Here is a 48,925-nt window from a genome sequence, read left to right as displayed (position 1 = left end):
GGTTGGGCGGGTGTTTTTCTTCTCCCTTTTTTTTTTTTTTCTTTCCCCCCCCGTTCTTTTTTTTTTTTTTTTTTTTTTTTTTTTTTTTTCCCCCCCCCCCCCCCCCCCCCCCCCCCCTCGGCACTGACCTGCTGGGAGCAGCGCCTGGCCGAGGCCCGGCGGGACGGCCGGACGCCCGCCCGGGCCTCCGTCGAGGCCACGCTGGCCCGCTGCGACGGCGAGGTGGAGGCGGTCCGGCTGCTCGTCCGACGCGCCGCCGGTGTGGCCGACGACCCCGAACGCACCCCCACCGAGTCCCTGCGCGGTGTGCGCGACCTCGCGCTCGCCGCCGACCTGTTGCACACCGCGCTGACCCGGCTCTACCGCGCCGCCGGCACCTCCGCCCAGTCCGACCCCCGCATACAACGCCCCTGGCGGGACGTCACCTGCGCGACGGGCCACGCCCTGCTCGACTTCGAACCCGCCGCCCTCGCCTGGGCCGACCACCGCCTCACCACTCGTGAAGGAACGCACCACCATGACCAGCACCGCCGCAACCACTAGGTACGCCCTGATCACCGGTGCCAACAAGGGCCTCGGCCGGGAGACCGCACGGCAGTTGGGTCAGCTCGGGATGACCGTGCTGATCGGCGCCCGGGACGACGAGCGGGGCGAGCGGGCCGCCCGGGAACTGCGGGAGGACGGCCTCGACGCCCGCTTCCTGCGGCTCGACGTCACCGACCAGGCCGTCGTCGACCAGGCGGCGGCCGACATCCGCCGGGAGTACGGGCGACTCGACGTCCTGATCAACAACGCCGGCGTCGTCGAGGCCGACCAGAGCCCGAGCGAGACCACCGTCGAGACCACCGAACGGATCTACCGCACCAACGTCTTCGGCGTCATCGCCGTCACCCACGCCGTGCTGCCGCTGTTGCGCACGGCCGGCGCCGGCCGGGTGGTGAACGTCTCCAGCCGGCTGGGTTCGCTGCACAAGGCCGCCGACCTGGCCGCCCCGCACCGCTCGCTGCTCGCCTACAACTCGTCGAAGGCGGCGCTCAACTCGCTCACCCTGCACTACGCCCGGGAGTTCGCGGACACACCGCTGAAGTTCAACTCGGTCACCCCCGGGGCGGTCCCCACCGACCTCAGCGGCCACCAGGGCAACCGCACCGTCGAGGAGGGCGCCCGCGTGGTGGTCCGCCTCGCCACCCTGGCGGCGGACGGTCCGACCGGCGGATTCTTCGACGACCACGGCCCCGTGGCCTGGTAGGGGGTTCGACATGACCATCACCGCTCCGGACATCTCGCTGGACGCGCCGCTGGCCGGCTGGACCGTCGCCGGCACGTCCCGCACCACGGCCGGCGCGCTGGCGCTGCGCCACCTCGCGGAGCTCGGCGCCGGATCGGCACCGGCCGACATCGACGCGTTCGGGCGGCCGGCCGTCGACACGCTGACCGTCACCGGGCCGGACGGCCCCACCGGTCGGGTCCGCTGCGACCTCGGCTGGCTGCCCGAGGACCTGGCCGCGCCCGGCTCGGAGACCCTGGTCCAGGCCATGACCGGGCTGATGGCGGTGCACGGCCGCAAGTGGGGCGGGGTCGGGCGGATCCCCGTCGACTACGCCTCGACCTGCGCGGGCGTGCTGGCCGTGCACGGCGTGCTGGCCGCCCTGGTCGCCCGCTCGCGCGGCCTGACCGGCCGCGGCGCTCCCACCGTGGGGGTCTCGGTGGCCGGCGCCGCACTGCTGACCGTCTCGCAGTACCTGGCGGCGGCCACCGCCCCCGAGGAGGAGGAACTGCCCGACCTCACCGGCACCCAGCCCCCGCCGTTCCGCAGCCGGGACGGGGTCTGGTTCGAGCTGGAGACCCTGGAGGCGCTCCCCTGGCGGGAGTTCTGGGCCGCCCTCGGACTCGGCGGGACGCTGGTCGGCCGCGGCTGGCGGGCGTTCGCCGCGCGCTACGCCACGGCGGTGTCGCCGGTCCCGCTCGCGCTCCACCGGGCCCTGGCCGAGCGCGAGTTCGCGCAGATCCTGGACGCCGGCGCCCGCTCCGGGGTGAGCGTCTGCCCGGTCCGCTCGCTCGCCGACCGGCGCCGTGACCTCGGCCTCGGCCCGGACGGCGGCCGGGTCCCACCGCCCTGGCTGCTCCGGTCGCTGCCGGTCGGCGGACCGGCACCCCGGGCGGCAACCCAACTCCCCAGCTGTGAGAAGCCGTTGCAGGGGATCACGGTGGTCGAGGCGACCCGCCGGATCCAGGGCCCGCTGGCCGGACGGATCCTCCAGCTGCTCGGCGCCCGCGTCATCAGGATCGAGCCGCCGGACGGCGACCCGCAGCGCGGCATCCCGCCGATCGCCGAGGACTGTTCGGCCCGCTTCCTCGCCCTCAACGGCGGCAAGGAGGTGGTCGAGGCCGACCTGAAGACCGTCGAGGGCCGCGCCACCATCCGCCGGCTCGCCTCCCGGGCCGACGTGTTCCTGCACAACTGGGCCCCCGGCAAGGCTGCGGCCTTCGGCCTCGACGTCACCGACCTCACCGCGCTCAACCCCCGCCTGGTGTACGCGCACGCGGCCGGCTGGCCACCGTCCGAGGGCCCCGACACCTACCTCGGCACCGACTTCATGGTGCAGACCCACTCCGGGCTCTCCTGGCAGCTGGCCCGCGGCGGCGAGGTGCCGCACCCGTCGTTGATGACGCTGATCGACGTGCTGGGCGGCCTGGTCTCGGCGGAGGCCGTACTGGCCGGGCTGCTCGCCAGGGAACGCACCGGCCGGGCCCAGCAGGTCCGCACCTCGCTCTCCTCGGCCGCCAGCCAGTTGCAGCTGGGCGAGCTGGAGGCACCGCTCGCCGCGCCCGTGCCCCCGCTCGCGCCGGAGGGTCCGTTCGCCTGTGCGACCGGCAGCCTGGCGCTCGCCCTGCCCACCGCGGCCGCGGTGCGAACGCTCTGCGCCGCCCTCGGGATCGACGCCGAGCCGGTGAACCTCCCGGCCCGGATCGCCGACCGGCTGCGGGAGTGCCCGGCCGAGGCCTGGCCCGCCCGACTGGCCCGGCACGGCGTCGAGTCCACCGTGGTCCGCGAGAACCTGGCCGACCTCCCGGCCGACCCCCGGCTGGCCAAGCAGCTCCACCAGGGGCTCTACGCGGGCGTGCTGCCACCATGGCGATTTGAGTCCAACTTCCTGTCAGACTTCGGAATATGACGAATAATCATGCCAATATGATGTCCGGGAAGACCGTACTGATCACCGGTGCCAGCAGTGGCATCGGGGCGGCCGCCGCGCGGGTCTTCACCCGGGAGGGCGCGGCGGTCGTCCTCGCCGCCCGCCGTGAGGACCGACTCGCCGTGCTGGTGGCGGAGCTGCGCGAGAAGGGCCACGACGCCTCGTACGTGGTGGCCGACCTCGCCCGTCCACGGGACGCCCAGCGGGCGGTGACCCTGGTCCTGGAGCGGCACGGCCGCCTGGACGCCGCCTTCAACAACGCCGGCATCGGCGGCGACCAGGTCCCGCTCCACCTCCTGGGCGACGAGGTCTACGACACGATCATGGACACCAACGTGCGCGGTCTCTGGAACTGCCTCAAACACGAGATCACCGCCATGCTGGCGGCCGGCGGCGGCTCCATCGTCAACAACAGCAGCGTCGGCGGCCTCCTGGCGATACCCGCGGCGGCGCCGTACGTGGCCTCCAAACACGCGGTCATCGGGCTGACCAGAGCGGCCGCGCTGGAGTACGCGCAGCACGGCATCCGGGTCAACGCGGTGGCCCCCGGCGCGACGCGCAGCGAGATCACCGTCGACTGGTTCGGCCGGCATCCCGGATTGGAGGAGGCGGTCCACCAGCAGACCCCGCAGGCCCGTACGGCCGGCCCCGAGGAGATCGCCGAGGCGGCGCTCTGGCTCGCCTGCGACCGCTCGTCCTACGTCACCGGGCTGGCCATGCCGGTCGACGGCGGCTACTCGGTGTGCTGAGCACGGCAGTGGAGGCCGCCGGCGCCGGCGGCCTCCACTGTCCCACCACCCTCGTCAGCTCGCGGCGGCCGGGCCGATCAGCACGGTGGAGAAGACCTGCTGGCCGCCCTGGTGGCCGGTCACCCGCACCGCGGTGCGCAGCCGGCTGTCGGTCGGCACCGGCGCGGCCTCGATCCAGCACGGCTCGTCGAACTCCACGTACTGGCTGAAGCCGGCGGACACCGAGATCGGCTCCAGCGGAACCGGCTGGGTCAGGGCGCGGGCGGCCTGGTGGGCGGCCTCGACCAGGACCAACCCGGGCACGTGGTCCACCGGGTGGTCGAAGTAGGCCTTGTTGCCGAAGTCGGTCCGCAGCAGCCAACGGTTCGCCTCACCCGTCGGGGCGAGCACCACGTCGGCCGGGTCGTAACGGCCGACCAACCGCGGGGCGACCGGCGCGGGAAGCGGCGGCTGCTCCCGCCGGACCGTCACATGACGTCCGCGCAGGCGGTGGTAGACCACCGGCGAGACCCAGGAGAACTCGGCCTCGGCCCAGGCGACCGCCTGACCCTCGTGGACGATGAAGACGTCGAGCCGCAGGCCGGTGAGCACCACTCCGCGCCGGCCCGCCGCCGAACAGAGCACCTCAACATCAAGAACGGTCGGTTTGTTATACGGAAGAGAGTGGTTCTGGTCGATCTGGAACCGCAGGTTCTGCAACAGGGTCTGGTGCGAGAGCGGCACCCCGAAGGCGCCGTGGGCGATCAGCAGGCCGCTCTGACGGACCGTCTGGGCGATCACCGTCGGGTCACCGAACCCGCGGTGGGCTGGGAAGACACCGCCGTCCCGGTGGGGCCACACGGCCTTGAGCGCAAAACGCATGTCCCCCCGGCGCCCCCACTCGGTGACGATCAGCCCTGCCTCGGACGTGAGATGTACGTGCTCCTTGCGGATCTTTCGCGAGTATCCGACTTCGTCGGGTATGCGCTGCAGCAGTGCCTCGGACATGGTTCCCCCTCCAGGTAGGCGTGGTACTCGCGCGACACTTGGACGATGGCCGTCCCGACCACGCTGGTAAGATACAGACCGACCGGTTTGATAGTCAACGAGGAAAAGACAAGCGGGAGTTACCCATGGCACAACAGGAACGCGCGCTACGGACCAGGAACGTGATCCTGAACGCCGCGGCGTCGGTCTTCAACGACTTCGGCTACGAGGCGGCCACCATCGCGCAGATCCTCACCCGGGCCGAGATGACCAAAGGTGCCCTCTACTTCCACTTCGCCTCCAAGGAGGACCTGGCCCGCGGGGTGCTCGACGAGGCCGTGACCACCGACGGCGTCCTACCCCAGCAGTCCAAGCTGCAGGAATGGGTCGACGTGGGCCTGGCCCTCGCCCACCGGCTGCCCCGCGAGCCGCTGCTCAGCGCCTCGCTCAAGCTCTCCCTCGACCAGCAGGCCCGCCGGCTCTTCGGCACCCGCTGGCCGGACTGGGTCAGCCTGATGGCCTCCCTCCTCAAGCAGGCCAAGGCCCAGGGCGAGGTGCTGCCGCACATCGACCCGGACACCACCGCCCAGCTCGTGGTCGGGGCCTGGACCGGCGTCCAGGTGGTCTCCGAGGGCCTGTCGGAGGCACCCCCGCTGGAGACCCAGATCGCCCTGCTCTACGACCACCTGCTGCCCGCCATCGCCGTCCCCGGCGTCCTGGCCCGGCTCGACACCTCCCCCGACCGGGGCGCCCACATCGTCGCCGAGTACCGCCGGGCCCAGCCCTGACCCGGCCCGCCCCCACCCTCGCCACCTCCCGACCGGACGACCCGTCAGCCCGTCCGAGCCGTCCCCGGCCGCGGTAGCGCCCGGGACGGCGGAGCGCTACCGGCTGGCGCTCCGCCAGGTGCGGGCCGCCCCAGGGCCCCCGGGGGCCGCCCCCGCCACTGGGCCGCGAAGAGGAACCGCCCGGGCAGGCCGCGGCCCGCCGCCGAGTGGTCGATCGCGGAAGACCCGAGGACCGTCCTCCACCCCACCGGTGCCTCTCGCGACCGGGGACGGCCCAACAGCCTTCCCCCGGACCGGCCGACGAGCGCTCCCGCTCCGCCCTGCCCGCACAACGCGGAAATCCCGCCCGGCCACCAGGGCCGAACGGGATTTCCCGAACCGGCCTCGACCGGTTCGTTGGGTGGAGCTGAGGGGATTCGAACCCCTGACCCCCTCGATGCGAACGAGGTGCGCTACCGGACTGCGCCACAGCCCCAACGAGAAGAAACTCTAGCACCTTCTGGAGGGGGGTCGTGACCACCCCCCTGGTGGGCGGGGTGGGCTACTCGTTGGCGGCGCGCGGCCGGGACTCGTAGACCTCGGCGCGCGGGAGTCGGGCGTCCGCGACCGCGGCGTCCTCGTACTGGTCGAAGAGGGGGGTGCGGTGGCCCTCGGCGGGGCGGCCGGAGTTCCAGGTGCCGGGGGCGCCGAGGTCGAGGCCGCGGGTGACCCGAGGGGCGACCGGGGCGGTGACGTAGGTCGGCAGCGGGACCGGGACGGGCTCCCAGGAGTCCGGCCCGGCGGGCGCGCGCTCGCGCAGACCGTCCACCCACTCCTCGTGGTCGGTCGCCTCCACCAGCGCCTGCTGGGAGGAGGCCGGGCCGGGCGCCGGCGGGGCCGGCGGCACGGGCGGGGCGGTGACGGCGGCCTCCGGGCGGCTCATCGGCTCGGTGGGCGGCTCGGGCCGGCGCAGCAGCCCGGGTGGCGGCTCGTGCGCGACGGTGGCCTGCGCGGCCACCCGGGCCCGCTCCCGCTCCCGCAGGCGCTGGGCGGCCTGGGCGGCGCGGGCGCGATCGAGCTTCACCTCGTACCGCTGGCGCTCCAGCCTGCGCAGGTGGCCGATGTAGAGGGTGAGCAGGATGGCGGGCAGCGCCGGCACCCAGAGGAAGGCGACCCCGGCCACCGCGGCCGTGATCGCGCCCAGCGCGAAGGCCAGGAAGAGCACGGTGACCATCCGCCGGCGCCGGGCCAGCAGCCGCGCCCGCCGCTGCGGCCCGGAGGGGACCGCGGCGGGTCCGGCCGGGACCGCCGGGGCGGCGACGGTGGACGGGTCGTCAGGGGTCGCCACCGGGCCGTCCGCCGGAGTGCCGTCGCCGACGGCACCGTCGGCCGGCGAGGTGCCGGTGGACGGCTCGGCGGCCGACAGGTCGCCGGGGGAGGGGTCGTTGTCGCCGAGGGCCCGGGACGCCCGCCGCTCCATCGCCGACCGCCCGGCGAGCAGGCGGATGGCGGTGCTGAAGCGTTCGGTCGGGCGCGATTCGTTGAGCTCGTCCTGCCTGCGGAGCCACATGGGCACCAGGTAGGCAGCCCAGGCCCCTACGATGACCGCGTAGATGAGGCCGCTACTGCTCACGTTTCACACCGTACGGGCGTAGGGGAAGGCCGGGCAGCAATTTGGCGCGGCGTGTCGCATGATCAAGCTGATTCTCTGACTATTTTGCCGGTATTTGTGGCCGCTTGCCGGGGCAGCGATGCCATATCGATATGAATTTCGAACATATATTCAATTAGCCTTCGCCGAGGCCCGCCCCCCGGGTCGAGCTCGCCTGCCAGCGGTTCAGCATCCCCTCCGGGACCTCGTCCACGGTGAGCGCGTAGACCAGGTGGTCCCGCCAGTCGCCGTCGATGTGGAGATAGCGCGGACGCAATCCCTCGGAACGGAAGCCGAGTTTCTCCACCACCCGCCGGCTCGGCCGGTTCTCCGGCCGGATGCAGACCTCGATCCGGTGCAGCCCGAGCTCCCCGAAGCAGTGGTCGACCGCGAGCGCCACGGCCGTCGGCATGATGCCGCGGCCGGCCACCCGCTCGTCGACCCAGTAGCCGATGTTCGCCGAGCACATGGAGCCCCAGGTGATCCCGCCGACCGTCAGCTGCCCGACCAGCTCGCCGCGGTACTCCAGGACGAACGGGAGCATCCGGCCGGCCGAGGCCTCGCCGCGCAGGTAGCGGACCATCTGACGGTAGGTCGGCCGCGGGCCGGACGGACGACCCGCCGGGGCCGGCGGGACGGTGGCCTCCCAACGGCGCAGCCAGTCACGGTTCCGCCGACTCGCCTCCTGCCAGGCCTTCTGGTCGCGGTACCGGATCGGCCGCAGCAGGATCTCGCCCTCCCGCAGCTCGACGGGCCAGGCCGCGCTCAGCGGGCACTCCGCGGGTGGTCCCCGCCGGCCAGCTGGTCGACCGCGTGTGCCAGCAGCGGCTCCAGCACCGCCAGCCCGTCCTTCACGCCCCCGGTGGAGCCCGGCAGGTTGACGACCACGGTCCGGCCGGCCAGCCCGGCCAGGCCCCGGGAGAGCGCCGAGGTGGGCACCTTCTCCCGGCCGTACGCCCGGATGGCCTCGGCGATGCCGGGGACCTGACGGTCGATCACCCGGGCGGTCATCTCGGGGGTCAGGTCCATCGGCGAGATGCCGGTACCACCGGTGGTCAGCACCACGTCGTACCCGGCGGCCACCGCCTCCCGCAGCACCGCCAGCACCGGCTCGCCGTCCGGCACCACCCGCGGCCCGTCCACCGCGAAGCCCATCCGCTCCAGCCCGGCGACCAGCAGCGGCCCGCCCTCGTCCTGGTAGACCCCGGCGGCGGCCCGGTTGGAGACGGTGACGGCCAGTGCCCGCATCACGCCTCGCCCCGGGACCAGTCGCCGCTCTTGCCGCCGGTCTTGCCGAGCACCCGGACGTCCTCGAGGGCCGCGGCCTTGTCGACCGCCTTGACCATGTCGATCACGGTCAGCCCGGCCACCGCCACCGCCGTCAGGGCCTCCATCTCGACGCCGGTGCGGTCCGCGGTCCGCACGGTGGCGGTGATCTCCACCGCCTCGTCGGTGACCGCGAGGTCGACCGAGACCCCGGAGATGGCGATCGGGTGGCAGAGCGGGACCAGCTCGGGCGTCTTCTTGGCGCCCATGATCCCGGCGATCCGCGCGACGGCCAGCGCGTCGCCCTTGGGCACGCCCTCGCCGCGCAGCAGCTCGACCACCCCGGGCGCGACCCGGACCCGTCCGGCGGCCACCGCGGTCCGCACCGTGGTGGCCTTCTCGGAGACGTCGACCATGCGGGCGGCGCCGGTTTCGTCGACGTGGGTGAGGCGGTCGCCGGGGGGTGTGGTCACGTCATAACTCCAGCAGGACGGGGTGAATACCGCGCTACCGTACCGCTCCCGCCCTGCCGGACCGTGCGCGGTCCGGCAGGGGAACATCCGGCGGCGGACGTCAGTCCGTCAGAAGGACCACGTCCACGCCCTCGCCGGCCGGCACCGCCAGCACCTCCTCGGGGACGGTGATCAGGCAGTTCGCCCGGGCCAGCGCCCCGACCAGGTGCGAGCTCTCGCCGCCGACCGGCTCGACGGTGCCGTCCGCGGCGGTGTACCAGCCGCGCAGGAACTGCCGCCGACCGGCCAGCGAGCGCAGGGCCGAGCCGCAGACCGCGCGCACCACCGGGCGGTGCACGTCCGGCGCGCCGAGCATGGTGCGGATCACCGGGCGGACGAAGAGCTCGAAGGAGATGTACGCGCTGACCGGGTTGCCCGGCAGCGCCAGCAGCGGGACACCGGCGCCCTCGCCGATCCGGCCGAAGCCCTGCGGCTTGCCGGGCTGCATCCTCAGCCGCCGGAAGTCGACCCCGCCGTAGCTCTCGAAGACCTCCTTGACCACGTCGTACGCCCCGACGCTGACCCCACCGCTGGTGACGATCAGGTCGGCCCGGCCGAGCTGGTCCTCCAGCACCGAACGCAGCACCGCCGCGTCGTCCGGCACCCCGCCCACCCGGTACGCGATGGCGCCGGCCTCCTGGGCGGCGGCGGTGAGGGTGAAGCTGTTGGAGTCGGAGATCTGCCCGGGGCCGACCGGCTCGCCGGGCTGCACCAGCTCGCTGCCGGTGGAGAGCACCACCACCCGCGGCCGCGGCCGGACCCGCACGGTGCCGCAGCCGATCGCCGCGAGCAGCCCGAGCTGGGTGGGGCCGAGCCGGGTGCCGGCGGTGAGCACCCGGTCGCCGGCCTTGACGTCGCTGCCCCGGCGGCGGACGTGGGCGCCGGCGGTGACCTCCCGCAGCACCCGCACCTCCTCCTCGGGCAGCGGCGCGGTCATGCTGTCGGCGGCCCGGCCGGTGCCGGTGCCACCGTCGGTCCACTCGACCGGCGCGACCGCCTCGGCCCCCGGCGGCATCGGCGCGCCGGTCATGATCCGGGCGGCCTGCCCGGGGCCGACCTTGGGCAGCTCGCCGGCACCGGCCGCGATCTCGCCGACCACGCCGAGCACCGATGGGTACCGCTCGGTCGCCCCGACGGTGTCGACGGTGCGGACCGCGTAGCCGTCCATCGAGCTGTTGTCGAAGGACGGCAGGTCACCGGGGGCGAGCACGTCCTCGGCGAGCCGGCAGCCGCGGGCGTCCAGCAGCTGGAGCTCGATCGGGGGCAGCGGGGCGACCTGGGCCAGGACGTCCGCGAGGTGCTCGTCCACCGTCCACATCCGTGCCGCGGGCGGCCCGTCGCAGCACGCGTCGGGGTTCCGGTTCGGGTCGCTGGGTGTGGTCATCGCCACCGCTGCCTTCCGCTCGATTGTCAGGCCTGCATCTCCGTGCCCACGAAGTCCCGCAGCCAGCTGCGGAACTCCGGGCCGAGGTCCTCGCGCTCGCACGCGAGCCGGACGATGGCGCGCAGGTAGTCGGCGCGGTCTCCGGTGTCGTAACGGCGGCCGGTGAAGAGCACGCCGTGCACCTTGCCGCCCTCCTCCTCGGGCAACGTGGCCAGCGTGCGCAGCGCGTCGGTGAGCTGGATCTCGCCGCCGCGGCCGGGCTCGGTCTTCTTCAGCACCTCGAAGACCGCCGGGTGCAGCACGTACCGGCCGATCACCGCGTAGTTCGACGGCGCCTCGGTGGTCTCCGGCTTCTCGACCAGGTCGGTGACGTGGAAGACGTCGTCGCCGAAGCCGTTCGCCTCGACCGCGGCGCAGCCGTAGAGGTGGATCTGCGCGGGGTCGACCTCCATCAGGGCCACCACCGAGCCGCCCAGCTCCTGCTGGACCTCGATCATCCGGGCCAGCAGCGGGTCGCGCGGGTCGATCAGGTCGTCACCGAGCAGGACGGCGAACGGCTGGCCCGCCACGTGCTGCTCGGCGACCAGCACGGCGTGGCCGAGGCCCTTGGGGTCGCCCTGCCGGACGTAGTGCATGTTGGCCAGCGAGACCGACTCACGGACCCGGCGGAGCTTGTCCTCGTCGCCCTTGCGGGCGAGCAGCTCCTCCAGCTCGTAGGCCCGGTCGAAGTGGTCCTCCAGGGCGCGCTTGTTGCGGCCGGTGACCATCAGTATGTCGGAGAGGCCGGCCGCCGAGGCCTCCTCCACCACGTACTGGATCGCGGGCTTGTCGACGACCGGCAGCATCTCCTTGGGCGTCGCCTTGGTCGCCGGCAGGAACCGTGTTCCCAGCCCGGCCGCGGGGACCACGGCCTTGGTGACGGGCAAGCGGGTGTTCGTCGTCGTCATGCGTTGACCTTACTCAGGCAGCTGACCGCTTGGGCCGGGGCGAGGACCGGTCCGCTAGGAGCGGACCTCGTCGGCGGCAGCCAGGGCAGGCACGGTGCGGATGGATCCGGCCAGGGCGGCGTGGCCCGACCCGGCACAGGCCGACAGACTACCGTGCGTTTCTGACCGGTCCCGCCCGTGCTTGGCCGCGGCCAGCGCGCGGTCGGCCGCGCGCAGCAGCGGCACCGCGTGGGTCCCGTCGGCCGGCAGCACGGCGACGCCGGCCACCGCGGTCAGGCCGCTGGCCACCGGGGCCGGCGTGCCGCCGGCCGACGGGACCCACGAAGCGGCCGGCCAGTCCAGCAGCCGGTGCCGCCGGACCGCCCAGCAGAGCCGCTCGGCGACCTTGGCCGCGCCCGCCGCGTCGGTGCCCGGGAGCACCGCCAGGAACTCCGCGTCACCGTACCGGCCCAGGGTGTCCGAGCGGCGGATCTCCACGCTGAGCCGGTGGGCCAGTTCGCGCAACAGCACCGTGCCGTGTCCGCGGCCGTGTTCGGCGGTGATCGCGTCGAACCCCTCGACCTCCAGCAGCACCACGGCCAGCGGCCGCGGCCCGGCTTCCTCCTCGGGCCGGCCGGCCGGCGGCCGGGTGCAGCGCTCGATCTCCTGCTCCAGGGTGGCCCGCAGGTGCCGGTAGTTCCAGACCCCGGTCTGCGGGTCGTGCGCCGCGGCCCCGGCCAGCTCCTCGCAGCGGCCGGCCAGCTCGGCGAGCTGCTCGCGCAGTCCGGACTCGCGGAGCCGGCCGGCCCCGGCCGCGCGCCGCAGCCGCACGGCGAGCACGCCGGACAGCCCGGCCAGCGGGACGCTGAGCAGCGCGAGCGCCTGAACCAGCAGCGGGGTGGGCATCGGACCGCCTTCCGTGGCCGGCCCCGGTCGGGCCGACACCAGGGTGGGACACCAGGTGGGGGAGGATCGTCGCGAAGACCGCCGCACCGGAGGAGCAGCACGTGAGCGACGATCCCTTTCATAACGACAAGTCCGGCCTGAGGTCACGGCTGCTCGCCGAACGCCGCGCACTGTCGCCCGAATGGCGGGATTCGGCGGCCACGGCGCTGGCCGGGCGGGCGCTGCCGCTGGTCCCGGTGGACGCGCCGGTGGCGGCCTACGTCTCGGTCGGGGCGGAGCCGGGCACCCGTCCGTTGCTGGAGCTGCTGCGCGGGCGCGGGGTGCGGGTGCTGCTGCCGGTGCTGCTGCCGGACAACGACCTCGACTGGGCTCTCTACCGGGGCCCGGAGCACCTGGTCGCGGCCGGTCGGGGGCTGCTGGAGCCGGACGGGCCGCGGCTGGGCCCGGCGGCGGTCTGCACGGCCGGCCTGGTGCTGCTGCCGGGGCTCGCGGTGGACCGCCGGGGCCTGCGGCTGGGGCGCGGCGGCGGCAGCTACGACCGGGTGCTGGCCCGGCTGGAGCGGGCCGGGGCGCACCCGCTGCTGGCCACCCTGCTGTACGACGGCGAGCTGCTGGAGCGGGTGCCGGCCGAGCCGCACGACCGCCCAGTGCGGGCCGTGGTCACCCCGTCCGGCGTGCTCCGCTTCCCCGAGCGGCACGACTCCCCCGCATAGCACGACACCGCCGGCGGTGGCCCGCCGGCGGTGTCTCCCCTGAGCCCCGGTCAGGGGCTGAGGGTCAGCCGGTTCTTGGTCGCGGCGTCCACCGCGGCCGGCGAGGAGACCCAGGTCAGCATCTTGCCCTGGCTCCAGAGGTCGGTCTGGTCGTCGTAGTTCGGGCTGAAGGCGTGCCCGGACTCACCGCCCACCAGGATCCAGCGCGAGGCGTCCAGGTCGCTCAGGTCGACCACCATCCGCATCGACGGGACCCAGTCGACCTGGTAGCCGGCCGCCGCGTTCCAGCTGGAGGCGTCGACCGCGGCCGAGCCGCCGCCGATCTGGTACGGACCGCGGTTGAGCAGCCGGTGGATGACGCCCGAGGCGAAGGAGTCGTTGTCCACGCCCAGGGTCTGCTCCTTGAGGTTCAGCGGGTGCAGCCGGCCCCAGCTCCAGGTGTTGGTGTCCTTGCCGAGCTGGGCGGTGAGGTCCTGGCGGGCGTCCTTCATGGCCTCGGCCAGCAGGTTGGTCAGCCCCGACTGCTGCTTGTGGTTGGAGTCCACGAAGGTCCACCACGGGCTGTTGGGGTTGTTGAGCTGCTGGCGGACCACCTCGGTCCAGCGGTCGCCACCGTCCGGCTGGGCCTGGCTGGGCGTGCGGGTGCCGCACTGGGTGACCACCTGGGTCTCGCCGCCCAGCGAGCCGGCCGGCTGGTTGTTGTCCACCTTCTGGCTGACCAGCAGGCAGTCGCCCTGGGCGCGCATGTCGGCCGGGAACTTCTGACCGAACGCCAGGATCAGCAGCTGGCGCCAGACGCCGTTGTAGTAGGCGGCGGCGGCCGAGTCGGCGTCCTGGTTGTAGTTCCACTCCTTGAGCAGGTTCTGGGCCTGGCGCACGTACGGGTCGCTGATCGGCACCTTGAGCAGCAGCGGGACCAGGGTCTTGGCCATCACGCTGGTGTTGTCCAGCTGCATCGACTGCATGTCGTCCGGCGAGATCTTGCCGCCGTTCTGCAGCTTGGCCTGGATGTCGTCGGTGATCTCCTTGGCCCGGGTGCCGTACTCCCAGTCCTTGGTGATCAGCGGCTTGTAGGACGGGTCGACGATCGCCTGGTTGGCGGTGACGATGTAGCCGGACGGCGGGTTGTAGACGTACGGCAGCGACTTGAACGGGATGTACCCCTGCCAGTTGTAGCTGGGGTCCCAGCCCGGGGCCGGGTAGGTGCCGTCACCGTTGCCGCGGATCGGGATCAGGCCGGGGGCCTGGTACCCGATGTTGCCCTGGGTGTCGGCGTAGATCAGGTTCTGCGCCGGGACCGCGAAGTCCTGGGCGGCGGCGCGGAAGTCGCTCCAGTCGGTGGCCTTGTCCAGCTCGAAGATCGAGTCCATGGTCTTGCCGGGGGTGAGCGCGGTCCACTGCAGCGCGACGCCGTAGCCGGTGGTCCCGCGGTCGGGTGCGGCGTTGCCGACCGGCGCGTAGGTGCCGACCTGCTGCATCTCGCTGCTCTGGTCGGAGATCAGCGGACCGTTGTTGGTGCTGCGGACGGTGATCACGCGGTCCGGGCCGCCGGCCACCTTGATGGTCTCCTGGCGGGTGGTGAACGGGACGTTCTGGCCGTTGTAGAGGTAGGTGTTCGGGCCGGTCACCTTCTCCAGGTAGAGGTCGGCGACGTCGGCGCCCATGTTGGTGAAGCCCCAGGAGATGTTCTGGTTGTGGCCGATCATCACGCCCGGCATGCCGGCGAAGGTGAAGCCGGTCACGTCGAACGGGCAGGCGCTGCTGACGGTGTTGCAGTGCAGGCCCATCTGGTACCAGACCGAGGGCAGGCCGGGGCCCAGGTGCGGGTCGTTGGCCATCAGCGGCTTGCCGGTGGTGGTGTGGTCGCCGGAGACCACCCAGGAGTTGGAGCCGATGCCCTGCCCCTGGGTGCCGAGCAGCTGGGGCAGGCCGCCGATCTGGTTGGACAGGCCCTGCAGCAGACCCTGGGTGGCGGCCGCGGCCTGGGTGGTGGAGCCGCTGCTCGCGCTGCTGCCGCTCTGCCCGCCCCCGCCGGTCGGCGGCTGGTAGGTGCCGTTGGCGGAGAGCGTGCCGGTCTGCAGGATGGTGCCGTTGCGGTCGTACGGGTAGTCCGGGTAGAGCTGGGCGATCTGGTCCGGGGTGAAGGTCTGCGACAGCATCGAGCGGTCGATCTGGTCCTGCACGTTGCCGGAGAGGCTCCAGGCCATCGCCTTGAGCCAGGCCACCGAGTCGACCGGGGTCCACGGCTCGGGCTTGTAACCGCTGGTCACCGTGCCGAGCAGGGCGTACTCCAGCGAGGCGCCGGCGCCGCCGGGGTGCTGGGAGAGCCACGCGTTGACGCCGTCCGAGTAGGCCTGCAGGTACTCCTTGGTCTGCGGGGACAGGACGCTGTCGTACTCCTGCTGGGCGACGTTCTCCCAGCCCATGGTGCGGACGAAGGCGTCGTTGCTGACCTGGCTGGCACCGAACATCTCGGAGAGGCGGCCGGCGGTGATGTGCCGTCGGACGTCCATCTCCCAGAACCGGTCCTGGGCCTGCACGTAGCCCTGGGCCTTGAAGAGGTCGTCGGCGGTGTTGGCGTACACCTGCGGGATGCCGTTGGCGTCCCGCTTGACGACCACCGAGGCGTTCAGGCCGGGGACCTTGATGTTGCCGCTGACCTGGGGGAACGAGGCGCGCACGGTGTCCACCGCGTACCACCCGCCGGCACCGGTACCGGCCACCAGCAGCACAGCGAGCAGGAGCACGATCAGACGAGCGCGCCGGAACTTCTTCGACCGGTTCGAGCGGGGCATCTGGGTCCTAGCAACAGGGAGCAAGGGCGACGTCACACAGCTGGGCGGCCGTGACCGCTCACCACATTAGGACGACTCAGGTGGCGCGGGTGCACCGGGGACGCCCACGGTGGGACACAGGGACCCTACCGGGCGGAGCTGAGAGGACGGAGCGGGTGGAACCCGGCAGGACGCGGCGGTTCGCGGTCGGCGGTGCCCGGGACGGGCTCGGACGGCCGTAGTTAAAAGATCCGGTAAAATGTTAGACTGAGTAACGATCCTTCGGATCACTCAGCTGATCACACCTCGGCCGTCCCGTCACACCGCAGTTGGCGGCGGCCGACCACCCCAACAGTTGTTCGCACTCCCTCCCGTGCCGCCCGCCCGTCCGTCGTCCGCGCCGCCCCCAGGGGCCGCTCCCGGCCGACACCCGCCCGCGACCCCGAGGTGCCCCTGCGTTGACCGTCGACCACCTGAACAAGCTCATGCTCGAATCGTCCCTGGTGCTGCTGGTCGCCGTGGTCGCGGTGCGGGTCTCGACCCGCTCGGGGCTGCCCAGCCTGCTGCTCTACCTGGGCATCGGGATACTGATCGGCCAGAACGGACTGGGCGTCACCTTCAACAACGCCGAGCTGACCCAGGTGCTCGGCTACGCCGCGCTGGTGGTCATCCTCGCCGAGGGCGGCCTGAAGACCAACTGGCGGGAGATCAAACCGGTGCTGCCGCCGGCCACCGTGCTGGCCACGGTCGGCGTGGGGATCAGCGTCTTCGTCACCGCCGCCGGGGCGCACTGGCTGGTCGGGCTGGACTGGCGGATGTCGCTGCTGCTCGGCGCGATCGTCTCGTCCACCGACGCGGCGGCGGTCTTCTCGGTGCTCCGGACGGTCCCGCTGCCGGCCCGGCTGAGCGGCCTGCTGGAGGCCGAGTCCGGCTTCAACGACGCCCCGGTGGTGATCCTGGTGGTCGCCTTCGCCACCACCGGCCCGTTCGACCCCTGGTACGTGCTGGTCGGCACGATCATCGCCGAGCTGGCGGTCGGCGCCGCGGTCGGCCTGGCGGTCGGCCGGCTGGGCGCGCTCGGGCTGCGGCACGTCGCGCTGCCGTCCTCCGGCCTGTACCCGATCGCGGTGCTGGCGCTCACCGTGCTCGCGTACGCCGGCGGGGCGCTGCTGCACGGGTCGGGCTTCCTCGCCGTCTACGTCTGCGCGGTGCTGCTGGGCAACGCCAAGCTGCCGCACGGCCCGGCGGTCCGCGGCTTCGCCGACGGGCTGGCCTGGATCGGGCAGATCGGCATGTTCGTGCTGCTCGGCCTGCTCTGCACGCCGGACACCATGGTCTCGGCGGTGCTGCCGGCCCTGGTGATCGGGCTGGTGCTGGTGCTGCTGGCCCGGCCGCTCTCGGTGGTGCTCACGCTCACCCCGTTCCGGCTGCCCTGGCGCGAGCAGGCACTGCTCAGCTGGGCCGGGCTGCGCGGCGCGGTGCCGATCGTGCTGGCCACCATCCCGCTGGTGGCGGACGTGCCCCTCGCGCAGCAGGAGTTCAACATCGTCTTCATCCTGGTGGTGGTCTTCACCCTGGTGCAGGGGCCGACGCTGCCCTGGCTGGCGAAGCGGCTGCGGATCTCCCGGGGTGCGCTGGGGCAGGACATCGGGATCGAGGCGGCACCGCTGGAGCACCTGCACGGGCACCTGCTCTCGGTCTCGCTCTCCCCGGCCTCCCGGATCCACGGGGTGGAGGTCAGTGAGTTGCGGCTGCCCGCGGGAGCGGCGGTCACCCTGGTGGTCCGGGAGGGCAGCAGCTTCGTACCGGACAAGACGACCGTGCTGCGAGCCAACGACGAGTTGCTGGTGGTGACCACCGACACGGCCAGCGAGGCCACCGAGCGGCGGCTGCGCGCGGTGGACGGCGGCGGCAAGCTCGCGGGGTGGCTGTACGGGCGGTGAGGCCGTCTCCGGGTCGTCGTCCGCCGTCCACCTTGCGTTGACAGGTGGATTGCCCAATAGGCCGTAACATGGAAGAGAGTACTATCAGTACAACAGATGTGTTATTGACAGACACCCGCAACATCTGCCTGATGCAGAGTTGGCGCGACCGCTCGGCGGCCGCGGTCCACGGCACCCTTGGCCCCCGCTTCCAACGACTCGGCCAGCCGGACCCCGGTATCAACCCCGGTCGACGCGCGAGAGGACGACTCTCGGCGCCGTCGGGGCACTTCCCACACCCGGCGCGCTACCAGGCAGCAGGAAGGACCGACCGTGGCGGCCCGCCCAACGGTCGACGACCCCGCTGTGCCCGCTCGCGTCGGGTACACCTCGCTTCTGCGCACTCCGCGTGCGTGGACGTTCCTCCTCCCCGCCTTCGCGGCGCGACTGCCCTACGCCATGCTCAGCCTGGGCATCGTGCTGCTGGTCGAGCAGACCTACGGCTCCTACGGCTCGGCCGGCGCGGTCGCGGCGATCTCCGCCGTGGCGCAGGCCCTGGTCGGCCCGCAGACCGGCCGGCTGGCCGACCGGTTCGGGCAGGCCGCCGTGCTGGTGCCGACCGTGCTGGTGCACGCCGTCTCGGTCGGCGCGCTGATCGCGCTGGCGCTGGGCCACGCGCCGCTCTGGACGCTCTTCGTGGCCGCCGCGCCGGCCGGTGCCACCATCCCGCAGATCGGCGCGATGGTCCGGGCGCGCTGGGTGGCCAAGCTGGCCGACCAGCCGCCGGGCTACCTGAACACGGCCTTCGCGTTCGAGTCGGTGACGGACGAGTTCACCTTCGTGGTAGGTCCGGTCATCGCCAGCGCCATCGCGACCGGAGTCTCTCCCTCCGCCGGACTGGTTGCCGAGGCGGCGCTCACCGTGGTCGGCGGACTGGCGTTCGCCGCGCAGCGCCGGACGGCCCCGGCCCGGCACCCCAAGGTGCCCGGCACCGGCCGCGCCTCGGCACTCGCCTCGCCGGGCGTCCGGCTGCTGGCCGGCACGTTCCTCGGGGTCGGCTCCGTCTTCGGGGGCATGCAGGTATCGGTGACCGCGTTCGCCGGGTCGGTCGGCCAGAGCGATCTCAGCGGCACGGTCTACGGGATCTTCGCCGGCGGCTCGATGCTGGCCGGGGCCTGCTACGGCATGGTCTCCTGGCGCCGGGCGGCCCGGCAGCGGATGCTGATCAGCTACGCGCTGCTGGTGCTCGGCTGCTCGACGCTCTGGGCGATGCCCAACCTGACCGCGCTGGCCGTGGCCGGCCTGGTCTGCGGGTTCGCCATCGCGCCGACCCTGATCACCGGGTACACGCTGGTCGAGTCGCTGGTCGCGGACGGCGCCAAGACCGAGGCCTTCACCTGGCTGACCGGGGCGATCGGGCTGGGGCTGGCGGCCGGCTCGACGGTGGCCGGGATGCTGATCGACGCTCACGGGGCGTGGACCGGGTTCCTGGTTCCGGTCACCGGTGCGGGCGCCGGGCTGGTGGCGCTGGTCACGTTGCGGCGGCTGCTCGTCGCGCCGGGGGCCGCGAGCCGTACCGTTGCCAAGGGCGGGGCCAGCCCGCAGCAGCAGCTCGCGAGGGTCGGGGAGGGCTGAGGGGCTCCGCACGCCTCCGCAGGGCCTTCACCTGGGCGCCCCGACCCGAAGCGCTGGACTGATCCAGCGGAATACCGCATCATGGACCGTCGTTAGCACTCATCAGGCGAGAGTGCCAGGAGGAAGACAAGTGCCCACGTACCAGTACCAGTGCACCGAGTGCGGCAGCGGCCTTGAGGCGGTGCAGAAGTTCACCGACGAGGCCCTGACCGAGTGCCCGCAATGCCAGGGACGCCTGCGCAAGGTCTTCTCCGCGGTCGGCGTGGTCTTCAAGGGCTCGGGCTTCTACCGGACGGACAGCCGGTCCTCCTCCAGCAGCTCGGTGGGCTCCGCGTCGTCCGCGTCGTCCGCGTCGAGCAACGGGTCCTCCGGGGCCTCGTCGAACGGCTCGGGCTCGTCCGCCGCGAGCTCCCCGTCGTCGGCCGGCTCGTCGGCCGCCGCGTCGTCGTCCTCCTCGGGCGGCTCCGCCTCGGCCTGACCGCGGCACCGCATTCGTCATACCGCAGGCCCCTGGTGGGTCGCCCCGGACGGGGTGGCCCACCAGGGGTTCTGTGCTGTTCGGGGGTGGCGTGGGCCAGGCGGGAGGCGCGGAGTTGTCCACACCCCCGGGGTTTTCCACAGGGAAGGGGGAAATCCGCCGGCCGTGGGGCGGGCAGGGCAACCTGATCCGGCAAGCGGTTCTTCGGGCGCGGCTGTTCGGGCGCGGTTCTCCGGGACTCGTTTGCTCTCCCCGTCGTGCTCTCCACCCAGTGAGGCGGTGCCGGATCCCATGTCCAGCGACCTGACCATCCACCCCAGCGGCCGACCGAGCGGTCCGGAAGGCCCCCTCGTCCTCGCCACCCCGCCGCCCGTACCGGCCCCCGTCCCGACCCCGGAGCCCGCCCCCGGCCCGGCTGCCTCCCGGCCGGCCGTGCCGCGCGCGCGGTCGTCCATCCCGCCGCGGCAGGTCGTCCACGACTTCGCACCGATCCGCTGCGGGGCGAGCCGGCGGTACCGCCTGTGGCAGGCGGTCCGGCACCGACCGGGGCTGCTGGCCGGCGGCCTGCTCGCCGCCGCGACGGCACTGGCCGTCGGCCCGGCACCGCCGGGAACGCCGCCACCCACCGCGCCGGCGAGCGCCCGGGCGGACGCGGCTGCGACCGGCTCACCGCGCTGCGCCGCCGGTCCCTGAGCTGGTCGGGCTGGTCGGCCGCTGTTCCGCTCGGCCGCCGTGCCGCTCAGCCGCCGTGGTGGGGCGGGCGCTGGCTCAGGTACCAGTCGAGGTCCCGTCCGCCGCTGCCGGAGTCGCCCCAACCGGCATCGGTGTCGTCCCGCGACGGGCGGCTCAGCGGGTCGCTGAAGACGAGCTTGGTGGTCTTCGGCGCGGTGGTCGCCCGCTGCTCCGCCTCCGGCGTCCGCCCGCCCGTCGGTTCCCGCTTCTCGTCCTGCCCAGCCATCGTCCCGCCTCCGGTCACTCGGGCCTCGCCCGTCCCCGTCCAGCCTAGGACGACCTCGGGGGCCGGACGACCGTCCAACCCCCGAGGTCGTGCTGCCGCGCTGCTGGCCGACTGGCCGACTGGCCGACTGGCTCAGCCGAGCTTGGCCTTGAGGAAGTTGGCCCCGTTGTAGGTGCCCCAACCGGTGACCTTGTCGTAGCCGGTGCCCGCGCTGTACGCCCCGTTGCTGCCGGACTTCACGTCGTGGAAGGCCGACGAGTAGGAGCTGGAGGAGGCCAGGTTGTAGATGGTGCTGTTCGCGAACCCGAAGGAGGGCTTGCCCTTGGCCTTGGCCTCGCTGTTGTAGACGGCCACGAAGGCCGCCCAGTTCGGCGCCGCCGCGCTGGTCCCGCCGAACTCGGCCCAGCTCCCCTGGCTGTAGACCGCCCAGCCGGTGGACGGGTCGGCGGCGGCGGCCACGTCCGGCACGTCGCGGAACTTGCCGGTGTTGACCTTGCTCTGGAAGCTCGGCGTGCTGAAGTACGAGGAGATCCCGCCGCCGCTGCCGCTCCAGGCGGTCTCCTTGCTCCACGCACCCGAGGAGGAGGTGGTCAGCGTGGTGCCGCCGACGCCCGTGGTGTACGGGTCGGAGGCCGGGAAGTCCACCGAGGTGCCGCCGTTGCCGGCGTCGTCCGAACCGTTGTCCCCGGAGGCCGCGAAGACCGACTGCCCCTGGGCGGCCGCCTCCTTGAGGTCCGCGTCCACCGCGACCCGGTTCGAGGCGGTCTCGTCGGCCTCGTCGGTTCCCCAACTGGTCGAGATCACCGGAACGTTGTCACTGACCAGCTTGGAGTAGACCGCCGTCTCCCCGGCATCGCTGTTCGGGGCCTCGTAGACCTTGACCGCCGCGCCGGGTGCCAGGGCCTGCACGACCTCGATGTCCAGCTCGACCTCGTCCTCGCCCGACAGGTCGGTGGTGCCACCGCCCGCGTTCACCACGGCCGGGGTCGACGGCTTGAGCCCGAACTGCTTGTCGTAGGTGCTGATGTTGGACTGGTCGAACGCCGAGAACTCCAGCAGTCCGATGGTCGAGCCCTTGCCGTTGTAGCCCGCGTTGATGGTGGAGGTGAGGTTGTACGCCGCCCGCGCGGTGGTCGGCGTCAGACCGGCGACCGGCGCCGCCTTGGAGGTCGCCGAGGAGGTGGACGGGGAGGCCGGCTGGGAGGCGGCAGCCTTCTGGCTGAAGTGGGTGAACTTGGCGTAGTCGTTCAGGCCGGCCACGTCGGTCACCACGGAGGCGATGTCCGCGGGCAGCTCGGGCGCGGCGGTGTTGGCGTAGTAGCTGCGGCCGTCCTTGTTGTCGCGGAAGGTGGCGAGGCTGGTGCCGAACGCCTTCTGCACCTGGGCCGCGGTGCCACTGGCCTCGATGGTGAGCCGGTTGGCGGTCACCCCGCCGACCTGCAGCCCCTGCGCGGCGAGGTAGCCGGAGACCTTGGCCACCGTCTCGGGGGTCGCCCCGAAGCGGTCGGCGAACTGGTCGACCGTCAGGTAGTGCTGGTACTGGGCGGAGTTCGGGTCGGAGACCTGGGAGAGGAAGGTGTCGAGACCGGCCACGTCCCGCTGGGCGAGGCTGACTGCCACGGATATCCGCTGTCCGCTCGCGACCTCACCGGTCCGGACCGAGTGGTTCACCGCCGTCACGACGTCGCTCTGCAGCGCGGCCGGCTGAGCGGCGGGCTGCGCGGCGAAGGCGGGCGAGGCGGCCAGCGCGATGATCGGCAGGGGCGCGGCAAGCAGCCCGATGACGGGCCTGATGCGGGACTTCACTGATGTCCTCCTGGGACGGCGCGATCGGCTGCGGGTGCCGGCTGGCTCGCTTCGCTCCAACTCGGCTCCCCGGACCGGGAGTGGATGACTCAACGCTAGATTTGGCCAGCCACCGTCAAAAGAGGGGTATCCCCTGCTGTTTGTGTGTCGCGGTCATGTCCGCCGATGCCCGCGAGGTGTGCGAGAGCTGGTTGACGCTGCGCGGTGGGCGGTGGGCGGTGAACAGGGAGCGGGCTCTGACGGGGATGTGCCCGAATGAGCGGGAGGCACAGCGCGTGCGGGGTGGGGTGAGGTGGAGCACCTGCGAGGGCCCGGGCACGGTCGGTCGCTCAGTGATCCGCTTGGCGGCAGCAGTGGTTGGCGCCAGAGGCGACCCGGGCGCGGGAACTCGGTGGTCTGGCCTACGGCGGATCAGGTTGATGCCAAGGACGGCTCGGGCGCGGGCACTCGGCGGGTCCGCCCCGCGGCAGGGCATGGCTGCAAGCCGAGGCGGCGCTGGCTCCCTCAACGATCTGGCCGGCGTTGGTCAGGGGTTGGCCGCCAGGGCTCGGGCCAGGGCTGTGCGGGAGCGGACGCCGAGCTTGCGGTAGACCCGGGAGAGGGTCCCCTCCACCGTCTTGACACTGACGAAGAGGGCTGCGGCCACCTCTCGGTTGGTCGCGCCGTCGGCGGCCAGGCCGGCGACCCGGTGCTCGCTCGCCGTCAGGCCGGCCCCGTCCGGACCGGACCAGCCGTTGGACTGCTCCAACCGTTCCAACTCCCGTTCCACCCGGGCCAGCAGCGGGAGTGCCTGCCGCTCGGCGCAGATGTCGCGCGCTTGGAGCAGCGCCTCGCGGGCGGCGGAGCGGTGGCGCGAGCGACGTTCGACCGTGCTGAGTGCGACCAGGGTTCCGGCGGCCTCCAATGGCAGTCCCGCGCTCAGCAGCCGGTCGGCGGCCCCGCGCAGCCGGGCGGCACCCTCGCGGACCTGACCGAGGCCCGCCCGGACCAGGGCCTCCGCACGGTCCAGGGCGGCCCGGGTGCCCGCCCCGACTAGCTCGGCGACGAGTTCGCCGGGGAGCTCGCCGGGGCGGGGGTCGGCCGGGTGCGCGAGAGTGGGTGCGGTGGCGGTGGCGGTGGCGGTGGGGAGGGTGCGGCGGCGCGGTTGCTGTGGCTCGCGGGCGGGTGGGGCGGCAGGGGCGCGGAGGTCGGGTGGCCCCAGGAAGTCGGGTGGGTCGACTTCGACGGGCTCGGGGCAGGACAGTTCCAGCCGGCGGGCCTCGGCGATCACCTGCGCGGCTTCTCCGTACTCCCCCAGGGCGACCAGGCCCTCGGCGAGCGTGCCGAGGCGCCGTAGGGCGGCCGCGTCCGCCAGGCCCGACTCCGTGCTGAGGCGACGGGCCTCCTGGAGTGCCTCGACACCTGCCGCCACCGCCGTGGAGTTGGCACGCAGCAACTGGGCCTCGCCCAGGACCCCGAGGGCCGCGAGCTGGTGCCGGCGGTCGCCACGCGCGGTCGCCGCCGAGGCGGCCCGGGCGGCGGCGTCGCAGGCCCGGGACGCCTGGCCGCCGGCCAGCTCGGCGACGGCGATCGCGTGCAGGGCGAGGGCGGTCAGCGGGCCCGGGGTGGGCTGGTCGACGAGCCGGCCGGCGGGGTGCGTGGTCGAGGCGGCGGGCGGCGAGCTCAGCTGTTCACCGGAGCTCGCGAGCAGTTCGGCGAGCCGGGTCGCCGAGGCGAGGGCGGACGCGGCCGCCCCGTCCGCGGCCTGGGCCCGCACCAGCAGGGCCAGTGCCCGGACGGTCTCGGTCAGTCCGCCCTCCCGGTCCGCCCGGGCGAGCAGGGCGACCGCGCCGGCCACGGCGACCGACGGCTGGTCCGCCGCCAGCTGGAACGCGAGCCGACGGTGGCTGAGGTCCCAGGCCGGAGCGGCCGGAGCGGCGGCGCGCGCGAGGGTGCAGGCCTGGGCGAGGGTCCGCTGGGACAGGTCGGATTCGCCGCGTTGGGCCTGGATGGTGGCGAGCAGGCCGAGGCCGGCGGCGAGGCGTTCGTCGTCCTCCGCCGCGCGCGCCAGTGCGACGGCGGACTGGGCCTCTCGCAGCGCCTGCTCGGTCCGCCCGGCCAGCAGCGCGTGCTCGGCCGCGCAGTGGCGCAACTCCGCTTCCAGCGCGGTCCCTTGCACCGGGGCGTCGCGTACCTCGGCGATCCCCGAGGCGATCAGGACCAGTGACGGGTCCACGACGGTGGCGGAGCGCAGCGCGATCACCCGGGCCCGGGTGCGCAGCGCGAGGACGGTGGTGGCGGCCCGGGGGATGCCGCACGGCGCCGGTGGTCGGACGACGGCACGGCTCGTGCTCGGCGCGGCCCCCGGCTGGGACGCCGGCGAAACCGCGGGTGGCAGCAGGGCGACCGCCCGCGGCGCACCCGGCACGGCCGCGCCGGACTGCGCCGGTGCGGCCATCGGCTGTTCGATCAGGCGGGTCAACAGAGTTGACGGCACGGCCGCGCCCCTGGACCGGCCGGGCGCGCGGGCCGGTGGCTCCGGGGTGGTGGTGGCCAGGACGGCGTGGGCGAGCTGTTCGGCCTCGTCGAAGTGGCCGGCGTCGTGGGCGTACTGCGCGGCGGCCAGCAAGCGTTCCGCGCGGGGGTGCGGCGTGGGGGCGTGGCACGCCTCGAGTGGCGTGTGCTGGACCGCGAGGAGTGCCAACTCAGCTGCCCGGCCGGCCCGGCCGGCGGACCGAGCCCGGGCGGCGGCGGTCGCGAGCCGCGCCGCCGTGGGCTCGTCCGGCCCGCCGCCGCCTGCCAGGGCGCGCAGGCGTGCCCGCTCGCCCGGATCAGCGGTGACCGCGGCGAGGTCACGACGAGCCGCCGCGAGCTCGGTCGGCGGGGTTTCGGCCAGCAGCACGGCCTGGACCAACGGTTCCACGAATCGCAGCACCCGGCCGGCCGACCCCCCGTCCGCCACGGGCGCGTCCGGCGGGCACCGGCGGTCGTCCGGCGGGGCCAGCTCGATCAGGTCGGACCGGAGGAGCGCGACGAGCACCGGCTCCGGATCGTCCCAACCACCGGCCGCCCGCAGCTCGGCTGGCGTCGGCCGGGCGCCGACCGCCACCAGCAGCAAGGCCCGGCGCGCCGGCGCGGCGAGGCGCGGCAGCCGCTCCCGGACCTCGCGGCGCAGCACGGCCGGCAGCGGGATCGGCGTCGGAGTCAGCCGCGCCCCGCCCGACGGCACGTCCGTGCGGGCGAGTTCGAGCGCGTACCGGGGGTTGCCGGCGGCCAGGGACTGGACGTCGCGGAGGAGGGCGGCCGGCAGCGGGGCGAGCAGTTCGGCGACCGCGCTGGGAGCGAGCAGGGGCACGGCGAGCCGTACGGTCTCCGGCGGGCAGACCCCGGCGGCGTCGGCGGATCCCACGTCCGCCAGGGCGGTGCGCTCGGTGGCGAGCACCCGGATGCCCAGCCGCCCGGCCCGGCGCAGCACGAAGCGGAGAACCTCCGCCGTGGGCGCGTCCAGCCACTGCAGGCCGTCGAGCACCAGCAGCAGGCCCCCCGCCCGGGCCCCGGCCACCTCCGCCTCCGCCAGTGCCCGCAGGACGTGCAGCACCCCGACCCGTAGCGCCAGGCGGTCCGCCGCCCCCGACGGCCGCCGGCCGCGCAGCAGGGCCGCGCGCAGGGCCGCGCGCGGAGCGTCGGCGAGTGGGTTGAGCAGCGCGTCGAGCCGCTGCTCGGGCAGCCCGCCGAGCAGGTCGTTCAGGCCGACGTACGGCAGCTCGCGCTCCTCCCGGGCCGGCGCGCAGTGCAGCACGGTGGTGCCCGCCCCGACCCACTCGACGGCCAGCGCGTCCGTCAGCGCGCTGCGCCCGATCCCGGCGGGCCCGGTGAGCAGTACCGCCCCGGTCGACCACAGCGCCGCCCGGGCGGCCCGTAGGACGGACTCCCGTCCGACCAGACCGGTCAACCGGTGGCCGCCCCGGTGCCCGTCGCCGCCTCGCCCCGTCCCGTCCGCGCGCATCTCGGACCGCCCCTCCCGTGGACCCCGCACCACCAGGCACCCGCCATGACCCTGACACCTCAGAGCAGGCGGATGTTCATCTTCAGCCCCGCACCCGGTGGCCCGTCAATGCATTCGACAGCACCGGTGCGGACACGAAACGTAGAGTTCACACGGCTTGACCGGGCGTGACGAGAAGTCAGAACAGCCGGCCCCCGGCGCGCGCCCCGGGACGGTCGACTGGCGAACGGAGGACGGGGACGGAGACGGGAGGACGGATCGGACGGCGATCAGGCGGCTTCGAACCCCGAGTGCCCCGCGATCTTCTTCAGCTCCGCCAGCGCGTGCTTCTCGATCTGCCGGATCCGCTCCCGGGTCAGCCCGTGCTGCTTGCCGACCTCGGTAAGGGTGCGCTCGCGCCCGTCCTCCATCCCGTAGCGGGAACGGATGATCGAGGCCGTCCGGTCGTCGAGCCGCCCGATCAGGTCGTCCAGCTCCTCCCGGCGCAGCATGACCAGCACCGCGTCCTCCGGCGAGACCGCGCCGGTGTCCTCGACCAGGTCGCCGAACTGGGTCTCCCCCTCGTCGTCGACCGCCATGTTGAGGCTGACCGGGTCACGGGCCCAGTCCAGCACGTCCTTGACCCGGGCCTCGGTGGTGTCCAGCTCGGCGGCGACCTCGGCCGGCTCGGCCTCCCGGCCCAGCTCCTTGGACTTCTCGCGCTGCACCCGCCGGATCCGGCCCAGCTCCTCGACCAGGTGGACGGGCAGCCGGATGGTCCGCGACTGGTCGGCGATCGACCGGGTGATCGCCTGCCGGATCCACCACGTCGCGTACGTCGAGAACTTGAACCCCTTGGCGTAGTCGAACTTCTCGACCGCGCGGACCAGGCCGGCGTTGCCCTCCTGGATCAGGTCGAGCAGCGGCAGGCCACTGCGCGGGTAGCGCCGGGCCACCGCGACCACCAGCCGGAGGTTGGACCGGATGAAGACGTCCTTCGCGCGCTCGGCGTCGGCGGCTATCGCCTCCAGTTCCTCGTGCGTGACGCCCTCGGGGAGCGCGGACCCGCCGTGCTCGGCCTCGTCCAGCAGGTGCTGGGCGTAGACGCCGGCCTCGATGCGCAGCGACAGCTCGACCTCCTCGGCGGCGTCGAGGAGGGGCGTCCTGGCGATCTCGTCGAGGTACATGCCGACCAGGTCGCGGTCGGTCTCAAGGTTGGTCGGGCGGGCCGTACGAGTCCGGTCGGCCCTGTCGCGAACGACGGCACGGGTGGCCATGCTTGCTCCTTGCTGATGATGCCGGAACTGGCTCTCGGCGACGACACGCCTCCTGACGTGCGACCCGAAGGTCTCGCACGTAACGATCCAACGTGCAGATTCCGGACAACATTCCCAAGTCCGCACAGATTCTTCGGGAGATGCAGTATCCTGCCCGTTTTCACCCCGACCATGGACGCACGGTGACTGATCCGGCACCTGACGTGGCGGATCGCCGAGCACTCACAGGGGTCGCACACCGCACGGGCCGGGTTCGCCGTCAGAAGTCCCAACGCGGGGACGGGCCGAATCGATCCCCGCCCCTCCAAGCGCAAGAGATGCCAAATCGCTATACATCCCCCATCGGAACGACTCGCCCCGCGGGGAAGGTGTTCAGCCATGCACCTGACGAGTCCCAGCAGTCCGCGCCCACAGCGCGTCCGGCTCCCCCGCTACGCGGCGATCGCCGGTGGCGCGGCCCTGCTCTTCGGACTGCTGCTGACCCTGGTCGACCACCACTGGGGCCCGCTGGCCCGGCTGGACCAGGGCTGGACCGGCGGCCTGCACGACGTCGCCCGAGGCCACGCCGCCTGGACCGCCTCGCTGCTGACCATGACCGCCCTCGGCGGCCCGACCGCGATGCGGATCCTGCTCGCGCTGGCCGCCGCCTGGCTCTGGGCGATCGGCGCCCGCACCCTGGCCGGCTGGACCGCGGCGCAGGCCGTGGTCGGCTGGGCCGCGCACCGGGCCGCCGCCGCCCTGATCGCCCGGCCGCGACCTTCCTTCGCCGACCCGGTGGCGCACGCGGCCGGCCCGGCCTTCCCCTCCGGGCACGCGACCGCCTCGGCGATCACCACCGCGGCTCTGGTCGCCCTGGTCTGGCCACGGGCCCCCCGGTCCGGTCGGATCGCCGCCTGCGCGCTGGCGGCCGGGGCCACCGTGCTGATCGGCTTCACCCGGGTCGCGCTGGGGGTGCACTGGCCGAGCGACATCCTGGGCGGCTGGTTCCTGGCGGTCGCGGTGCTCGGCTCGACCACCGTCGTCGTCGAGCTGCTCCGCCCGGGCGCGCTCTCCCGCGACGTCCGCCGGGTGGACTGGCGAACCAGACCGCGGGTGCAGAGCGTCCTCGCCTCCACGGTGCCGTTTCCGGAGTTGCCACCCCCCGGGAAGCTCCACGGGGAGTTCGAGGCGAGGGACTCCGACCGGCGGTGAGATACCTCACACGAGTGGTCCGGTGGGTCAGCGGGAGAGAAGAGGACAGTGCAGTACCAGCCGTGCCAGTCCGGGCGTAGCCAGGACAAATATGGAGCAAATCGGGCAATTGGCAGAGAATTTCGGCCAAGTTCACCTGACTGCCCCTCGGTCGGCCTGGCTGGATCGGGCGCTGGAGATCTCTGCCACATGGCACCGGACTCCACATCGAGTGCCCAGGTAGGGCAGACTGCTACGCCTGGGCATAGCCATGCCCGGAGCGGGGGAACCGGGCACGACGGCACGGCGACCGCCGGTCGTCCGGACCCCGCGCCAGCACGGCGGGTCCGCAAGCCGACCACCCGCCGCGCCCGCACTGCGGCAGCCCCGCAGCAGCACCTGCCCAGGCACCGAGCGACGGGGGTCCGATGACCACGCACACGTCGGGGGAGCCGTACGGTTCGTACGGCCCGCCCGAGTCGTACGGGTCACCCGGAGCGCAGGGGGCCTACCCGCAGGAGACGGCCTACCAGCAGGGGTCCTACCCGCAGCAGGACGGCTACGGCCAGCAGGGCGGCTACGGAACGCCGGGGCCGTACGGCTCGTACGGCCCGCCCACCGGCTACGGGCCGGCCGAGGCCCACCCCGTCCCGCCGCAGCAGCGGCCCTCCCCGGTCGCCCCGCCGGCGCAGCCCGTCCGGCCGCCGCACGACGACCAGCCCACCATGGCCCTGCGCCCGATCCCGGCCCAGGGCTTCGGTCCGGCCGACCCCTCGTACGCACCGCCTGCCGAGCAGCTGCCGGGCCAGCGCGGTCCGGCCGAGCAGCCCGCCCCGCAGCAGGAGCAGCCCGGCAAGGCCACCTCGGACGGCCGCAACGGCCTGATCATGGCGCTCGGCACGTTGGCCTCGCGCGGGCTGGGCTTCGTCCGCGCCTCGATGATCGTCGCCGCGCTGGCCACCGGCCCGCTGGGCGACTCCTTCAACGTCGCCAACTCGCTGCCGAACACCGTCTACATGATGCTGCTCGGCGGCGTGCTGGCCTCGGTCTTCGTCCCGGAGCTGGTGCACGCGGCGCAGACCCACAAGGATGGCGGGGTCGCCTACACCGACCGCCTGCTCACCCTCTGCCTCGTCGCCCTGGTCATCCTGACCGCCGCCACCTGGCTGTTCGCCCCGATGGTGGTCGACCTCTACTCGCACTTCCCGGGCCCGCAGCGCGAGCTGACCATCGCCTTCGCCCGCTGCTGCCTGCCGCAGATCTTCTTCTACGGCGTGTTCACCCTGCTCGGGCAGGTGCTGAACGCGCGGGACAACTTCGGCGCGATGATGTGGGCGCCGGTGCTCAACAACGTGGTGTCGATCGCCGTCTTCGGCCTCTACATCGCCACCGCGCACGGGGTGCACGACATCGGCCGGGTGACGAGCGGCCAGGTCGCGCTGCTCGGCTGGGGCAGCACGCTGGGCATCCTGGTGCAGACCCTGGGCCTGATCCCCGCGCTGCGCAAGGTCGGCTTCCGCTGGCGCCCGCGGTTCGACTGGCGCGGCGCCGGCCTCACCAAGCCGCTGCGCTCGGCCACCTGGGCCCTGCTGCTGGTCCTGGTGACCCAGCTGGCCTTCGCCGTGATCACCCAGCTGAGCACCGGCGCGGGCACCCTGGCCGAGAAGGCCGGGATCAAGGCGGGCCTCGGCAACTTCGCGTACACCAACGCCTACAACCTGTTCGTCATGCCGCAGGGCGTGATCACCATCTCCCTGGTGACCGCGATCCTGCCCCGGATGGCCCGCTCGGCCACCGCGGGCCGGCTGCAGGAGATCGGCGCCGACATCTCCCAGGTGCTCAAGAACTCGGCCGGGATGATCATGACGGCCACGGTGCTCTTCATCGCGCTCGCCTCGCAGATCTGCAACCTCGCCTACCTGCACGGTCTGGCGACCCCCGCGGACACCTGGGTCATCGCCCAGCTGCTGATCGCCTTCGCGATCGGCCTGCCGGCCTTCTGCGCCCAGTACGCGCTGGCGCGTGGCTTCTACGCGCTGGGCGACGCCCGCACGCCGTTCTGGCTGACCGTGGTCAGCTCCGGGACCAACGCGGCGCTCTCCGCCGTCGCGTACTTCGCGCTGCCGCCGCGCTGGATCGTGATCGGCATGGCCTTCGCGCAGTCGGTGGCCTGCGTGGTCAACGTGGTGATCACCGGCCGGGCGCTGGGCCGCCGGCTGCGCCGCGGGGCTCCCGTGCCACCGGAGCCCGCGTCCACCGGCTCGCCCGAGGAGACCATGGTGCTGCGCACCCCGGTCACCACTCCCCCGATCGTCCGGACCGGGCGCAGCGGCCTGGACGGGCGCCGGGTCTTCGGCCTGCACCTCGGCCTGCTGCTGGCCTGCCTGCCCGGCGCGTTCGTCGGGCACTGGCTGGCCGCCCAGTGCAACGGCCTGCTCGGTTACGGGATCCCCGGCAACCTGGTCGCCCTCGGGGTCGGCTCGGTCGCCGTGCTGGCCTCGCTCTTCCTGCTCGCCCGGGTGTTCGGCGCCGGCTCGGCGGTCGCGCCGCTGGCCCGCAAGCTGCGGATCCCCTACCCGGAGCCGGCCGTCCTCGCCGGCAAGCACCGCCGCTGAGGCCCCCGGTCGGGAGCCCAGGGCGCCTCCAGCCCGTCGATCCGGGCGACCAGCGGAACCAGCGGCCCGTCCGGCGGCAGGCCGCAGGCGGCCAGCGCCTCGGCGAGCTCGGCGGGGTGCGCGGGGGCGTCCCCGGCGAGCAGCCGGGCGAGCCGGCCGGCCGGCCGCCGGCGCTCGGCGGCCTCGCCGCGGGCGCGGGTCCAGAGTGTGGCGAGCACGTCGGCCAGGCCGTGCAGCACGGTGGCGGAGACGGTGGCCGGGCCGTGCGGGTAGAGGTACCAACCGTCGAACGGGGTCTCGCCGCCGGTCCCGACCGGCAGCGCGAGCCCGGCGGCGCCGTCCGTCCCGGGCAGCGCGCGCCGCACCTCCTCCGGCGCCGGGTCGGGCGCGCCGCCCGAGGTGGCGACGGTCCGGCCCGAGGCGGCGACCAGCGAGCACGGCCCGCAGCCCGCCGGGAGACCGCCCGGTCGAGCACCACGGCCGGCGGTGCGCCCGAGTACATCAGGTCGACCAGCTCCCGGCGGGCGGTCCCCGGCACCGCGGCGGTCCCCGTCCGGCCGTGCAGGTCGCCCCAGAGCCGCAGGTAGATGCGGTCGGTGACGGCCCGGAAGCTCACCCCGGGCGGCACCGAGAGCAGCGGGATCCCGTGCACCCGGCAGGCCTCCACCAGATCGGCCGGCACCTCGCCGTGCGTTCCCTCACCGGCCAACAGCGCGGCCACCCGGGCGCTGCGCAGCGAGGTGGCGAAGCGCAGCGCGAGGGCCCGCGCGTCGGGGTGGCCGGGCTGCCACCAGACCAGCCCGGAGAGCACCAGTTCGCCGGGTTGCAGGTAGCGGGCCGGATCCTGCAGGTCGGTCGAGGTGACCCCGGTGACCCGGCGGTCCAGCAGTTCGGGGGTGCCCCAGGCCAGTGCGAGCCGCAGGTCCGCCACCCGCAGCAGGTCCCCGACGATCACCGGCCGCTCCTCGTACCGTGCGCCCGGCGCGGCGCCGCACCCGGCCAGCCCTCTTAGCAGCCAGGGACTCAGGTGCTCCTGCATCGTAGATGCCAGCCTGAACAGGCAGAAAGCCTCTTTGGTCAATCATCCACATCGCGGACTCGGGGCTGGTGCCCGGCACCACTCGTCCGGGCCGCGCGGCCGTTGCTTCAATGGCCGCCGGGCGCCGTGACGAGGCCGGGCCCGCACCCCCACGACGAAGGCACGAAGGTGGTGAGGCCGATGGACCTGTCCACGGTGACCGAGATCAGCACGGCCTGGCGCGGCCGGGCCTGGCGGCCGGGGGACGCCTGGCTGGCCGGCGGGACGTACCTGTTCTCCGAGCCGCAGCCGCACCTGCGCCGGCTGCGCGACCTCGGCTCGACCGGCTGGCCGGCACTGCGCGAGCGCCCGCAGGGCCTGGAGATCGCCGCCACCTGCACGGTCGCCGAGCTCTCCCGCTACGCCCCGCCGGCCGCCTGGGCGCACAGTCGCGAGCTGATCGTCCGGTGCTGCCGCTCCTTCCCCGCCTCGTTCAAGATCTGGAACATGGCGACCGTCGGCGGCAACCTGTGCAACGCGCTGCCGGCCGGGCCGATGATCTCACTGACCGCCGCGCTGGAGGGGGTCTGCACGTTGCAGGCGCCCGACGGCGGCCGGCTGGTGGTGCGCTCCAGCACGCAGACCCCGTTCCTCACCCGGCGGGCCATCTGCGCGCTCTTCGACCTGCCGGAGGAGAAGGTCCGGGTGCGGGCGGGCCGGGTCGGCGGCGGCTTCGGCGGCAAGCAGGAGATGCTGGTCGAGGACCTGGTGGTACTGGCCGCCCTGAGGACCGGCCGGCCGGTGAAGCTGGAGTACACCCGCCCCGAGCAGTTCACCTCGGCCACCACCCGGCACCCGTTCAAGGTCACCGTCAAGGCCGGCGCCAGACACGACGGCACGCTGACCGCGCTGCAGCTGCGGGTGGTCTCCAACACCGGCGCGTACGGCAACCACGGCCCGGCGGTGCTCTTCCACGGCTGCGGCGAGTCGCTCTCGGTCTACCGCTGCCCGAACAAGAAGGTGGACGGCTGGGCGGTGTACACCAACACCGTGCCGGCCGGCGCGTTCCGCGGCTACGGCCTGGGCCAGGTGGTCTTCGCCATGGAACAGGTGATGGACGAGCTGGCCCGCCGACTCGGCATCGGTGCGGCCGAGTTCAGGGTGCGCGACATCATCGGCCCGGACGACCACGTGGTCACCCCGGGCGGCGAGGAGGAGGACCTGCACATCGCCAGCTACGGGCTGGACCAGTGCCCGGAGATCGTCCGGCGGGCCGCCGACGAACCCTGGGACCACCAACTGGTGCCCGAGGGCTGGTTGATGGGCCAGGGGATGGCGATGTCGATGATCGCCACCGGGCCACCCGGCGGCCACATCGCCGATGCCCGGCTCACCCTGCTCCCCGACGGGACGTACGACCTCGCCGTCGGCACCGCCGAGTTCGGCAACGGGACGACCACCGTGCACCGGCAGATCAGCGCCGGCGCGGTGGACACCGCCCCCGACCGGGTGGCGATCCGGCAGTCCGACACCGACGTGGTCCGACTCGACACCGGCGCGTTCGGCTCGACCGGCACGGTGGTGGCCGGCAAGGCCGTGCTGAAGGCCGGCAACGCGCTGGCCGAGCTGCTGCTCGGCTTCGCCGCCGAGCACACCGGCACCCCGGCGGAGCGCTGCCGGCTGGTCGAGGACGCCGTGCTCTGCGGTGAACGGCGGCTCGCGCTGAAGGAGTTGCACGCGGCGATGGTCGCGGCCGGCCGGGACACCGGCGCCGACGGGCACTGGGGCGGCACCCCGCGCTCGGTGGCGTTCAACGCCCAGTGGTTCCGGATCGCCGTCGATCCCGACAGCGGCGAGCTGCGGATCCTGCGCAGCGTGCACGCGGCCGACGCGGGCAGGGTGATGAACCCCGATGCAGTGCCGCGGCCAGGTCGAGGGCGGGGTCGCCCAGGCGCTCGGCGCCCCCCTCTTCGAGGAGGTCCGGGTGGACCGCCGGGGCGAGGTGGAGACCGCCGCCTTCCGCCGGTACCACCTGCCCAGCTACGCGGACACCCCGCACCGAGGTGCACTTCATGGAGACCGCCGACGCGATCGGGCCGTTGGGCGCCAAGTCGATGAGCGAGAGCCCGTTCGACCCGGTCGCCCCCGCGCTCTTCAACGCGGTCCGGGACGCCACCGGCGTGCGCTTCACCAGCACGCCGCTCGGTCGCGACGAACTCTGGCTCGGCCTCCGGTCGGCTCGACCGACCGGGTGATCACCACGGCCCCCGGACCGCGTCCGCCAGTGCCGCAGGCCGGCTGTCGTCGCAGCTGAGAGGGGACGGCCCGGGCACCTCCCACGAGCTGTCTACGGTGGGTGTGGCAGGCCCCCGCGAGCAGATCGAGGTGTTCCGGCGATGACCCTGAGCATGCGCAACCAGCTCTCCGGCACGGTGCTCTCCGTCACCGAGGGGGCGGTGATGGCGACGGTCCGGGTCCGCACCGCGAGCGGTCGCGAGCTCACCTCGGCGGTGACCACCGACGCGGTCGCCGAGCTCGAGCTCACCGCGGGCGCGCCGGTCACCCTGCTGGTCAAGTCCACCGAGGTGTCGCTGGCCACCGGGTCGGTGGACGGCCTGAGCATCCGCAACCGGATCCCCGGCACGGTCAGCCGGGTCACCACCGGCGGCGCGATGGCCACCGTCAAGGTGACCGTCGAGGACGGCGAGCTGACCGCGGCGGTGACCAGGGACGCGGTCGAGGAGCTCAACCTGGCCACCGGCTCCCCGGTGACCGCGCTGGTGAAGTCCACCGAGCTGTCGCTCGCCTCGGCCTGAGCCCTCAGCCCTCCGCACGCAGCGGACGACGCACCCGCCGCCGCCACCGCTCCCCCCGGGCCAGGCTGCGCAGCCGGCCGAACCGGGAGAACCGCTCCCGGTCGGCCACCGAGGCCCGGTCCAGTTCCTCCATCAGCCGCCGGGAGCGGTGCTCCAGGTCCAGCTCGTCCAGGATCCGGTCGAGCTCGGCCAGCAGCGAGCCGTGCAGCTGCCAGGCCTTGGGGTACTCCTGAACCTTCTGCAGCAGCAGCTGGGCCAGGTTCTCCCGGCTGGCGAGGGCGGCCGACAGCTCCGCGGCCAGCCGTTCCTCGGCCCCCTGGGCGTCCCGGCTCACCTGCGTGGTGACCAGCACGGCGAAGCTCACCATCGCCCCGCCGATGTGCGCGAGCAGCTCCTCCAGCGCCACCGAGACGTCCCCGGGGAAGAGCGGTTCGTCCGGCCCGCGCCGCTTGGCCAGGTCGGTGAGCGAACGGGCCAGCACCCGCACCACGACCACGCAGATCTCCAGGGTGTCCAGCCCGGTCCGGAGCACCAGCCGGGAGAGCAGGCCCTCCCGGATCCGCGGGTTCAGCCGCAGGCTGTCCTCGGCCTGCCGGAGCGCGGCGTCCACGTCGGCGACGGCCTGGTCGAGCCGGCGCGCCTCGTGCAGCCGGGCGGCGGCCCGTTCCACCGGGGTCGGACCGCCCAGCTCGTCGGCGATGCTCAGCAGCAGGTGGCGGGCCCGCCGGGCGAGGCCCTCGATCGACTCGTTCGCGGTGTCCACCCACACCGGTGGGGCGAACAGGAAGTTGAACAGCAGGCCCACCCCGGCCCCGATCAGCGTCTCCAGCACCCGGTCCCAGGCCTGCGAGGCCAGCCTGGTCACCCCGAGCACCAGCATCGCGCTGATCGCCACCTCGTTGACGAACTCGTCCACCCGCACGAAGTGACCGATCGTCAGCGCGGCCAGGATGATCAGCCCGAGGCTCCACCAGGAGAGCCCCACCACCGAGCTGAACCCGATCGCGATCAGCACCCCGACCACCACCGAGTTCACCCGCCGGATGCTGGTGGTCAGCGTGGAGTAGAGCGTCACCTGCACCACCAGCAGGGCGGTCAACGGCGCGGTCAGCGGCGCCGGCTCGTTGCTGAGCTGCAGCGCCACCACGTACGACAGGGTCGCCGCCACGGTCGCCCGCACCGTCTGCTCGACGACGGGCTCCCGCAGCCGGCGCCTCACCACTTCGATCACGTCACGACGTACCGGCATCCCCCTCTTCTTCCCGCCCGGCCGCCGTCACACCGGCGATGCCTCCCGCGACAACCCGGATGCGCCGCCCAACAGAAAGGCCACAGGCCCCGGCCCGACTGGGCGGAGGCCTGTGACCTGCGGTTTCACTGTGCCCCAGGCAGGATTCGAACCTGCGACACCGGCTTTAGGAGAGCCGTGCTCTATCCCCTGAGCTACTGAGGCGGGGGCCTGTCGAGAACCTTGTCGGGAACCCAGCAGCGGGTCCCCGGCGAGGGTGAACAAACGCCCGGGTCAGACGGCGCGCCGACACCCTCGGCAGCTCGTGGAGGAGATGCCGTGCGGGCCGACAGCGGGATAGCCGACTGACCGATGACAGACTAGCGGATCGGGTCGCCCTGGAGGTCCCGTGGCTGCGGGGAGGGGTGGCTCCGCGCGCTTCCACGGCGCTGACCAGGGGGATCCGGGCCACCTCGGCGGAGCGGGCGGACCGGTTCCTCTGGCTCGGCCCGCTGCCGGGCTCCCTGGCCCGGCCGGTCGGCGGCCTGCCGGCCGACCGGCCGGCCGGGGCGGCGCCAGGACCACGTTCAGGGTGGGCCCGTCCTCGTCGGGACGGGCCGGACGAATCTGGTCGCGTTCCACGACGAAGCGCACGGTGGGGTCGGGCGTGCCCGGGGCGTTGGCGAAGGAGACGAACCGCCGCAGCCGCTCGGGGTCGGCCAGGGTGGCCCCCACTCGTCCCGGTGGGTCTCGACGTGGCGGTCCATCAGCTCGTCCAGCTCGGCGCGGATGCCGAGCACGTCGTCCACGACGACGGCTCGCGGGTGCTCCAGGCCGTCCTCGAGCCGCTCCAGCCAGGCGGCGGTCCGCTCCAGACGGTCGGCGGTGCGGATGTAGAGCACCAGGAACCGGTCGATCGTGCGGACCAGGGTGTCGTGGTCGAGGTCGGCGGCCAGCAGGTCGGCGTGGCGCGGGGTCATGCCACCGTTGCCGCCTACGTCACGGCTTCGGCCGCCGCCCTGCGCGAGCGCGGCGCCGAGGTGATCGAGGTGCCGGTCCACCGCTGGGGCCCGCCCGAGGACCCGGTGGCGCTGCGGCGCCTGGTCGAGCAGACCGCGCGTCGCGAGCTGCACGCGGTCACCTTCACCAGCGCACCCGCGATCACCGCCTTCCTGGCCGCCGCGGACGGGCTGGGGCTGCGCCCACAGGTGCTGGACGGGCTGCGCGGGGACGTGCTCCCGGTCTGCGTCGGCCCGGTCTGCGCCCGGCCGCTGGCCGACCTGGCGGTGCCCACGCTCTGCCGGGAACGCGGCCGCCTCGGCGCCATGGTCCGCGCCATCGAGCAGGCACTGCCCGCCCGCAACCGGCGCGAACTGCGCACCGGAGCGCACCACCTGACGCTCCAGGGCAACGCGGTGCAGATCGACGCCGAGCCCGCGCTCTGGCTGGCGCCGCTGCCCGCCGCCCTCCTGCGCACGCTGGCCGAGCGGCCCGGCCGGGTGCTCAGCCGCGCCGAACCGCTGCGCCGGGCCCGGGCGGGCGGCCAGGCCGACGAGCACGCGGTGGAGGCGGCGATCGCCCGGCTGCGCGGAGCGCTCGGCCACCACGCCGCCCTGGTGCGGACGGTACCCAAACGCGGCTACTGCCTGGCTGCGGCGCCATGACGTCCGCCTCCACCGAACGGCCGCCCGCCCTGCTCGCCACCGCGCACGGCACCCACGAGCCCGAGGGCACCGCCGCCTGCCGGGCCGCCCGAAGCGGTCCGCGCTCTTCGCCCCGGGCCGTGCGCGGACCTCGCCCACCTCGAACGGCAGCGCACACCGGAGCGCAGCCATCAACCACATCGGGACGCACGGCGCGCGGCTGGCGCGGTGCGCTTCCCGCGATGCGAACACCACCCTCAGGCAACACAGCTTCCCCGCCGGCGACCCTGGAGCACTGAACGCACGGCACCAGGCACGACACCGCCCGGCGTCCGCCGTCCTCCGGACGGGTCGGCGGCCGCCGGGCACCGTCACAGGGGCCCGTCAGTCCGTCGCCAGCCGCTCCCCGCAGCGGCTGCAGTACACGGGGGCGACACCGTCGGGCACCGCGCCGCACCCGGGGCAGACCTGATGGAGCCAGCAGGCGGCCTCACCGCCCTCGTCGTCCACGGGTGCGACCCGTCCGGCGCCCTGAACGGCCAGGCCGGGACGCCGCCGGTGGACGGTGAGGTAGACCAGCCCGTCGGACCCGGCGCGCAGGCCGCGCCGGGCGGCGCACGGCAGCCAGGCCAGGGCGCCGACCCCGAGCGGCACCGTCCGCGCACCGTCGAGCAGGGTCCCGTCGCCCGCCACGACGAGCAGGAGCACGTCCAGGTCGTTCTCCCGGTGCTCGTCCACGACGGCGCCGGCGGGCAGGCGGATCAGGTTGGCGTCGAGCTGCCGGGCGGGCTCGGTGAGTCTCCACAGTGCGCCGCGCTGCTCCGGGCCGGCCTCGGCGACGCACTCGCTCAGGTCCGCCAGCAGGCGCGGCGTGTTGGTGGGGGGCATCGTCTGGATCCTTTCCGACATCATCCGGTCGCCCGGTCCGGCGCCGTCCGGGTCATCGTCGTCCGCACGCCCGGCTCGCCGTGGGCAGGGCAAGTCTGGGCCCTCGGACGGAACCCTGCGCCGATCGGGCGACTCCCGGGCGAGCGTTCGCGCTTCCCCGCCACCTCGGCGTGATGATCGCTGGCGGCCGGGCCCGCCGCCTCCCCCGTGCGCCGGGCGGCCGGGAGGAAGCCGTGCGGATCCTGCTCGTCGCGAGCGCGTTCAACAGCCTGACCCAGCGGGTCTTCGTCGAGCTGCGCGACCGCGGCCATCGGGTCGGCGTCCAACTGGCCCTGGACGACGACGCGCTGCGGGAGGCCGTGCGGCGGCACGCGCCCGAGCTGATCCTGGCGCCGATGCTGAAGACCGCGATCCCCGCCGACCTGTGGTCCGCGCACCGCTGTCTGATCGTGCACCCCGGGCCGGTCGGCGACCGCGGCCCGTCCTCGCTCGACTGGGCCCTGCACGAGGGCGCGCGGCAGTGGGGCGTGACCGTCCTGCAGGCCGACGCGGTGATGGACGGCGGGGACGTCTGGGCGAGCGTGCCCTGCGCCGTCCCCGAGGAGGTCGGCAAGAGCGACCTCTACCGGGGCGAGATCTCCGACGCCGCGCTGGAGGCCGTCCTGCTCGCCGTCGACCGCGTCGACACCGGCGACCACGTGCCGCGGCGCCAGGCGGAGCTGCCGGCCGCCGGCCGCACCCGGCCGTACTTCGCGCAGAGCCTGCGCCGGATCGACTGGCGGCTGGACGGGACGGCGGCGGTGCTGCGCACGCTGCGCGGCGCGGACTCGCAGCCGGGCGTCCTGGACGAACTGTGCGGCGCCGAGTGGTTCCTGCACGGCGGCCATCCCGAGGACCGACTGCGCGGGCGCCCCGGCGACCTGCTGGCCACCCGGGCCGGCGCCGTCTGCCGCGCCACCGCCGACGGCGCGGTGTGGATCCCCGAGCTACGGGCCCGCAAGCTCCCCGGCGGCCGGCCCGGCACCAAGCTTCCGGCCACCCTGGCCCTCGGCGAGCGGCTGCCGGAGCTGCCCGAGCTCCCCGCACGGCCGGCGGACGACGGCGGCTGGACGGACATCCGCTACCAGGAGCGCGGAGCGGTCGGCGTGCTGCGCTTCGACTTCCCCGGCGGCGCGATGAGCACGGACCACTGCCGGCGCCTGCTCGCCGCCTACGTCCGCGCGTGCGACCGTCCGACCTCGGTGCTGGTGCTCGGCGGCGGCCGGGGATTCTTCTCCAACGGCATCCACCTCAACGTGATCGAGTCCGCCGCCGACCCGGCCGAGGAGTCCTGGGCCAACATCAACGCGATGGACGACCTGGTCGAGGCCGTCCTGACCACCACCGACCGCCTCACCGTCGCGGCCCTCGGCGGCAACGCCGCCGCCGGCGGCGTGATGCTGGCGCTGGCAGCCGACGAGGTGTGGTGCCGCGCGGGCGTCGTCCTCAACCCGCACTACCGCCTGATGGGCCTCTACGGCTCGGAGTACTGGACCCACACCCTGCCGCGCCGGGTCGGCGCGGGCACCGCGCGGCGGCTGATCCAGGAGGCGCTGCCGGTGAGCGCGACGGCCGCGCACCGCCTGGGCCTGATCGACCGGACCATCGACTGCGCGCCCTCGGACTTCCCCGCACGGGCGCGCGCACTGGCCGCGCGCCTGACCGCCCTGCCGGCCGCCCAGGAGCGGATCGCGGCGAAGAAGGCGCGCCTGGCGGACGAGCACGCCGTCAAGCCGCTGGCCGCCTACCGCGAGGAGGAACTCACCCGGATGCGGGCCGTCTTCTTCGACCTCGGGGCGCCCTACCACGCCCTGCGCCGGGCCTTCGTCCGCAAGGAACGACCGGTCCGCACCCCGGACCACCTCACCCCGTCCTGGGGCTGACGGTCAGTCGACCGCGCTGGTGGCGGCCGGGGCCGGGGTGGGGACCGACGGGAGGGGGTGGCCGGCACGGCCACGGCTGTTGCGGGACAGGGGCAGGTAGAGCACGGCCGCGACGGCACCGGAGAGCAGGAAGCTGACGTCGATCCCGCCGGTCAGGCGCAGCAGCGGGCCCTGGTAGACCAGAAGTGTCCACCGAGCAGAGGCCGACCGCGCTGCCGACCGTCCGGGCGACCGTCGCGGGCACGTTCCAGCCCGCCCGGTACCAGTAGACGCCGCCGCGGGTGCGCTGGCTGAGCACCTGCAGCGAGGCCCGGTCGTAGTCGCCCCGGCAGCGTCGGAAGCCGGTCAGGGTGATCACCGCCCAGGGGGTGCCGATCGCGGTCAGCACCAGGACGAAGGAGGTCACCGCGTCCTGCGCGTTCCACACGAAGTGGCCGAGGAAGACCAGCGCGGTGGCCATCGCCACGACCACGTAGGTGGCCTGTAGCCGGGTGGCCCGGGGCAGGATGGCGTCCCATGCCGTAGAGCATCAGGCCGGTGTTGCCGGCGCTCCCGAGCAGGCCGTTGACCAGCAGCAGCGGCAGGAACCAGACCGGCGAGCCGGCCAGCAGGACGGTCACGTAGTCCTGGCCGGCGCCGGTGGCGACCGCGGTGAAGGTGCCGAACAGCTGCGGGATCAGCAGGCCGAGGAAGAGGCCGCCCGCGGTCGCCCGGAGCACCCCCGGGGGCGGGCCGCCGGCCGACATCCCCGGAACGTCCACAGCCCCGGTGGACGGCTCCGGAGGAGCTGCGCGAAGGTCCGAACCCGCCGGTAACCCCCGGATCGACCTTCACTCGTTCGGCGGTATCCCGGCGGCGCCCCGGCGATCCGTCCACGGAAGGTGGGGAGGAGGTCGTCGCCCCGGAGCACCGAGGGAGCCCCCGATGCGGATAACCGTCTGCGCCAGCCAGGACCTGCCCGCCTGCCTGGCCCTCAACCGCCTGGTGCCAGCCCTCTCGGGCCACCACGTGCAGGTGCTGCTCTCGCACCTCGCCCCACCGCCGGAGACCGCGCACGGACCGCTCGCCCGACTGCGGGCCTTCGAGCGGGACGTGCCGAACGAGGTGCTCTTCCCCGCCCTGGACCGCGCACCGGAGCCGCCCGGGCGCACGCTCACCTTCCACCACCTCAGCCGCCGGCACGGGTTCCCGCTGCACCCGGTCCGGCAGATCAACGCCGGCGACGGGCTGGGCCTGCTGGAGTCGTTCCACCCCGACCTGGTGGTCGCGATCCGCTTCGGCCACCCGTTCCGGGCTCCGGCGCTGCGGGTGCCCCAGCTCGGCACGGTCCAGCTGCACGCGGGCGAACTTCCGCGCCACGCGGGCCCGTTCGGGCCGTTCCGGGCGCTGCTGGAGGGGGCCTCCTCGCTCGGCTGCCCGGTGCACCTGGTGGACGGCGAGCGGGTGGACAGCGGCCCGCTGCTGGCCATGCCCCGGCTCCCGGTGGACCAGCGGCACTCGCTCGCCTGGCACGTGGTGCACGCCTACCCGCTGGGGGTGCAGGCGCTGCTGGAGTGCCTGGGCCGGATGGCCGCGGGCGAGCTGCTGCCGGTCCGGCCGCAGTACGGGCCGCGGCACCTCCAGGGGCTACCGGGGGAAGTCGAGCTGGCCGACTTCTCGGAGCGTGGCTGGCGCCTGGTCGACCCCTCGGACTACGCCGACTTCCTGCGCCCGTTCGCCTCCCCCGACCCCGAGCCGCACGCCACCCCGAGCGGCTACGGCCCGGCCGCCCCGGCGACCGCCACCGAGGCACTCGGCTGACGCTTATCGGATGTTGATCAGCGCTCGCTAGCGTCCCGGCATGAGCGAAACGATCACCACTGACCTGGACAACTTCGTCCTCCTGCTGGAACGCCTCAAGGACTCGCTGGCCGCCGACCTCGCCGCCGACCCGCCCGCCGCCGCCCGCACCGAGGGCTGACCGCGGGCGGCCGTCGCGCACCGTGGCCGCCCGGTACCCCTCCGGTGCCCGGCTAACGGCGGGGGTCCTCGGGTCGCTACCATCGGCCTTGGTGATGAGCCGTACCAGTACGTCCCGGCGGACCTGACCGGGGTCCCTGCGAGCGGTCTTCACTCCGACCGGCCAACATGATCGTGGGCTGACGGTGTCGCCCCCGGTGCACAGGACCGGTGGCGAGAGATGAGACGCGATGCCGTGTCCAGGGGGACGCGGCGCAAACCCGAAAGGCTCGTACGTGACTGCGCCCCAGGAGCACTCCTTCGCCGACCTCGGCAAGGTGCTGGTCATCATCCCGACCTACAACGAGGCCGAGAACGTCGAGAGGATCGTCTCGCGGGTCCGGACCGCCGTCCCCGAGGTGCACGTCCTCGTCGCCGATGACAACAGCCCCGACGGCACCGGCGAGATGGCCGACAAGATCGCCGAGCGCGACGGCCACGTCCACGTCATGCACCGCAAGGGCAAGGAGGGCCTCGGCGCGGCCTACCTGGCCGGCTTCCGCTGGGGCATCGACAACGGCTACGACGTGCTGGTCGAGATGGACGCGGACGGCTCCCACCAGCCCGAGGAGCTCTACCGGCTGCTGACCGCGCTGCGCGGTGCCGACCTGGTGCTCGGCTCCCGCTGGGTGCCCGGCGGCAAGGTGGTGAACTGGCCGAAGTCGCGCCTGCTGCTCTCCCGCGGCGGCTCCACCTACTCGCGCCTGATGCTCGGCGTGCCGATCCGGGACGTCACCGGCGGCTACCGCGCGTTCCGCAAGGAGACCCTGCTGGGCCTGGGCATGGACGAGGTCGCCTCGGCCGGCTACTGCTTCCAGGTCGACCTGGCCTGGCGCACGGTGCGGGCCGGTTTCAAGGTCGCCGAGGTCCCGATCACCTTCGTCGAGCGCGAGCACGGCGCTTCCAAGATGAGCCGCAACATCGTCTTCGAGGCACTGGCCCGGGTCACCGCCTGGGGCCTGTCGGCCCGGATGGAGAAGCTCACCGGGAAGAAGAAGCGGTAACCCGCTCCCGGACGGCCGCGGGCCCCCCACGCTTCGGCGTGCGGGGCCCACGGCGTTCGCGCGGGGTGCTCAGAGCGCCCGGGTCAGCCGGGACATGATCGACGGCGGTGCGAGGTCGCGCTGCAGCGCCACCGGGATCTGGAGCTTCTGGTCACCGTCACCGACGGTGATGGTGCCGACCTGGGTGCCGGCCTTGGCCTGGTGGCCGATCCCGCCGGACTGGCTCAGCGCGAGGGTCACCGTGACGCCGGCGAACCCGGTGGCCGTGACGTCCTTGGTGGCCACCAGCGGCACCTTGTCGCCCAGGCCGTCGTCCAGGTAGCCGACCACGTCGCCCTGCTTGGCCAGCACCTGGCCGGTCACCGCCTTCTGCCCGGCCGCGATGACCGGGGCGCTGGCGAACTGGGCCGCCGTCAGGATGGTCTGGCTGCCGGTCGGCTGCTGACCGAGGGTCACCCCGAGGATCAGCTGCTTGGTGCCGTTCACGTCCTTGGTGGCGGCCCACATCAGGCAGCTGCCGGACGGCGTGCTGGAACCGGTCTTGGTGCCGATGATCCCGTTCTGCGGGCTCAGCAGGTAGTTGGTGTTGAAGATCCGGGTGCCGTTGATGGTGGTGTCGGGTTCGGCCACGATCTGTCGGAACACGTCGTTCTTCATCACCTGCTCGGCCAGCTTGAGCTGGTCCTGCGCGGTGCTCTTGGTGTTCGGGTTGTAGCCCGCCGCGTCGGCGTAAGTGGTGTTGCTCATACCGAACTTGGCCGCCTGGGCGTTCATCTTCTGGACGAACGCCTGCTCCGAGCCGGCGTCCCAACGGGCCAGCAGGCGCGCGATGTTGTTGGCGGAGGGGAGCATCAGCATCTCCAACGCCTCGTACTGGCTGATCTGTTCGCCCTCGGTGACCTTCGCGGTGGACTGGTCGGCGTCGCCGGACTCGTCCGCGGCGGCCTTGTCGACCGTGAGCATCGGACCGGTCTCGCCCTTCTTGAGCGGGTGGTCCTGCAGGATGATGTAGGCGTTCATCACCTTGGTGACGCTGGCGATCGGAGCCGGGGTCTCGGGGCCCGAACTGCCCAGGCTGCCCACCCCGACCACCTCGGCGGCGGCCTGACCGGCGGTCGGCCAGGGCAGCGTGGGCTGGGCACCCGCGAAGGTGTACGAGGTGGACAGGCTCATCCGGGTCTTGGCGGCCGGCAGCGGGCGCAGCAACTGGGCGACCACCACGACGCCGAGCACGAATCCGACAAAGACCGTCCAGATGGTGATCCGCTTGAGCGCACGGCGCAGCGGGGAGACCGGACGGGCGCTGAGGGCGGCGAGCACCTCCATCGCCTCGTTGGTGGTCTCCGGGACGGGCGGCGGGGAGGCCGGCGCGGCGGCGGGGCGGGCGGCCCAGCTGGGCGCGGCGGAGCCGACGGCCACCGGCTCGCGCTCGACGGCGGGCTTGCCGGCGTCGGGCTTGGGGGTGTCGGCGTCGGGCTTGGGCTTGCCGGCGTCGGGCTTGGGCTTGCCGGCGTCGGGCTTGGGCTTGCCGGCGTCGGGCTTGGGGGTGTCGGGCTTGGGCTTGCCGGCGTCGGGCTTGGGGGTGTCGGTGTCGGGCTTGGGGGTGTCGGTGTCGGGGTCGGCTTCGGGCTCGGGGTCGGCTTCGGGCTCGGCGGACTCCTTGGACTTGGCGGGCGCCGGGCGGCTGAGCAGCATGGTGCGATCGCGGGCCGGAGACTCCTCCCCCTCGGACTCCCCGTCCTCGCCCTCGGACTCCGCGCCCTCGTGATCCTCGGCGACCTCGGCGGCCTTGGCGGGCGCCCGGCGGCTGAGCAACATGGTCCGGTCCCGGGTCGGAGGCTCCTCCTTTTCGGGGGCGTCCTCGCCCTCGCCCTCATCCTCGGCCTCGTCAGGCTCGGCGGACGCCGGGCGGGTGAGCAACATGGTGCGGTCGCGGGCCGGAGGCTCCTCCCCCTCGGACTCCGCCTCCTCGTCCTCGCCCTTTTCGCCCTCTTCCTCCGCCTCGTCATCTGCGGTGTCCCGGATCGCGATACGCGGGTCCGCTGGGCGGACGGGCCCGGGCACCTCGACGGTCAGCTCGTCGTCGGCCGCCTCGACGTCCTCCTCCGTGGCCTCCGCCTCCGCCGGCTCCTCAGGCTCCTCGGAATCGTCGGTCGCCGCGGATTCGGCGGGCTCCTCGGAATCGTCGGTCGCCGCGGGCTCGGCGGGCTCGGCGGGCTCGTCAGCCTCCGCCGACTCCTCGTCAGCCCCCTCGGCCTCGGGCTCAGGCGCGGCCTCGGCCTCAAGCTCCGCCGCCGACTCCGCCTCGGACTCCTCGGACTCCTCGGGCTCCGTGCCTCCCTCGAGCGCCCCGGCCTCCTCAGCCTCCTCGGCTTCCTCGGCTTCCTCGGCTTCCTCAACCCCCTCGGGCTCGGTCGGGGTCCGTAGGAACGTCGTCCGCTGGTCCGCTTCGCGGACACGGAGTTGGACGGTCGAGCCACGCGGCCCCCCGGCCCGCTCGCCCGCCACTGCCGCGGCATCCTCCGTCGGCAGCTCCCGCTCCCCGTCGTGCCGCACCTTCTCCGGGGCCTCGCCCACGTATCCCGACCTCCTCATGCGCTCCGCGGGGCTCCCGCCGCCGCCCGTACACCGGTACAGTCTCCGCCACCGGAGCCTGATCGCCGTCGTCACACCCCGTCCGACCGGCAGTTTTTCCGTATGATCGGCCTATCCCCCGCAGTGACGTCCTCCGCTCGACCCCTGGTTCCCCGCGCAACGGGCCCCCTCCCCGCGGTTCCCGTCGCAAGGTCACGATTCGGAGGCGTACTCGACAAGTCCGTGTGAGAGGCGTCACTCTGTCATTCATCCACGCGGGGAGGCTTGGATGGGCAAGAGCCGCAGAACAATTCCCGAGGAACTCTTGCTGCTCGCACTGGACCCGACCACGGGTACCACGGCGCAGCCGCAGACCCTCGACCTCGGACTCGCCGGGGCACAGCTCGTCGAGCTGTCCCTGGCTGGACGGATAGTCCCGGACGGGGACCGGATCGCCGTGGTGCTGCCGCGGCCGACCGGTGACCCGACCCTGGACCACGCCCTGGAGCTGCTGCGCCGTCGCGGCAGCCCGGTGCGTGCCGCGCACTGGATCGGCGGGCCCCGACTGGGGCTGCGGCAGACCTATCTGGCGCACCTGGAACGGTGCGGGATGGTCGCCGCGGTGCCGGGCCAGGTGTGCGGGGTCCTGCCGACGACGCGTTACCAGGCGTCGGACGACTGCACCAACGCTGCCATCAAGCAGCGGCTCGACACCGCGATCCGCACCGGCGTCCCGCCGGATCCCAGAACGGCCGCCCTGGCCGCGCTGGCACACGCGGTGGGCCTCGGGAAGCACCTCTATCCCGGCAACGAGGGCCGGTCCTCACGGTCCCGCCTGCGGGACCTGATCCGCTACGACCCGCTCGGCGGGATGGTCGCCCACGCCGTCATGGACGTGCAGAACGGCCTTCCGGCCCAGCAGAGCCGTACCGGCGGACGGGCTCCGGCGGCGCGCAACGGCGCGGAGCCGGCCGGGCGGCCCAGGACGGCGGCCGCGCCCGGACCGTTGGGCGGCGCCCGCGGCTCGGCCGGCCCGGTCGGCGTGCGCTGACCGACCGGCACCGGCCAGGCGGCCCGCAGGGCGCGCCACGGGGTGCGCGCCACCGGTGCGCACCCGGCCGGACGGCGCCGGACCACCGTTTCGCGCCACGCGGCACGGCCGGGCCCCGGGACGAACGGGGCGGTCGCACCCGGCACCCGCCGGGGCGCCCGCCCCGTCGGCGTACCCGTCCGGGCCCAACGCTCCGCATACGGACCGCATATCAGCTCGGACACCAATAGTGCAAGTCATCCCGGACAGGTCGGGCAAATCCCCGGCGGCGACCTGACTCGGGATGACATGCTGCTGAGAGCCAGGGGGTTGGCACGAACACCGAAGCAGTCCGAGGCAGCAGGAAGGACCCGCCACTCCTGTCGCGTACAGCCCGTACACCAGAGGTACCGCCGGAGGTCGATGTGTCCGCCAGCATCAATCCCACTGTCCGTCGCAGGAGACTGGGCGCCGAGCTGCGCCGCCTGCGCGAGAGCAAGGGGATGACCGCCGAGGAGGTGGCCGGCCGGCTGATGGTCTCCCAGTCGAAGATCAGCCGGCTGGAGAACGGCCGCCGCAGCATCAGCCAGCGCGATGTCCGCGACCTGTGCGACGTCTACAACGTGGACGACGCCCGGATGCGCAACAGCCTGATGGAGATGGCCCGGGAATCCCGGCAGCGCGGCTGGTGGCACGAGTTCGGGGACATCCCGTACAGCGTCTACATCGGCCTGGAGGCGGAGGCCTCCTCGATCCGCGCCTACGAGTCCTCGTTCGTGCCCGGGCTGCTGCAGACCCGGGAGTACGCCGAGGCGGTGGTGACGGGCACCCAGCCGGACACCGAGGCCGACGCGATCCGCCGCCGGGTCGAGGTGCGGCTCAAGCGGCAGGACCGGCTCACCGGCGAGGACCGGTTCGCCAGCTTCTGGTCCGTCATAGACGAGGCGGTGCTGGCCCGGGAGGTCGGCGGCAAACCGGTGATGTCCGACCAGATGGCCCGACTACTGGAGGTCGGCGAGCAACCCAACGTGACCATTCAGGTGATCCCGTTCGTGCACGGCGCGCACCCCGGGATGACCGGGACATTCTCCCTGATGGAGTTCCCGGAGTCCGCCGATTCCACCGTCGTCTACTTCGAAGGTGTGACGAGCGACCTCTATCTGGAGAA

General features: G+C 73.6%; 35 protein-coding genes, 2 tRNA genes and 6 pseudogenes (1 of these 43 running past the window's edge). 21 read left to right on the top strand and 22 right to left on the bottom strand.

Going from position 1 to position 48,925, the window contains the following annotated elements; all coding sequences use genetic code 11:
• From ACZ38L_RS08610 to ACZ38L_RS08595, 4 genes and pseudogenes are all read left to right on the top strand, one after another.
• Positions 1–543, top strand: a pseudogene (locus ACZ38L_RS08610) (hypothetical protein); the annotation flags it as partial.
• Positions 518–1,249 carry an SDR family oxidoreductase gene (locus ACZ38L_RS08605; protein ID WP_465690552.1) on the top strand — a complete coding sequence of 244 codons (732 nt, stop codon included), beginning with the start codon at positions 518–520 and terminating at the stop codon, positions 1,247–1,249. The pseudogene ACZ38L_RS08610 and the gene ACZ38L_RS08605, both read left to right, overlap by 26 nt.
• A gap of 10 nt (positions 1,250–1,259) precedes the next feature.
• Positions 1,260–3,176 carry a CoA transferase gene (locus ACZ38L_RS08600; RefSeq protein WP_465690550.1) on the top strand — a complete coding sequence of 639 codons (1,917 nt, stop codon included), beginning with the start codon at positions 1,260–1,262 and terminating at the stop codon, positions 3,174–3,176.
• A 17-nt stretch (positions 3,177–3,193) separates the two neighbouring features.
• Entirely contained in the window at positions 3,194–3,946 is a 753-nt protein-coding gene (locus tag ACZ38L_RS08595; protein ID WP_465690548.1) for an SDR family NAD(P)-dependent oxidoreductase, read from the top strand.
• Positions 3,947–4,000: 54 nt separating this feature from the next.
• On the opposite strand, the gene ACZ38L_RS08590 is transcribed toward ACZ38L_RS08595, so the two are convergent.
• Positions 4,001–4,933: a ScbA/BarX family gamma-butyrolactone biosynthesis protein gene (locus ACZ38L_RS08590; RefSeq protein WP_465690546.1), complete on the bottom strand. Its 933-nt coding sequence runs from the start codon at positions 4,931–4,933 to the stop codon at positions 4,001–4,003.
• A gap of 125 nt (positions 4,934–5,058) precedes the next feature.
• Between ACZ38L_RS08590 and ACZ38L_RS08585 the strand changes: the two genes are divergently transcribed.
• Positions 5,059–5,700 (top strand): ScbR family autoregulator-binding transcription factor, encoded by a 642-nt coding sequence (locus ACZ38L_RS08585; protein ID WP_465690544.1) that lies wholly within the window; start codon positions 5,059–5,061, stop codon positions 5,698–5,700.
• A gap of 401 nt (positions 5,701–6,101) precedes the next feature.
• Here the strand turns inward: ACZ38L_RS08585 and ACZ38L_RS08580 are convergent.
• The 8 genes from ACZ38L_RS08580 to ACZ38L_RS08545 form a co-directional block, all read right to left on the bottom strand.
• Positions 6,102–6,175: transfer RNA gene (locus tag ACZ38L_RS08580), tRNA-Ala, on the bottom strand.
• A 66-nt stretch (positions 6,176–6,241) separates the two neighbouring features.
• Positions 6,242–7,312: a divisome protein SepX/GlpR gene (sepX, locus tag ACZ38L_RS08575; RefSeq protein ID WP_465690542.1), complete on the bottom strand. Its 1,071-nt coding sequence runs from the start codon at positions 7,310–7,312 to the stop codon at positions 6,242–6,244.
• Between the two features lie 154 nt (positions 7,313–7,466).
• Positions 7,467–8,099 (bottom strand): GNAT family N-acetyltransferase, encoded by a 633-nt coding sequence (locus ACZ38L_RS08570; protein WP_465690615.1) that lies wholly within the window; start codon positions 8,097–8,099, stop codon positions 7,467–7,469.
• The gene (locus ACZ38L_RS08565; protein ID WP_465690540.1) at positions 8,096–8,578 is read right to left on the bottom strand and encodes a MogA/MoaB family molybdenum cofactor biosynthesis protein; all 483 of its coding nucleotides are present in this window, start codon (positions 8,576–8,578) and stop codon (positions 8,096–8,098) included. The genes ACZ38L_RS08570 and ACZ38L_RS08565 overlap by 4 nt, the downstream gene beginning before the upstream one ends.
• The gene (gene moaC, locus ACZ38L_RS08560; RefSeq protein WP_465690614.1) at positions 8,578–9,012 is read right to left on the bottom strand and encodes a cyclic pyranopterin monophosphate synthase MoaC; all 435 of its coding nucleotides are present in this window, start codon (positions 9,010–9,012) and stop codon (positions 8,578–8,580) included. Before moaC ends, ACZ38L_RS08565 begins: the two co-directional genes overlap by 1 nt.
• A gap of 157 nt (positions 9,013–9,169) precedes the next feature.
• Entirely contained in the window at positions 9,170–10,492 is a 1,323-nt protein-coding gene (gene glp, locus ACZ38L_RS08555) for a molybdotransferase-like divisome protein Glp (RefSeq protein WP_465690538.1), read from the bottom strand.
• A gap of 26 nt (positions 10,493–10,518) precedes the next feature.
• The gene (gene galU, locus ACZ38L_RS08550; protein ID WP_465690536.1) at positions 10,519–11,439 is read right to left on the bottom strand and encodes a UTP--glucose-1-phosphate uridylyltransferase GalU; all 921 of its coding nucleotides are present in this window, start codon (positions 11,437–11,439) and stop codon (positions 10,519–10,521) included.
• A 54-nt stretch (positions 11,440–11,493) separates the two neighbouring features.
• Complete coding sequence (locus tag ACZ38L_RS08545; RefSeq protein ID WP_465690534.1) at positions 11,494–12,324, bottom strand: GGDEF domain-containing protein; 831 nt, start codon at positions 12,322–12,324, stop codon at positions 11,494–11,496.
• A gap of 101 nt (positions 12,325–12,425) precedes the next feature.
• On the opposite strand from ACZ38L_RS08545, the gene ACZ38L_RS08540 reads away from it, so the two are divergent.
• Positions 12,426–13,037 (top strand): 5-formyltetrahydrofolate cyclo-ligase, encoded by a 612-nt coding sequence (locus tag ACZ38L_RS08540; protein WP_465690532.1) that lies wholly within the window; start codon positions 12,426–12,428, stop codon positions 13,035–13,037.
• A 50-nt stretch (positions 13,038–13,087) separates the two neighbouring features.
• On the opposite strand, the gene ACZ38L_RS08535 is transcribed toward ACZ38L_RS08540, so the two are convergent.
• A complete protein-coding gene (locus ACZ38L_RS08535; RefSeq protein ID WP_465690530.1) occupies positions 13,088–15,832 on the bottom strand; it encodes a penicillin acylase family protein in 2,745 nt (914 codons plus the stop codon).
• A 464-nt stretch (positions 15,833–16,296) separates the two neighbouring features.
• Between ACZ38L_RS08535 and ACZ38L_RS08530 the strand changes: the two genes are divergently transcribed.
• From ACZ38L_RS08530 to ACZ38L_RS08515, 4 genes are all read left to right on the top strand, one after another.
• Positions 16,297–17,754, top strand: a complete 1,458-nt coding sequence (locus ACZ38L_RS08530) for a potassium/proton antiporter (protein ID WP_465690612.1) — start codon at positions 16,297–16,299, stop codon at positions 17,752–17,754.
• A 345-nt stretch (positions 17,755–18,099) separates the two neighbouring features.
• Positions 18,100–19,368, top strand: coding sequence for an MFS transporter (locus tag ACZ38L_RS08525; protein ID WP_465690529.1), 1,269 nt, complete (start codon positions 18,100–18,102; stop codon positions 19,366–19,368).
• 130 nt (positions 19,369–19,498) lie between these two features.
• The gene (locus ACZ38L_RS08520) at positions 19,499–19,846 is read left to right on the top strand and encodes an FmdB family zinc ribbon protein (RefSeq protein WP_465690527.1); all 348 of its coding nucleotides are present in this window, start codon (positions 19,499–19,501) and stop codon (positions 19,844–19,846) included.
• Positions 19,847–20,137: 291 nt separating this feature from the next.
• Positions 20,138–20,539: a hypothetical protein gene (locus ACZ38L_RS08515; protein ID WP_465690525.1), complete on the top strand. Its 402-nt coding sequence runs from the start codon at positions 20,138–20,140 to the stop codon at positions 20,537–20,539.
• 46 nt (positions 20,540–20,585) lie between these two features.
• Here the strand turns inward: ACZ38L_RS08515 and ACZ38L_RS08510 are convergent, their stop codons facing one another.
• The 4 genes from ACZ38L_RS08510 to ACZ38L_RS08495 all read right to left on the bottom strand — a co-directional run bounded on the left by ACZ38L_RS08510 (position 20,586) and on the right by ACZ38L_RS08495 (position 27,851).
• Positions 20,586–20,804, bottom strand: a complete 219-nt coding sequence (locus ACZ38L_RS08510) for a hypothetical protein (protein ID WP_465690523.1) — start codon at positions 20,802–20,804, stop codon at positions 20,586–20,588.
• Positions 20,805–20,936: 132 nt separating this feature from the next.
• Positions 20,937–22,610, bottom strand: a complete 1,674-nt coding sequence (locus tag ACZ38L_RS08505; protein WP_465690521.1) for a S53 family peptidase — start codon at positions 22,608–22,610, stop codon at positions 20,937–20,939.
• A gap of 526 nt (positions 22,611–23,136) precedes the next feature.
• Positions 23,137–26,595: an AAA family ATPase gene (locus ACZ38L_RS08500; RefSeq protein WP_465690515.1), complete on the bottom strand. Its 3,459-nt coding sequence runs from the start codon at positions 26,593–26,595 to the stop codon at positions 23,137–23,139.
• Positions 26,596–26,864: 269 nt separating this feature from the next.
• Positions 26,865–27,851, bottom strand: a complete 987-nt coding sequence (locus ACZ38L_RS08495) for a sigma-70 family RNA polymerase sigma factor (RefSeq protein WP_465690513.1) — start codon at positions 27,849–27,851, stop codon at positions 26,865–26,867.
• Between the two features lie 378 nt (positions 27,852–28,229).
• On the opposite strand from ACZ38L_RS08495, the gene ACZ38L_RS08490 reads away from it, so the two are divergent.
• Positions 28,230–29,042 (top strand): phosphatase PAP2 family protein, encoded by an 813-nt coding sequence (locus ACZ38L_RS08490; RefSeq protein ID WP_465690511.1) that lies wholly within the window; start codon positions 28,230–28,232, stop codon positions 29,040–29,042.
• Positions 29,043–29,449: 407 nt separating this feature from the next.
• Complete coding sequence (gene murJ, locus ACZ38L_RS08485; RefSeq protein ID WP_465690509.1) at positions 29,450–31,636, top strand: murein biosynthesis integral membrane protein MurJ; 2,187 nt, start codon at positions 29,450–29,452, stop codon at positions 31,634–31,636.
• Here the strand turns inward: murJ and ACZ38L_RS08480 are convergent.
• Together ACZ38L_RS08480 and ACZ38L_RS08475 are read right to left on the bottom strand one after the other, a co-directional pair.
• Positions 31,594–32,001 (bottom strand): hypothetical protein, encoded by a 408-nt coding sequence (locus tag ACZ38L_RS08480; RefSeq protein ID WP_465690507.1) that lies wholly within the window; start codon positions 31,999–32,001, stop codon positions 31,594–31,596. The two genes, murJ and ACZ38L_RS08480, sit on opposite strands and share 43 nt — an antisense overlap.
• Positions 32,002–32,231: 230 nt before the next feature.
• Positions 32,232–32,675 (bottom strand): annotated as a pseudogene (locus ACZ38L_RS08475) (PucR family transcriptional regulator ligand-binding domain-containing protein); the annotation flags it as partial.
• Between the two features lie 180 nt (positions 32,676–32,855).
• Here ACZ38L_RS08475 and ACZ38L_RS08470 point away from each other — a divergent pair.
• The 3 genes and pseudogenes from ACZ38L_RS08470 to ACZ38L_RS08460 all read left to right on the top strand — a co-directional run.
• A pseudogene (locus tag ACZ38L_RS08470) lies at positions 32,856–33,212 on the top strand (FAD binding domain-containing protein); the annotation flags it as partial.
• A 48-nt stretch (positions 33,213–33,260) separates the two neighbouring features.
• Positions 33,261–34,909 (top strand): annotated as a pseudogene (locus ACZ38L_RS08465) (xanthine dehydrogenase family protein molybdopterin-binding subunit); the annotation flags it as partial.
• 141 nt (positions 34,910–35,050) lie between these two features.
• The gene (locus ACZ38L_RS08460) at positions 35,051–35,470 is read left to right on the top strand and encodes a TOBE domain-containing protein (RefSeq protein ID WP_465690505.1); all 420 of its coding nucleotides are present in this window, start codon (positions 35,051–35,053) and stop codon (positions 35,468–35,470) included.
• A gap of 4 nt (positions 35,471–35,474) precedes the next feature.
• Here the strand turns inward: ACZ38L_RS08460 and ACZ38L_RS08455 are convergent, their stop codons facing one another.
• The 3 genes and pseudogenes from ACZ38L_RS08455 to ACZ38L_RS08445 form a co-directional block, all read right to left on the bottom strand.
• A complete protein-coding gene (locus ACZ38L_RS08455; RefSeq protein WP_465690503.1) occupies positions 35,475–36,719 on the bottom strand; it encodes an FUSC family protein in 1,245 nt (414 codons plus the stop codon).
• 131 nt (positions 36,720–36,850) lie between these two features.
• Positions 36,851–36,923 (bottom strand) — tRNA-Arg (locus tag ACZ38L_RS08450).
• Positions 36,924–37,280: 357 nt separating this feature from the next.
• Positions 37,281–37,702 (bottom strand): annotated as a pseudogene (locus tag ACZ38L_RS08445) (nitrite reductase (NAD(P)H)); the annotation flags it as partial.
• Here ACZ38L_RS08445 and ACZ38L_RS08440 point away from each other — a divergent pair.
• On the top strand, positions 37,634–38,362 hold the full coding sequence (locus ACZ38L_RS08440; RefSeq protein WP_465690501.1) for a uroporphyrinogen-III synthase: 729 nt from the start codon (positions 37,634–37,636) through the stop codon (positions 38,360–38,362). The pseudogene ACZ38L_RS08445 and the gene ACZ38L_RS08440 sit on opposite strands and share 69 nt — an antisense overlap.
• A gap of 363 nt (positions 38,363–38,725) precedes the next feature.
• Here the strand turns inward: ACZ38L_RS08440 and ACZ38L_RS08435 are convergent, their stop codons facing one another.
• A complete protein-coding gene (locus ACZ38L_RS08435; protein WP_465690499.1) occupies positions 38,726–39,229 on the bottom strand; it encodes a cupin domain-containing protein in 504 nt (167 codons plus the stop codon).
• A 233-nt stretch (positions 39,230–39,462) separates the two neighbouring features.
• Between ACZ38L_RS08435 and ACZ38L_RS08430 the strand changes: the two genes are divergently transcribed.
• On the top strand, positions 39,463–41,151 hold the full coding sequence (locus ACZ38L_RS08430) for a hydrogenase maturation protein (RefSeq protein WP_465690497.1): 1,689 nt from the start codon (positions 39,463–39,465) through the stop codon (positions 41,149–41,151).
• Positions 41,152–41,154: 3 nt separating this feature from the next.
• Here the strand turns inward: ACZ38L_RS08430 and ACZ38L_RS08425 are convergent.
• Positions 41,155–41,870: pseudogene (locus tag ACZ38L_RS08425) on the bottom strand (cytosine permease); the annotation flags it as partial.
• Positions 41,871–42,075: 205 nt separating this feature from the next.
• Here ACZ38L_RS08425 and ACZ38L_RS08420 point away from each other — a divergent pair.
• Both ACZ38L_RS08420 and ACZ38L_RS08415 read left to right on the top strand, forming a co-directional pair.
• The gene (locus tag ACZ38L_RS08420) at positions 42,076–42,951 is read left to right on the top strand and encodes a formyltransferase family protein (protein WP_465690495.1); all 876 of its coding nucleotides are present in this window, start codon (positions 42,076–42,078) and stop codon (positions 42,949–42,951) included.
• Between the two features lie 389 nt (positions 42,952–43,340).
• A complete protein-coding gene (locus tag ACZ38L_RS08415; protein ID WP_465690492.1) occupies positions 43,341–44,153 on the top strand; it encodes a polyprenol monophosphomannose synthase in 813 nt (270 codons plus the stop codon).
• 69 nt (positions 44,154–44,222) lie between these two features.
• Here ACZ38L_RS08415 and ACZ38L_RS08410 read toward each other — a convergent pair whose 3' ends face one another.
• Complete coding sequence (locus ACZ38L_RS08410) at positions 44,223–46,730, bottom strand: hypothetical protein (RefSeq protein WP_465690490.1); 2,508 nt, start codon at positions 46,728–46,730, stop codon at positions 44,223–44,225.
• Between the two features lie 286 nt (positions 46,731–47,016).
• On the opposite strand from ACZ38L_RS08410, the gene ACZ38L_RS08405 reads away from it, so the two are divergent.
• Both ACZ38L_RS08405 and ACZ38L_RS08400 read left to right on the top strand, forming a co-directional pair.
• Positions 47,017–47,778, top strand: coding sequence for a GOLPH3/VPS74 family protein (locus ACZ38L_RS08405; protein ID WP_465690488.1), 762 nt, complete (start codon positions 47,017–47,019; stop codon positions 47,776–47,778).
• 404 nt (positions 47,779–48,182) lie between these two features.
• Positions 48,183–48,925, top strand: the 5' portion of a protein-coding gene (locus ACZ38L_RS08400; protein ID WP_465690486.1) for a helix-turn-helix domain-containing protein. Its footprint extends 115 nt past the window's final position; only the first 743 of its 858 coding nucleotides appear in the window; its start codon is at positions 48,183–48,185; the stop codon falls past the right edge of the window.

It is taken from the genome of Kitasatospora sp. NPDC024654 (assembly GCF_055559155.1).
This window is presented reverse-complemented; position numbering and strand designations above follow the sequence as displayed.

What these genes read in the sequence shown, in the direction of transcription:
- ACZ38L_RS08605 (WP_465690552.1), top strand. Translation starts at nt 518, where the DNA reads ATGACCAGCACCGCCGCAACCACTAGGTACGCCCTGATCACCGGTGCC.
- ACZ38L_RS08600 (WP_465690550.1), top strand. Translation starts at nt 1,260, where the DNA reads ATGACCATCACCGCTCCGGACATCTCGCTGGACGCGCCGCTGGCCGGC.
- ACZ38L_RS08595 (WP_465690548.1), top strand. Translation starts at nt 3,194, where the DNA reads ATGATGTCCGGGAAGACCGTACTGATCACCGGTGCCAGCAGTGGCATC.
- ACZ38L_RS08590 (WP_465690546.1), bottom strand. Translation starts at nt 4,933, where the DNA reads ATGTCCGAGGCACTGCTGCAGCGCATACCCGACGAAGTCGGATACTCG.
- ACZ38L_RS08585 (WP_465690544.1), top strand. Translation starts at nt 5,059, where the DNA reads ATGGCACAACAGGAACGCGCGCTACGGACCAGGAACGTGATCCTGAAC.
- ACZ38L_RS08565 (WP_465690540.1), bottom strand. Translation starts at nt 8,578, where the DNA reads ATGCGGGCACTGGCCGTCACCGTCTCCAACCGGGCCGCCGCCGGGGTC.
- moaC (WP_465690614.1), bottom strand. Translation starts at nt 9,012, where the DNA reads ATGGTCGACGTCTCCGAGAAGGCCACCACGGTGCGGACCGCGGTGGCC.
- glp (WP_465690538.1), bottom strand. Translation starts at nt 10,492, where the DNA reads ATGACCACACCCAGCGACCCGAACCGGAACCCCGACGCGTGCTGCGAC.
- galU (WP_465690536.1), bottom strand. Translation starts at nt 11,439, where the DNA reads ATGACGACGACGAACACCCGCTTGCCCGTCACCAAGGCCGTGGTCCCC.
- ACZ38L_RS08545 (WP_465690534.1), bottom strand. Translation starts at nt 12,324, where the DNA reads ATGCCCACCCCGCTGCTGGTTCAGGCGCTCGCGCTGCTCAGCGTCCCG.
- ACZ38L_RS08535 (WP_465690530.1), bottom strand. Translation starts at nt 15,832, where the DNA reads ATGCCCCGCTCGAACCGGTCGAAGAAGTTCCGGCGCGCTCGTCTGATC.
- ACZ38L_RS08530 (WP_465690612.1), top strand. Translation starts at nt 16,297, where the DNA reads ATGCTCGAATCGTCCCTGGTGCTGCTGGTCGCCGTGGTCGCGGTGCGG.
- ACZ38L_RS08515 (WP_465690525.1), top strand. Translation starts at nt 20,138, where the DNA reads ATGTCCAGCGACCTGACCATCCACCCCAGCGGCCGACCGAGCGGTCCG.
- ACZ38L_RS08510 (WP_465690523.1), bottom strand. Translation starts at nt 20,804, where the DNA reads ATGGCTGGGCAGGACGAGAAGCGGGAACCGACGGGCGGGCGGACGCCG.
- ACZ38L_RS08500 (WP_465690515.1), bottom strand. Translation starts at nt 26,595, where the DNA reads ATGCGCGCGGACGGGACGGGGCGAGGCGGCGACGGGCACCGGGGCGGC.
- ACZ38L_RS08495 (WP_465690513.1), bottom strand. Translation starts at nt 27,851, where the DNA reads ATGGCCACCCGTGCCGTCGTTCGCGACAGGGCCGACCGGACTCGTACG.
- ACZ38L_RS08490 (WP_465690511.1), top strand. Translation starts at nt 28,230, where the DNA reads ATGCACCTGACGAGTCCCAGCAGTCCGCGCCCACAGCGCGTCCGGCTC.
- murJ (WP_465690509.1), top strand. Translation starts at nt 29,450, where the DNA reads ATGACCACGCACACGTCGGGGGAGCCGTACGGTTCGTACGGCCCGCCC.
- ACZ38L_RS08460 (WP_465690505.1), top strand. Translation starts at nt 35,051, where the DNA reads ATGACCCTGAGCATGCGCAACCAGCTCTCCGGCACGGTGCTCTCCGTC.
- ACZ38L_RS08455 (WP_465690503.1), bottom strand. Translation starts at nt 36,719, where the DNA reads ATGCCGGTACGTCGTGACGTGATCGAAGTGGTGAGGCGCCGGCTGCGG.
- ACZ38L_RS08435 (WP_465690499.1), bottom strand. Translation starts at nt 39,229, where the DNA reads ATGCCCCCCACCAACACGCCGCGCCTGCTGGCGGACCTGAGCGAGTGC.
- ACZ38L_RS08420 (WP_465690495.1), top strand. Translation starts at nt 42,076, where the DNA reads ATGCGGATAACCGTCTGCGCCAGCCAGGACCTGCCCGCCTGCCTGGCC.
- ACZ38L_RS08415 (WP_465690492.1), top strand. Translation starts at nt 43,341, where the DNA reads ATGCCGTGTCCAGGGGGACGCGGCGCAAACCCGAAAGGCTCGTACGTG.
- ACZ38L_RS08405 (WP_465690488.1), top strand. Translation starts at nt 47,017, where the DNA reads ATGGGCAAGAGCCGCAGAACAATTCCCGAGGAACTCTTGCTGCTCGCA.